This window comes from Pseudomonas sp. R4-84 (assembly GCF_054130985.1).
On sequence record NZ_CP096390.1, the window covers coordinates 3,987,061 to 4,043,147 of the forward strand.

Genomic DNA, 56,087 nt, shown 5'->3' on the forward strand with positions numbered 1-56,087 from the left:
GGCTTTGATCTCGATAGCCATTATCTGTGGTTCCTTAAATTCGGTTTCAGGTGCGCGAAGGCATTAAACGGTAAAGGCATCTTGCAGCAGTTTTTCCTGCTGCTCGGCGTGCATCGATGCATAACCACAAGCAGGTGCGGCAGACGCATCACGGCCGGCATATTCAAGGCCCAGGGCCTTGTTATGGTTGCCGATGCTGCGACGCAGGTGATGCTGGCTGCTGTACCACGCGCCTTGGTTCATCGGTTCTTCCTGACACCACACCACATGGGTGAGGTTGGTGTAAGGCGCGATGGCCTCCATCAGGTCCTCTTCCGGGAACGGGTAAAGCTGCTCGATACGCACGATGGCGATGTCTTCGCGGCCTTCGGCACGACGTTTTTCCAGCAGGTCGTAGTAGACCTTGCCGCTGCACAGGATCAGGCGGGTCACCTTCGCTGCGTCCAGGGTATCGATTTCCGAAATGACGGTCTGGAACGAGCCTTCGGCCAGGTCTTCGAGCGTGGAAATCGCCAGTTTGTGACGCAGCAACGACTTCGGTGTCAGCACGATCAGCGGCTTGCGCAGCGGACGGATGACCTGACGACGCAGCAGGTGGTAGATCTGCGCCGGGGTCGTTGGTACGCAAACCTGGACGTTGTGCTCGGCGCACAGTTGCAGGTAACGCTCCAGACGTGCCGAAGAGTGCTCCGGCCCCTGCCCTTCATAACCGTGTGGCAACAGCATGGTCAGGCCGCAGAGACGACCCCACTTGTGCTCGCCGCTGGTGATGAACTGGTCGACAACCACCTGGGCACCGTTGGCGAAGTCGCCGAACTGGGCTTCCCAGATCACCAGCGCATTCGGCTCGGTGGTGGAATAGCCATATTCGAACGCCAGGACGGCTTCTTCGGACAGCAGCGAATCGTACAGGTCGAAACGTGGCTGGCCCTTGTACAGGTGTTGCAGCGGGATGTAGGTGCTGGCGTCTTTCTGGTTGTGCAGCGCCGCGTGACGGTGCGAGAAAGTGCCGCGGCCTACGTCCTGGCCGGTGATGCGAATCGGGTGACCTTCGAACGCCAGGGTCGCGTACGCCATGGTTTCGGCGTAACCCCAGTTGATCGGCAGGCCGCCGGCTTGCATCTTTTGCCGGTCTTCGTAGATCTTCGCGACCTGACGCTGGACCACAAAGCCTTCCGGGATTTCCAGCAGCTTGGCGGACAGTTCCTGCAAGGTCTTGAGATCGAAGCGCGTGTCGTGACGAGCGGTCCAGGCGTGGCCCAGGTAAGGACGCCAGTCCACGAACAGTTCCTTGTTCGGTTCCTTGACCAGGCTCTTCACAACGTGCAGGCCGTTATCCAGGGCGTTGCGATATTCATCGACTTTTTCCTGGACGCGCTCGGCATCCAGCACACCGCTCTGGGTCAGGCGCTCGGCGTACAGCTCACGGGTGGTGCGCTGCTTGGCGATCTGCTGGTACATCAGCGGCTGGGTGCCGCTTGGCTCGTCGGCCTCGTTGTGGCCGCGACGACGGTAGCAGACCAGGTCGATCACCACGTCGCGCTTGTACTGCATGCGGTAGTCGATGGCCAGTTGGGTCACGAACAGCACGGCTTCCGGGTCATCGCCATTCACATGGAGAATCGGCGCCTGGATCATTTTCGCGACGTCGGTTGCGTACTCGGTGGAACGCGAGTCCAGCGGGTTGCTGATGGTGAAACCGACCTGATTGTTGATGACGATGTGAACCGTACCACCGGTCTTGAAACCGCGGGTCTGGGACATCTGGAAGGTTTCCATGACCACGCCTTGACCGGCGAATGCCGCGTCACCGTGGATGGAAATTGGCAATACCTTCTCACCGGTCGGATCGTTGCGACGATCCTGGCGCGCACGGACGGAACCCTCGACCACCGGGGAAACGATTTCCAGGTGGGACGGGTTGAACGCCATGGCCAGGTGGACTTCGCCACCTGTGGTCATCACGTTGGACGAGAAGCCCTGGTGATACTTCACGTCACCGGAACCCAGCTCGACCTTCTTCTTGCCTTCGAACTCGTCGAACAGCTCGCGTGGGTTCTTGCCGAAGGTGTTGACCAGTACGTTCAGGCGGCCACGGTGGGCCATGCCGATGACGACTTCCTTGGTGCCGTAGGAACCGGAGCGCTGGATCAGCTCGTCCAGCATCGGAATCAGGCTTTCGCCGCCTTCCAGGCCGAAACGCTTGGTGCCTGGGTATTTGGTGCCCAGGTATTTTTCCAAGCCTTCACCGGCGGTGACGCGCTCGAGCAAGTGGCTCTTGATGTCGGCGGAGTACGTCGGACGGCCACGAACGCTTTCCAGACGCTGCTGGAACCACTGGCGCTGCTCGGAATCGGTGATGTGCGTGAATTCAGCGCCGATGGTGCGGCAATATGTCTGCTGCAACGCTTCGTGAATTTCGCGTAGGCTCGCTTCCTCTTTGCCGATGAACAGGTCGCCGGCACGGAAGGTCGTATCAAGATCGGCATTGGTCAAGCCGTAATGAGTGATCGACAGGTCTGCAGGAGCAGGACGCTGCCACAGCCCCAGCGGGTCCAGCTGGGCTGCCTGGTGGCCACGCATCCGGTAGGCCTGGATCAGTCGCAGCACTTCAACTTGCTTCTTCTCATGCTCGGAGCTCACGCTGCCGGCGGAAACCGGTTGAGCGCGGCGCTGGTTCTTTGCCAGCAGCACGAAATGATCGCGAATCGTCGAGTGCGAAACATCGGTGGCAGAGTTACCGTCAGCCGGCAACTTCTGAAAGTAGGTGCGCCATTCTTCTGGCACAGCGTTAGGGTCGTGCAGGTAGAGCTCGTAGAGCTCTTCCACATAGGCAGCGTTACCACCGGAGAGGTGGGCACTGTTCCACATGCGCTGCATCACGCTTTCTTGCATGCTTGGTCACCCTCGATTAGGGGAACACCACCGGCGAAAACACCGAGCAAACTTGCAGAAGTCCGAGTGCAGCGACTAAAACAAGCCACTTAGGATCACGCTGATAGTCCGGGTACCAGCCCGGATGCCCCTGCTTGTCTCATTTCTTCAAAATAAGAACGACCGCTTTGTGAGCGGCTGTTCTGGTTATAGCCAGGACGTGGGTTGAAGCCCACGCCCTCGCCTCTACGGGTACAGCGGTTCTACGGGTACAGCAGCTGAATCACACGCCGTTTTGCAGCAGCATGTTACGTACGTGACCGATGGCCTTAGTCGGGTTCAGGCCTTTCGGGCAGACGTTGACGCAGTTCATGATCCCGCGGCAGCGGAATACGCTGAACGGGTCATCCAGTGCGGCCAGACGCTCGGACGTCTTGGTGTCACGGCTGTCTGCCAGGAAGCGGTACGCTTGCAGCAGGGCGGCCGGGCCCAGGAATTTGTCCGGGTTCCACCAGAAGGATGGGCACGAGGTCGAGCAGCAAGCGCACAGGATGCACTCGTACAGACCGTCGAGCTTTTCACGCTCTTCAGGGGACTGCAGACGCTCGATGGCCGGAGCCGGCGTGTCGTTCTGCAGGAATGGCTTCACCTTCTCGTATTGCTTGTAGAAGATGCTCATATCGACGACCAGGTCACGGATGACCGGCAAACCTGGCAGCGGACGAACGATCAGCTTGTTGCCCTTGACCACGGCCGACAGCGGCGTGATGCAGGCCAGGCCGTTCTTGCCGTTGATGTTCATGCCATCGGAGCCACAAACGCCCTCGCGGCACGAGCGACGATAGGAAAAACCTTCGTCCTGCTCTTTGATCAAGGCCAGCACGTCCAGCACCATCAGGTCTTTACCACCGGTATCGACCTGGAAGTCCTGCATGAACGGCGCGGCGTCCTGATCAGGGTTGTAGCGATAAACACTGACTTGCAACATAGCGGTCACCCTTAATAAGTCCGGACTTTTGGTTCGAAAGTCGGAACAGTCTTCGGCGAGAAGTTCACGGCACGCTTGGCGACGCGTTTTTCACCTGGGAAGTACAAGGTGTGGCACAGCCAGTTTTCGTCGTCACGGTCTTCGAAGTCTTCGCGGGCGTGGGCACCACGGGACTCTTTGCGCACTTCTGCGGCGATGGCGGTGGCTTCGGCCACTTCCAGCAGGTTCTGCAGCTCCAGCGCTTCGATACGCGCAGTGTTGAACGCCTGCGACTTATCGTTGATCTTCACGTTGGCGATTCGTTCACGCAATTGTGCGAGCTGGGCGATACCCTTCTGCATGTACTCGCCGGTACGGAACACACCGAAGTAGTTCTGCATGCAGCTTTGCAGCTCGCGGCGCAGGGTGGCGACGTCTTCGCCTTCGGTGCGCTCGTTGAGGCCAGCCAGACGCTTGAGGGCCACGTCGATGTCGGTGTCGCTGGCGTCGCGGTATTCGATACCGTCGGTCAGCGCTTTTTCCAGGTGCAGGCCGGCAGCGCGGCCGAACACCACCAGGTCGAGCAGCGAGTTGCCGCCCAGGCGGTTGGCACCGTGTACCGATACGCAAGCCACTTCACCCACGGCGAACAAGCCAGGGATGATTTCGTCCACGCCTTCGGCGTTCTGAGTGATTGCCTGGCCATGAATGTTGGTGGCAACGCCGCCCATCATATAGTGGCACGTTGGAACCACTGGAACCGGCGCAACGACTGGGTCGACGTGAGCGAAGGTCTTCGACAGCTCGCAGATACCCGGCAGGCGGCTGTGCAGCACTTCCTCGCCAAGGTGGTCGAGCTTGAGCATCACGTGGTCGCCATTCGGGCCACAGCCGTTGCCGGCGATGATCTCTTTAACCATCGAACGAGCCACGACGTCGCGACCGGCAAGGTCCTTGGCGTTCGGAGCATAACGCTCCATGAAACGCTCGCCGTGCTTGTTGATCAGGTAACCGCCTTCACCACGGCAGCCTTCGGTGACCAGTACACCAGCGCCGGCGATGCCGGTCGGGTGGAACTGCCACATTTCGATGTCTTGCACCGGCACGCCAGCACGCAGGGCCATGCCAACGCCGTCACCGGTGTTGATCAGGGCGTTGGTGGTGGAGGCGTAGATACGGCCTGCACCGCCGGTCGCCAATACGGTGGCTTTCGAGCGGATGTAGGTGGTTTCGCCGGTTTCGATGCAGATCGCGATCACACCGACGAACGCGCCGTCCTGGTTTTTCACCAGGTCAACGGCGTAGTACTCGTTCAGGAACGTGGTGCCGGCTTTCAGGTTGCCCTGATAAAGGGTGTGCAGCAGAGCGTGACCGGTACGGTCGGACGCCGCGCAAGTACGCGCAGCCTGGCCGCCCTTGCCGTAGTCCTTGGACTGGCCACCGAACGGACGCTGGTAGATGCGGCCGGTTTCGGTACGCGAGAACGGCAGGCCCATGTGGTCCAGCTCGAACACAGCGGCCGGGCCTTCTTGACACATATATTCGATAGCGTCCTGGTCACCGATGTAGTCGGAACCCTTGACGGTATCGTACATGTGCCAACGCCAGTCATCGTTCGGGTCGGCCGAAGCGATGGCGCAGGTGATGCCACCCTGGGCGGACACGGTATGCGAACGGGTCGGGAAAACCTTGGTGATCACGGCAGTCTTGTGACCGCCCTGTGCCAGTTGCAGCGCAGCGCGCATGCCGGCACCGCCACCACCAATGATGATGGCGTCGAAAGAAATCGTTGGAATGTTAGCCATGAATCAGATACCCCAGAGAATCTGCACACCCCAGACGAAGTAAGCGAACATCGCAACGCCGCATACTGCCTGGAAGAGGAAACGTACGGCAGTCGCCGACTTGCCGAACGCCATCTGCGTCAGGTAGTCGGTCGCGATGGTCCACATGCCGACCCAGGCGTGGGCGCCCAGTGCGACAAGTGCCAGCAGACTGAAGATACGCATCCAGTTGTTTGCAAACAGTTCATGCCATTGGGCGTAGCCCAGGCCGGGGTTGGCGACTACATATCCAATCAGAAAGATGAAATAAGCCGCGAGAACGACCGCAGACACACGCTGCGCCATCCAGTCATACAGGCCAGAACGCGAGAGGTTCGTGACGTTGGTTACCATATCCAGACTCCTGCCAGAACGATTACCACCACCGAAACGGCGATAACGATTTTCGAGCCCAGCTTGCCGCCTTCCAGCGTCTCACCGATGCCCATGTCCATGATCAAGTGGCGCACACCGGCGACCAAGTGATACAGCAAGGCGGACAGGATGCCCCAAATCACTAGCTTGGCTAGCGGACTGGTCAGACACGCTTTCACCTGACCGAAGCCTTCTTCCGAATCGAGCGACTTGTCCAATGCATAAAGCATGATGGCCAGGCTGACGAAGAGGATGACACCGGAAATACGGTGAAGAATGGACGTGTAAGCAGTGACTGGGAGTTTGATGGTCCTTAGGTCTAGGTTTACAGGTCGTTGGCTTTTCACGGCTTTTTTTTCACACTGAAGAGCCCCTAACAATCAGGGCAAAGTTGTTGGGGCGCGCACTGGTCAGGTACTCACCACCCAGGGAGTGACGACCCCCAAGAAAGCAGGCCCAAAAGCCCCTGGCGGTCGGTGGCCGAGTATAGACAGTTAGGCTACTAATGACAACGCGTTCACCTTCCCCTAATAGCGCATTGCACATATGAGGCAAAAGGCGTAAACGGCAGGCAATTTCGCGGAAAAAGTCCGGTTAAAGCCTTCTGGAGCAAGACTTTAGGCAAATTGACATTCGGATTTATCTCACTATAGTGGTGCGGGCCCTGCGTGGGGGGTCTGTCTGATGATTCCAAGCATTAATAGGAGGCCACATGGCTGACAAAAAAGCGCAGTTGATCATCGAGGGCGCAGCCCCCGTCGAGCTGCCCATTTTAACCGGCACCGTTGGTCCCGATGTAATCGACGTACGGGGCCTGACGGCCACGGGCCGTTTCACCTTTGACCCAGGTTTCATGTCGACCGCCTCGTGCGAATCGAAAATCACCTATATCGACGGCGACAACGGCATCCTGCTGCACCGCGGCTACCCGATCGAGCAACTGGCTGAAAAATCGGACTACCTGGAAACCTGCTACCTGCTGCTCAACGGCGAATTGCCGACCGCAGAGCAAAAGGCCCAGTTCGTCAGCACCGTGAAGAACCACACCATGGTTCATGAACAGTTGAAGACCTTCTTCAACGGCTTCCGTCGCGATGCCCACCCGATGGCCGTCATGTGCGGCGTTGTCGGTGCCCTCTCGGCCTTCTACCACGACTCCCTGGACATCAATAACCCCCAGCATCGCGAAATCTCCGCGATCCGCCTGGTGGCGAAGATGCCGACCCTGGCAGCCATGGTCTACAAGTACTCCATGGGCCAGCCCATGATGTACCCGCGCAACGACCTGACCTATGCAGAGAACTTCCTGCATATGATGTTCAACACCCCGTGCGAGATCAAACCGATCAGCCCGGTGCTCGCCAAGGCCATGGACCGGATCTTCATCCTCCACGCCGACCACGAGCAGAACGCCTCCACGTCCACCGTGCGCCTGGCCGGTTCGTCGGGTGCCAACCCGTTCGCCTGTATCGCCGCCGGTATCGCCGCGCTCTGGGGCCCTGCCCACGGCGGTGCGAACGAAGCGGTACTGACCATGCTCGATGAAATCGGCGATGTCTCCAACATCGACAAGTTCATCGCCAAGGCCAAGGACAAGAACGATCCGTTCAAGCTGATGGGCTTCGGTCACCGGGTCTACAAGAACCGCGACCCACGCGCCACCGTCATGAAGCAGACCTGCGACGAAGTGCTCAAGGAACTGGGGATCAAGAACGATCCGCAACTCGAACTGGCCATGCGCCTGGAAGAGATCGCCCTGACCGACCCGTACTTCATCGAGCGCTCGCTGTACCCGAACGTCGACTTCTACTCGGGGATCATCCTCAAGGCGATCGGCATTCCAACCAGCATGTTCACCGTGATCTTCGCCCTGGCGCGGACCGTCGGCTGGATCTCTCACTGGAAGGAAATGCTCTCCAGCCCGTACAAGATCGGCCGCCCACGCCAGCTGTACACCGGCTACGAGTCGCGTGACATCACCAAGCTGGAAGACCGCAAGTAAGACCTGCCTTGCGATAGGTCCCAAGCTGCACTGAAACAGCCCCCGCTTCTTATATAAGAGCGGGGGCTGTTTTGTTTATGCCTCTTTTAATCTGATCCGGTAACTGCATTGGCAGACCCGGCGCCATCGCGAGCAAGCTCGCTCCCGCAGGATGAACGTGCTCCAGTGTGGGAGCGAGCTTGCTCGCGATGGGGGCAGGCCTGCCTTCCATAAACCTTACACAAAAAAATACCCCAGCCTCTCGACCGGGGTATTTCTTCAAGCACTTACCTCTGCATCAGTGGTTCACCGCCCCACTCGCCCCCAGGCCAGTCTGCGAACGCACGAACTGCGGGAAGAACAGCGCCCGCTCGTTGACGCCTTCGGCCGACTTGTCGGTAACGGAGAAGAACCAGATGCCAACGAACGCGATGATCATCGAGAACAGCGCAGGGTATTCGTACGGGAAGATCGCCTTCTCGTGACCCATGATCTGTACCCAGATGGTCGGGCCGAGCACCATCAGGCCCACGGCACTGATCAGGCCCAGCCAGCCACCGACCATGGCGCCACGGGTGGTCAGCTTCTTCCAGTACATCGAAAGCAGCAGCACCGGGAAGTTGCAGCTTGCCGCGATGGAGAACGCCAGGCCCACCATGAACGCGATGTTCTGCTTCTCGAACAGGATGCCCAGGCCGATCGCCAGCACTGCCAGGGCAATGGTGGTGATCTTCGAGACGCGAATCTCGTCCTTCTCGTTGGCCTTGCCCTTCTTGATCACGCTGGCATACAGGTCATGGGACACCGCCGAAGCACCGGCCAGGGTCAGGCCCGCTACCACCGCCAGGATGGTCGCGAACGCCACCGCCGAAATGAAGCCCAGGAAGATGCTGCCGCCAACCGCGTTGGACAGGTGCACCGCCGCCATGTTGTTGCCGCCCAGCAAGGCACCTGCCGCGTCCTTGAAGGCCGGGTTGGTGCTGACCAGCAGGATCGCGCCGAAGCCGATGATGAAGGTCAGGATGTAGAAGTAGCCGATGAAGCCAGTGGCATACAGCACGCTCTTGCGAGCTTCCTTGGCGTCGCTCACGGTGAAGAAGCGCATCAGGATGTGCGGCAGGCCAGCGGTACCGAACATCAGCGCCAGGCCAAGGGAGAAGGCCGAGATCGGATCCTTCACCAAGCCGCCGGGGCTCATGATCGCCTCGCCTTTAGGGTGAACCTTGACTGCTTCGGCGAAGAGCATGTTGAAATCGAAGTTGACGTGCTTCATCACCATCAGGGCCATGAACGACGCACCCGACAGCAACAGCACCGCCTTGATGATCTGCACCCAGGTCGTCGCCAGCATGCCGCCGAACAGTACATAGAGGCACATCAGGATGCCGACCAGGATCACCGCAACGTGGTAGTCCAGGCCGAACAGCAGCTGGATCAGCTTGCCGGCACCGACCATTTGCGCGATCAGGTAGAACGCCACCACCACCAGCGAGCCGCTGGCGGACAAGGTGCGGATCTGGGTTTGCCCGAGGCGATAGGACGCCACGTCGGCAAAAGTGTATTTACCCAGGTTACGCAGGCGCTCTGCGATCAGGAACAGGATGATTGGCCAGCCCACCAGGAAGCCGATGGAGTAGATCAGGCCATCGTAGCCGGAGGTGAATACCAGTGCGGAAATCCCAAGGAAGGACGCCGCCGACATGTAGTCGCCCGCAATCGCCAGGCCGTTCTGAAAGCCGGTGATCTTGCCGCCGGCCGCATAGTAGTCGGCCGCCGAGTTGTTTTTCTTGGAAGCCCAGTAGGTGATGTACAGGGTCGCGCCCACGAAGGCCACGAACATCAAGATAGCCGGGACGTTGAGGGGTTGTCTCTGCACGGCGCCGGTCAGGGCGTCAGCCGCCCAGGCACCCGGTGCAAATGCTGCAATGCTCAAAAGAGCCAGTAGACGCCGGATCATTGCTGAGCCTCCTTGAGAATCGCATTGTTCAGGTCGTCGAATTCGCCGTTGGCGCGTCGCACGTAGATGCCGGTCAGGACGAAGGCCGACAGAATCAAGCCAACCCCGATAGGGATACCCCAGGTGATGGTCGACTCGGGCGACATCTTGGCCCCGAGAATATGCGGCCCATAGGCGATCAGAAGAATGAAGCCGGAATACAGCCCTAGCATGATCGCCGAGAGAATCCAGGCGAACTTCTCTCGCTTTTTCACCAGCTCCTTGAAGCGCGGGCTGTTTTGAATCGAGAGGTAAATGCTGTCGTTCATTGTTTTTATCCTCGCAGCACAGATTTATTTGGTACCGCTCTACTCTATGCGGCTGAAGGCCAGGTTCCAGACGACCTTAGTATTAGAACGACATGACGGTTGCGCCAGTTTTCCGCACATTTCCATACTCACCCTCCTGTGGGAGCGAGCTTGCTCGCGATAGCGGTGTGTCTGCTTGCATCTCTGTTGAATGTTGCGTCGTCATCGCGAGCAAGCTCGCTCCCACAGTGTTTTGAGGAGAATCCAGGAATCGCGGGCACAAAAAAGCCGCATGACACAACGTCATGCGGCTTTTGGAACAGTCAAACCAGGCCGATTACTTGCCGGTCCACTCCTTCACGCGGTCCGGGTGCTTGGCGACCCAATCCTTGGCGGCGGCGTCCGGCTTGGCGCCTTCCTGGATCGCCAGCATGACTTCGCCGATTTCGTCTTTCGAGGCCCACTGGAACTTCTTCAGGAATTCGGCCACTTCTGGCGCCTTGGTGCCCAATTCCTTGCTGCCGATGCTGTTCACGGTTTCAGCCGCGCCGTAGACGCCTTTCGGGTCGTCCAGGAAGCGCAGTTTCCACTTGGCGAACATCCAGTGCGGCACCCAACCGGTGACGGCGATGGACTCGTTCTTTTTCTCGGCACGGGTCAGCTCGGCGATCATGCCGGCGCCGGAACTGGCCTTGAGTTGATAGCCGGTCAGGTCGTAGTCCTTGATGGCCTGGTCGGTCTTGAGCATTACGCCTGAACCGGCGTCGATGCCAACGATGCGCTTCTTGAAGGAGTCATCGGTCTTCAGGTCTTCGAGCGACTTGGCCTTGACATACTCCGGTACGATCAGGCCGATCTTCGCGTCCTTGAAGTTGGGACCGTAGTCGACGACCTGGTCTTTGTTCTTCGTCCAGTAATCGCCGTGGGTCACCGGCAGCCAGGCCGACAGCATCGCATCGAGCTTGCCGGTGGCAACGCCCTGCCACATGATCCCGGTCGCGACAGCCTGCAACTTCACATCGTAGCCAAGTTTTTGCTTGATCACTTCGGCGGCCACGTGAGTGGTCGCAACGCTGTCGGACCAACCGTCAACGTAGCCAATGCTCAGGGTTTTGGTTTCGGCGCTGGCCAAGGTGGAGCTGATCGCCAGTACCAGTGCGGCACCTGCGCCCAAGAGTCGTCGCATCTTCATCGTTACTTCCCCGAAAGTGCTGCGCCCGGCGGATGCCGAGCGGCTTCAACGTATTGTTATGGTGCCCAGCGCCCCCATCACGCTCGCCTGCAAACCGCTCCGAACGCCAGTGGAGTACTGACCGACTGATCATCAACCTGCGCCGATCTGGAACCTGCTCTGTCTGCGACGCCGAAGCAGCGAGAAACGACATCAGAAAGCCAGCAACCCATCTAACCGGTTTAGCAGGGTCATTTTCGCCCAAACTTTGCATGCCAGTACCAGGAAGCTGGCGGCTCCACTAGCCGCCTCCACGCTCCAACGTGTATTGTCCCGCTACTGTCGCGCCTCGCACGCGCTTGTTTTGCAGCCGTCATGGCACTTGGCTTCACTTCGATGGTCATAGGCTGCGAACCTCATTCGGCACCTTCCTCTAAGGGATCCAGTCATGCTCCGTTCCTTGCGCTTCGCTGCCCTCCTCGGCGGCCTTATCCTGAGTGCGTCCGCGCTGGCGGTGGATGTCGACGCCGCCAGCTATGGCTACCCCCTGACCAACCCGTTCGAGGCGACGATCGCGACAACGCCGCCAGACCTTAGACCGGAACTGCCGCTGAACGAAGACATCGACCAGGCGGACTACAACGTCACCCTGCGCCCCGAACGGGAGTTCATCCTGCCGGACAATTTCTGGCCGGTGAAAAGCCTCACCTACCGCATGGCCACCCAGGACAAACCGGCGCCGCTGATCTTCCTGATCGCCGGCACCGGCGCGCGGTATGACAGCACGCTCAACGAATACCTCAAGCGCCTCTATTACAAGGCCGGTTACCACGTGGTGCAGCTGTCTTCGCCCACCAGCTTCGACTTCATGAGCGCCGCTTCGCGCTTCGCCACACCGGGCATCACCAAGGAAGATGCCGAAGACATGTATCGAGTGATGCAGGCCGTGCGCGCGCAAAATCCAAAAGTGCCCGTGACCGAGTACTACCTGACCGGCTACAGCCTCGGCGCACTGGACGCAGCGTTCGTCGCGCACCTGGACGAAACCCGACGCAGCTTCAACTTCAAGAAAGTGTTGCTGCTCAACCCACCGGTGAACCTCTATACCTCGATCACCAACCTGGACAAGCTGGTCCAGACCGAGGTCAAGGGCATCAACAGCACCACCACGTTCTATGAACTGGTCCTGAACAAGCTGACCCGCTACTTCCAGCAAAAAGGCTACATCGACCTCAACGATGCGCTGCTCTACGATTTTCAGCAGTCCAAGCAGCACTTGAGCAACGAGCAGATGGCGATGCTGATCGGCACGTCGTTCCGTTTCTCGGCGGCCGACATCGCCTTTACTTCGGATTTGATCAATCGTCGCGGCCTCATCACCCCGCCCAAGTTTCCGATCACCGAGAGCACCAGCCTGACGCCATTCCTCAAGCGCGCGCTGCAATGCGACTTCGATTGTTATCTCACCGAGCAGGTGATCCCGATGTGGCGAGCACGCACTGACGGCGGCAGCCTGCTGCAACTGGTTGACCAGGTCAGTCTCTATGCACTGAAGGATTACTTGCAGGCCAGCCCGAAGATCGCGGTCATGCACAACGCCGACGATGTGATCCTCGGCCCGGGTGACCTGGGCTTCCTGCGCAAGACCTTTGGTGATCGCCTGACGGTCTACCCGCTGGGCGGCCATTGCGGCAACCTTAACTATCGCGTCAACAGCGACGCCATGCTGGAGTTCTTCCGTGGCTAAATACCTCCTGCTGATCGCCGCGTTAATGAGCGCGGGCATGGTCCACGCCGATAACAGCAAGGCCGACGCGCCTGTGGTGGTGGACTCGGACGGCTTCAAGGAGCCGCTGACCAAACTCAAGTTCAACCCGGGCCTGGATCAACGGGAATTCGAACGCTCGACGCTCAACGCGCTGAACGTCTACGACCCATTGGAATCCTGGAACCGACGCGTCTACCACTTCAATTACCGCTTCGACCAGTGGGTGTTCCTGCCCGTGGTCGACGGCTATCGCTACATCACCCCAAGCTTTGTGCGCACCGGGGTCAGCAATTTCTTCAATAACCTGGGGGACGTGCCGAACCTGATGAACAGCCTGCTGCAATTCAAGGGCAAGCGTTCGATGGAAACCACGGCGCGGCTGCTACTCAACACCACCGTCGGCATCGCCGGCCTGTGGGACCCGGCCACCGCCATGGGCCTGCCGCGCCAGAGCGAAGACTTCGGCCAGACCCTTGGCTTCTACGGCGTACCGGGCGGTGCGTACTTCGTCCTGCCGATCTTCGGCCCTTCGAACCTGCGCGACACGTCGGGCTTGTTGGTGGACTACACGGCGGAATCGGCGATCAACTTCCTCAACGTGTCGGAGGTCAGCTCCAACCACCCGGAACTGTTGTTGCTGCGCGGCGTGGACAGGCGCTACCAGACGAGCTTCCGCTACGGCCAGCTGAATTCGCCGTTCGAGTATGAAAAGGTGCGGTACGTGTATACCGAGTCGCGGAAGTTGCAGATCGCCGAGTAACGTTCGGAGACCGCAAAACCACTGTGGGAGCGAGCTTGCTCGCGATAGCAGTCTGTCAGGCAACATTAATGTTGGATGTCAGACCGTCATCGCGAGCAAGCTCGCTCCCACAGTTGTAATGCGTTGGCAGACTCAGCCTTTCAGCGCTTTCCAGATTTTGCCCACGACGAGCACACCCGCCAACACCATCGCCCCCGCGACAATTCCCGCCACCGCATTGAGCAGCATTGGCACGATGAACCCGGCGCCACCGGCACTCGCGGCAACGCCTTCGATCCAGTGATGCACCGCCGGCACGCCATGGGTGAGGATCCCGCCGCCCACCAGGAACATCGCTGCCGTGCCGATCACCGACAGGCTTTTCATCATGTAAGGCGCTGCGCGCAGGATCGCCCCGCCAATGCTCTTGGCGGCCTGCCCTGGCTTCTGGGTCAGCCACAAGCCCAGGTCATCGAGCTTGACGATTCCCGCCACCAGGCCGTAGACGCCGACGGTCATGACAATGGCGATGCCCGACAGCACGATCACCTGCTGGGTCAACGGCGCATCGGCAACAGTGCCGAGAGTAATGGCGATGATCTCCGCCGAGAGGATGAAGTCGGTACGCACCGCGCCCTTGATCTTGTCCTTTTCGAAGGCGACCAGATCGACCGCTGGATCCGCCACCGCCTCGACCAGTTGCGCGTGTTCGGCCCGGTCCTCGGACTTGCTGTGAAGGAATTTGTGGGCGAGTTTTTCGAACCCTTCGAAACACAGGTAGGCGCCGCCGACCATCAACAGCGGCGTCACCAGCCAAGGGACGAAGGCACTGATGGCCAGCGCCGACGGCACCAGGATCAGCTTGTTGATAAAGGATCCCTTCGCCACCGCCCAGACCACTGGCAGCTCCCGCTCGGCACGCACGCCTGACACCTGCTGGGCATTGAGCGCCAGGTCATCGCCCAGCACGCCGGCGGTTTTCTTGGCGGCCATCTTGGTCATCAATGCCACATCGTCGAGCACGGTAGCGATGTCGTCGATCAAAACCAGCAAACTGCTTCCAGCCATGGGGGGCTCCTTGAACAAATAATGCTGCGAAGCATAGCGCGAGCCGCGCATCCTAGGGGCATTCTTGAGCGTCGCGCGAGGCCGGTGCTACCATGCGCAACCGCCAGAACCGGCAAGGAAACCCAGGGTTTATGAGCACTATCCGCGAGCGCAACAAAGAACTGATCCTGCGTGCCGCCAGCGAAGAATTTGCCGACAAGGGCTTCGCCGCGACCAAAACCAGCGACATCGCGGCCAAGGCGGGCCTGCCCAAACCCAACGTCTACTACTATTTCAAGTCCAAGGAAAACCTCTATCGTGAGGTCCTGGAAAGCATCATCGAACCCATCCTCCAAGCCTCGACACCGTTCAACGCCGATGGCGAGCCGGGCGAAGTGCTGAGCCACTACATCCGCTCCAAGATCCGTATCTCACGCGACCTGCCCTTCGCCTCGAAAGTCTTCGCCAGCGAAATCATGCACGGCGCCCCGCACCTGAGCACGGACCTGGTGGAACAGCTCAACGCCCAGGCCCGGCACAACATCGACTGCATCCAGACCTGGATCGACCGCGGCCAGATCGCCCCCCTCGACCCCAACCACCTGATGTTCAGCATCTGGGCCGCCACCCAGACCTACGCCGATTTCGACTGGCAGATCAGCGCCGTGACCGGCAAGGCCAAGCTGGATGAAGCGGATTACGAAGCGGCGGCGCAGACGATTATCCGGTTGGTTTTGAAGGGGTGTGAGCTGAACTGATAGACCGAGCTGCCCTCATCGCGAGCAAGCTCGCTCCCACACGGGATTTTCGGTATTCAGACTTTGTGTGACCAACATCAAGCCCTGTGGGAGCGAGCTCGCTCGCGATGAACGCAACTCGATTTCCAGTCAAAGCCAAATGGCATCCCAGAGCGGATAGTCACCAAGCCTTTTCACCAGCCCTGCCCGCAGCGGATTTGCGACCACATAACGCGCCATAATTATCAACTCTTCCTCCCGCCGCAGTGCCCGATCATGGTAGCCCGGCTGCCAAAGGCTGCCCCTGGACTCTGTGGCCCTGTTCACTGCCTGAGCACTCAAGGACTTGGTTTTTTGCATCAATTGCTGCAACGAGCTTTGCTGCAATTGAACCAGCCAATGGAAATGATCAGGCATGACGACCCAAGCCAATGTCTTCGCCCATTTTTTATCCTGAGCGCACCGAAACTGTTTAACGACCAGTCGGCCTAAGGCAACATTTTGGAAAACAGGCTTTCGTTCAGCGGTGTTAGTAGTCAGTAAATAGATTCGATTCAACTCACCGTAGCGACCGGTGCGCAAGCGATGTGAAGCAGGTAAACCAGGCATTCCTTGCCTCTCCAATGATCAAGTCACTAAAGGGTAGGCCAGCGTACGTTGAATGCCGGGCAAACTTTTAGCTGGATGTGTCTGCAGGATCGCCATCGCGAGCAAGCTCGCTCCCACAGGGGATTTGCAGGTTCATAAATAATGTGTCCAACATCAAACCCTGCTCGCGATGGCGCCAGTCCATTCACCCCATCATCAAGCAACCATCCCGGCATCCGCTTTCAACGCCGAAGCCTCCACCGCCTTCACCGCCACCTGCTCGTCCACATCCGAAACATCCCCGCTGATTCCCATCGCCCCCAGCACCTTCCCGGCCTGATCCCTGATCAACACCCCGCCCGGGGCCGGCACGATGTTGCTTTGGCCCAAGCCATTCAAAGCAGCAAAGAACGCTGGGCGTTGCTGGGCGTCCTGGGCGAGAAGCCGCGAGCCTTTGCCCAGGGCGATGGCCCCCCAGGCCTTGCCGATGGCGATCTGCGGGCGAAGCAGGCTGGCGCCGTCTTCGCGTTGCAAGGCAACCAGGTGCCCGCCGCTGTCCAGGACCGCGACGGTCAGGGGTGCGGCGCTTATTTCACGACCGATGGCAAGGGCTTGCCCAGCCAGGTCGAGGGCGATTTTCAAAGTCAGAGCGCTCATGGGTGCTGTCCTTCTTTTGTCATGGGAAAGCCTCGGCTTCACTTTGCAGCAAAACCGAACCTCACAAATAGAACACAACACGTTATGTTTTTGTATACAATAATTTCCGCAAACCAACCTTATTCAGCAAAGAGCCGCTATAAACCAGCTAGGCCGACGAATGAAACAGCTGCTTGAGGAAAGGGATTGACCTGCGCCATCCGCCGTGAATAAACTCTTCGCACAGCCACTTGTATACAATTACAAAACGTAAGAGGCACAAAATAATGAGCAAAATGAGAGCAATCGAAGCCGCCGTTCTGGTGATGCGCCGTGAAGGCGTGGACACCGCCTTCGGCATCCCGGGTGCTGCGATCAACCCGCTGTACTCCGCCCTGCAGAAGGTGGGTGGCATCGATCACGTCCTTGCTCGCCACGTTGAAGGTGCCTCGCACATGGCCGAGGGCTACACCCGGACTAAGGCCGGCAACATCGGCGTGTGCATCGGCACCTCGGGCCCGGCTGGTACGGACATGGTGACCGGCCTCTACAGCGCGTCGGCCGACTCGATTCCGATCCTGTGCATCACCGGACAAGCGCCCCGCGCCCGGATGCACAAGGAAGACTTCCAGGCTGTGGATATCACCAGCATCGTCAAGCCAGTGACCAAGTGGGCCACCACTGTTCTGGAACCCGGCCAGGTGCCGTATGCCTTCCAGAAGGCTTTTTATGAAATGCGCTCCGGCCGTCCCGGCCCGGTGCTGATCGACCTGCCGTTCGACGTACAGATGGCCGAGATCGAATTCGACATCGACGCCTACCAGCCGCTGCCCCTGGCCAAACCCGCGGCCAACCGCGTGCAGATCGAGAAAGCCCTGGCAATGCTCAATCAGGCCGAGCGCCCCTTGCTGGTGGCCGGTGGCGGCATCATCAACGCCGATGCCAGCGACCTCCTGGTGGAATTCGCCGAGCTGACCGGCATCCCGGTCATTCCTACGTTGATGGGCTGGGGCACCATCCCCGATGATCACCCGTTGATGGTCGGCATGGTCGGCCTGCAGACCTCGCATCGCTATGGCAACGCTACGTTGCTCAAGTCTGACGTCGTGCTGGGCGTCGGCAACCGCTGGGCCAACCGTCACACCGGTTCGGTGGATGTCTACACCGAAGGCCGCACGTTCATTCACGTCGACATCGAACCCACCCAGATCGGCCGTGTATTCACCCCCGACCTGGGCATCGTCTCCGACGCCGCTTCGGCCCTGACTGTGTTTATCGAGGTGGCCCGTGAATGGCAAGCGGCCGGCAAGCTGAAGAACCGCACCGCCTGGCTGCAGGACTGCCAGCAACGCAAGGCCAGCCTGCAACGCAAGACCCACTTCGACAACGTGCCGGTCAAGCCGCAGCGTGTCTACGAGGAAATGAACCAGGTGTTCGGCAAGGACACCTGCTACGTCAGCACCATCGGCCTGTCGCAGATCGCCGGGGCGCAGTTTCTTCACGTCTACAAGCCACGCCATTGGATCAACTGCGGCCAGGCCGGTCCCTTGGGCTGGACCATCCCAGCCGCCCTGGGAGTGGTCAAGGCCGATCCGAACCGCAAAGTCGTAGCGCTGTCGGGCGACTATGATTTCCAGTTCATGATCGAAGAATTGGCGGTGGGCGCGCAGTTCAAGCTGCCGTACATCCATGTCGTGGTGAACAATTCCTACCTGGGCTTGATCCGCCAGGCCCAGCGCGGTTTCGACATGGACTACTGCGTGCAGCTGTCGTTCGACAACCTCAATGCCCCGGAACTCAACGGCTATGGCGTTGACCACATCGCCGTCGCCGAAGGCCTGGGCTGCAAGGCTCTGCGAGTGTTCGAACCGTCTGGCATCCAGCCGGCACTGCGCAAGGCTCAGGAAATGATTGAGGAATTCAAGGTGCCGGTGATCGTCGAGATCATTCTGGAACGCGTGACCAACATTTCCATGGGCACCGAGATCAACGCCGTCAATGAATTTGAAGACCTGGCGCTGGTAGGCAACGATGCACCTACGGCCATCTCATTGCTCGACTGACCGAGTGGCCCCCTTGTGGGAGCGAGTAAGCTCGCTCCCACAAGGGGGCCTGCCAACTATCCACAGGAGACAACCATGCCGCGTTTCGCCGCCAACCTGTCCATGCTGTTCACCGAACAGGATTTTCTCGCCCGTTTCGAAGCGGCCGCCAAGGCCGGTTTCAGTGGAGTCGAATACCTGTTCCCCTACGATTACAGCTCTGCCGAACTCAAGGCCCTGCTCGACGCCAACGGCCTGACCCAGGTGCTGTTCAACCTGCCGGCCGGCAATTGGGCAGACGGTGAGCGCGGCATTGCTTGCCTGCCGGACCGAGTCGAAGAGTTCCGCGCCGGGGTCGACCTGGCGATCGCCTACGCAAAAGTGTTGGGCAATACCCAGGTCAATTGCCTGGCCGGGATTCGTCCACAGAAGTGCGACGAGGCACTGGCGGAAAAAACCTTCGTCGCCAACCTCAAATACGCCGCCGAAAAGCTGCAAGGCGAAGGCATCAAGTTGGTCATGGAAGCCATCAATACCCGCGACATCCCGGGCTTCTACCTGAACAACACGGCCCAGGCCCTGTCGATCCGCGAGCAGGTGGGCAGCGCCAATCTGTTCCTGCAGTACGACATCTACCACATGCAAATCATGGAAGGCGACCTGGCCAGGACGCTGTCGGCGCACCTGGGCGAGATCAACCATGTGCAATTGGCGGACAACCCGGGCCGCAACGAGCCGGGCACCGGCGAGATCAACTACCGCTTCCTGTTCGAACACCTGGATCGCATCGGCTACCAGGGTTGGATCGGCTGCGAATACAAGCCGCTGTCCACTACCGAAGCGGGACTGGGCTGGCTGAAAACCCATAACGCAATCTGACTGGCGAGAGCTCGTGTGGCGAGGGAGCTTGCTCCCGCTCGGCTGCGAAGCAGACGCATGTTTTTTCACCGATGGATTTCTGGGGCCGCTTCGCGGCCCAGCGGGAGCAAGCTCCCTCGCCACAGAGTCCGTGGGCACTTTAATAAGAGAGGATTTTTCTCATGGCTAAAATCGGATTCATCGGCACCGGCATCATGGGCCACCCAATGGCTCTCAACCTGCAAAAAGCCGGTCACAGCCTGTTCCTGACCCAACACCACGACGCCGCCCCGGCCGATCTCGTGGCCGGTGGCGCGGTGGCATTGGCCAATCCTCGGGAAGTCGCCCAGGAAGCCGAATTCATCATCGTCATGGTCCCGGACACGCCACAGGTCGAGGACGTGCTGTTTCGCGCCGATGGCGTCGCGGCCGGCGTGGGTGCGGGCAAGGTAGTGATCGACATGAGCTCGATCTCGCCGACCGCCACCAAGACCTTCGCGGCGAAAATCAATGAAAGGGGCGCGCAGTACCTTGACGCCCCGGTGTCTGGCGGCGAAGTCGGCGCCAAGGCCGCGACCCTCAGCATCATGGTCGGTGGCGACAACGCTGCCTTCGAACGAGCCCTGCCGCTGTTCCAGGCCATGGGCAAGAACATCACCCTGGTCGGTGGCAACGGCGACGGCCAGACCGCCAAAGTGGCGAATCAGATCATCGTTGCCCTGAACATCCAGGCCGTGGCCGAAGCCCTGTTGTTCGCCTCGAAAAACGGTGCCGACCCCGCCAAGGTCCGTGAAGCGCTGATGGGTGGTTTCGCTTCGTCGAAGATCCTCGAAGTCCATGGCGAGCGCATGATCAAGGGCACTTTCGACCCGGGCTTCCGCATCAGCCTGCACCAGAAGGACCTGAACCTGGCCCTGCAAGGCGCCAAGGAACTGAACATCAACCTGCCCAACACCGCCAACGCCCAGCAAGTGTTCAGCACCTGCGCGGCCATCGGCGGCAGCAACTGGGACCACTCGGCGTTGATCAAAGGGCTGGAGCATATGGCGAACTTCTCGATTCGCGACAACTGACACTCGAACAACCCTGTGGGAGCGAGCTTGCTCGCGATAGCGGTCGTTCAGTCAGCATCATTGTTGGTTCTGAAATAGCCATCGCGAGCAAGCTCGCTCCCACAGGAGTCTGCGTTGCCCTCAAATAACAAGAATCTCGGGAGCCCGCCATGTCGGTCGATCCGCAACAACTGCTGCGCGAGCTGTTTGCCACAGCCATCGACGCGGCTCATCCGCAGCAAGTCCTCGAACAATACCTGCCCAGCGACCGCAGCGGCCGAGTGATCGTCATCGGGGCCGGTAAGGCGGCGGCGGCCATGGCGCAAGTGGTCGAGCGTTGCTGGCAAGGCGAGGTCAGCGGCCTGGTGGTGACCCGCTACGGCCATGGCGCGCCCTGCCAGAAAATCGAAGTGGTCGAAGCCGCTCACCCGGTGCCGGACGCCGCGGGCCTGGAAGTGGCCGGACGGGTGCTCGAACTCGTCAGCAACCTCAATGAAGACGACCGGGTGATTTTCCTGCTGTCCGGCGGGGGCTCGGCGTTGCTGGCCTTGCCAGCGGCCGGCATCACCCTGGCCGACAAACAATCGATCAACAAAGCCTTGCTCAAATCCGGCGCCACCATTGGTGAGATGAATTGCGTGCGCAAACACCTCTCGGCCATCAAAGGCGGACGCCTGGGCAAGACCTGCTGGCCGGCGACGGTGTACACCTATGCGATTTCCGATGTGCCCGGCGATCTCGCCACGGTCATCGCGTCCGGCCCCACCGTGGCCGACCCCAGCACCTCGGCCGAGGCCCTGGCGATTCTCAAGCGCTACAACATTGAAGTGCCGGCCTCGGTACGCACCTGGCTGCAAAGCCCGGAATCGGAAACCGTCAAACCCGCAGACCCAAGCCTGGCCCGCAGTCATTTCCAACTGATCGCTCGCCCCCAGCAATCCTTGGAAGCCGCAGCCGTGAAGGCGCGCCAGGCTGGTTTCAGCCCATTGATCCTCGGTGACCTGGAAGGCGAATCCCGGGAGGTGGCAAAGGTCCATGCCGGCATCGCCCGGCAAATCGCCCTGCACGGCCAACCGTTGGCGGCGCCGTGCGTGATCCTTTCCGGCGGCGAAACCACCGTCACCGTGCGCGGCAACGGCCGTGGCGGGCGCAACGCCGAATTCCTGCTGAGCCTGACCGACAGCCTCAAGGGCCATCCCGGCATCTATGCGCTGGCCGGCGACACCGATGGCATCGACGGCTCCGAGGACAATGCCGGCGCCCTCATGACGCCTGACAGTTATCGCCGCGCCGCCGAGCTGGGCCTCAACGCCAGCGACGAGTTGGACAACAATAACGGCTACGGCTACTTCGCCGCGTTGGACGCGCTGATCGTCACCGAACCGACCCGCACCAACGTGAACGACTTTCGCGCCATCCTGATCCTCGAGACCCCAAAAAATGACGCCTGATAAAAAGGTCAAGATCCTCGCGACCCTCGGCCCTGCCACCCGTGGCATCGATGACATCCGCGAACTGGTGCAGGCCGGTGTGAACATCTTTCGCCTGAACTTCAGCCACGGTGATCACGCCGACCACGCCCAGCGCTATCAGTGGATTCGCGAAGTCGAGCAGCAGCTCAATTATCCGCTGGGCATCCTGATGGACTTGCAGGGCCCGAAACTGCGGGTCGGCAAATTCGCCGACGGCAAGGTGCTGCTGCAACGGGGCCAGGCCCTTCGACTGGACCTGGACCCGACGCCGGGCGATCAACGCCGGGTGAACCTGCCCCACCCAGAGATTATCGCGGCGTTGAAGCCTGGCATGGACTTGTTGCTGGACGACGGCAAGCTGCGCCTGCGGGTAACCACCCAGCATGCCGACGCCATCGACACCGAGGTGCTCAACGGCGGCGAACTCTCGGACCGCAAGGGCGTGAACGTGCCCCAGGCGGTGCTTGACCTGAGCCCGCTGACCGCCAAGGACCGCCGCGACTTGAGCTTCGGCCTGGAGCTGGGCATGGACTGGGTGGCGCTGTCGTTCGTGCAGCGCCCCGAGGACATCCGCGAAGCCCGCGCGCTGATCGGCGACAAGGCGTTCCTGATGGCCAAGATCGAGAAACCCTCGGCCGTCGCCCAGTTGCGCGAGATTGCCGAACTGAGCGACGCGATCATGGTGGCCCGTGGTGATCTCGGCGTCGAGGTGCCGGCCGAGAGCGTGCCGCAGATCCAGAAAAACATCATCGGCACCTGCCGTGCCCTGGGCAAACCGGTGGTGGTGGCGACACAGATGCTGGAGTCGATGCGGTTCTCCCCGGCGCCGACCCGCGCCGAAGTCACCGACGTCGCCAACGCCGTGGCCGAAGGTGCCGATGCGGTGATGCTGTCGGCGGAAACCGCCTCTGGCGATTACCCCCTCGAAGCCGTGCAGATGATGAGCAAGATCATCCGCCAGGTGGAAAACGGCCCCGACTACCAGGCGCAACTGGACGTCAGCCGGCCGAAAGCCGAGGCAACAGTGTCGGACGCCATCAGTTGCGCGATTCGCCGGGTCAGCAACGTCCTGCCGGTGGCGGTGCTGGTGAATTACAGCGAGTCGGGCAGCTCCAGCCTGCGGGCCGCACGGGAACGGCCGACAGTGCCGATCCTCAACCTCACGCCGAACCTGCAGGCCGCTCGCCGCCTGACCGTGGCCTGGGGCGTGCATTCGGTGGTCAACGATCGGCTGCGGCAGGTGGATGAAGTGTGTTCCACGGCGCTGGAAATCGCCCAGGCCCAAGGCATGGCCCAGCGTGGCGACACCTTGCTGATCACGGCGGGCGTGCCGTTCGGACAGCCGGGGTCCACCAACTCACTGCGCATTGAGACGCTGCTCTAGCGTCTGTACTGGCCCTATCGCGAGCAAGCTCGCTCCCACACTGGATTTGCGGCGATCACAAGCCCCCTGTGGGAGCGAGCTTGCTCGCGATGAAGGCGACTCGGTCCCTCTGACATCACCTATCATGCCCAACCCCCACTGCCCCGACTGGGCCACCGCCCTGCTTAACGGCTTCAGCCAGATTTTTCTCCAGCGCCATCCGCTGTGCGGCTTGCTGTGCCTGTTGGCCATCCTGCTCACCGCACCCACCTTGCTCGGCGGTGCGCTGCTGGGCGGCGTGGCTGGATTGCTGACGGCGCAACGACGCGGCTATACCAAGGAAGATCGACAAGCTGGCCTCTTCAGCTACAACGGCATCCTGCTGGGATTGCTGTTGAGCCTGGCCCTGCCGTGGTCGGTGTTGCTGCCACCGTTGATCATCGCCGGTGGCGGCCTCGGTGCGATGCTGACCCAACAATGGCTCAAGCGAACCACCGGCCCTCGCTGCTTGCCCGCCTACACCGCGCCCTTCGTGGGGATGGGCTGGTTGTTGCTGGGTTTCCCCCCGCCATCGCCCTCACCCGCGGCGCTGGACATGACGTTACCCGATCTGTTGACGGCCCCTTTGATCGGGCTGGGCCAGGTCATGTTTCTCGACCACCCTTTGGCCGGAGCGCTGATCGCGATCGGCCTGTTGATCGCCAATCGCCGCGCCGCTGGCTGGGCGCTGTTCGGCTCCGTCGTCGGCCTTGGGTTCGCCTGGCTACAACACGACAGTAGCCTCGCCCTGTCCGGATTGGGCGGCTATAACCCGGCGCTGGTGGCCGTGGCCCTGGGTCAACGGGCCCGTGGACCATGGAAGCCGCTGACGGGCATTTTACTGGCGGTCTTTCTCACGCCGGGCTTCGCCGCCCTGGGCCTGGCCCCACTGACAGCGCCATTCATCCTCGCCTGCTGGCTGGTTCACTCAACAGAGCGGCTCTGGCACCAGGCCATCCTTGATAACGAGCCTTGCGCTTTGCGGGGCAATCGCCCTAGGCTTCGCTGATCATCGATTCAGGCGAAGGTTATGGACAGCAGCAACAACTGGCGTGAACGCCTCTACGTGATCATTTTCCAGACCGACACCGTGGCCGGCCGGCGCTTCGACAGCACGCTGCTGCTGATCATCCTTGCCAGCCTGGTGATCGTGATGCTCGACAGCATCGACAGCGTGCACAAGAACTACGCGGCCCTGCTGGCCTACATCGAATGGGGCTTTACCTTCATCTTTCTCGTCGAGTACGTCCTGCGCCTGTACTGCTCGCCGAAACCGCTGCGCTATGCGTTCAGTTTCTATGGATTGGTGGACCTGCTGGCAATCGTGCCGGGCATCCTGGCGCTGTACTACAGCGATGCCCAATACCTGTTGATCGTGCGGATCATTCGCATGCTGCGGATCTTCCGGGTGCTCAAGCTCAGCCCGTACCTCAAGCAAGCCAACTACCTGATGGCGGCGCTACGGGGCAGCAAGCAGAAGATCATCGTGTTCCTCGTCAGCGTCTCGACCCTAGTGACCGTATTCGGCACGCTGATGTACGTCATCGAGGGCCCCGAGCACGGTTTCACCAGCATTCCCAAGGGCATCTATTGGGCTATCGTGACATTGACCACCGTAGGATTTGGCGACATCGTGCCCAAGACACCCCTGGGCCAAGTGGTGTCATCGCTGGTGATGATCACCGGTTACTCGATCATCGCCGTGCCCACGGGTATTTTTACGGCTGAACTCGCCACGGCCATGCGGGGCGACCAGCTCAAGCACGATTGCCCGGTGTGCAGCAAAAACAACCATGAACATGGCGCTGCTTTCTGCTCTCGTTGCGGTAATGCGCTTTTCAAGAAAACGGAATAAGCAAAGTACTTTTAAATTCTTGAAGGCCTATAGACTTGCCATTAGTGTGCTGGCTACTCGCCCGCCTCCCCCTATAAAAAGGAATTCGCAGTGAAGAACTTCTTTGGCGCCTCCCTTCTCGCCGCCGGCCTGACCTTCGGCAGCCTGGCCAACGCCGCCCCAACCCTGCTGAACGTTTCCTACGACGTGATGCGCGATTTCTACAAGGACTACAACGCTGCGTTCCAGAAGCACTGGCAAGCCGAGCACAAAGAGAACATCACCGTGCAGATGTCCTTCGGCGGCTCCAGCAAGCAGGCGCGTTCGGTGATCGATGGGCTGCCTGCGGATGTCATCACCATGAACATGGCCACCGACATCAATGCCTTGGCGGACAACGGCAAGCTGGTTCCGGAAAACTGGGTCACTCGTTTGCCGAACAACAGCGCGCCGTTCACCTCGGCCACGGTCTTCATCGTGCGCAAGGGCAACCCGAAAGCGCTCAAAGATTGGCCTGATCTGCTCAAGGACGGCGTGCAGGTGATCGTGCCCAACCCGAAAACCTCCGGCAATGGTCGGTACACCTACCTGTCGGCGTGGGGTTACGTGCTCAAGAACGGCGGCGACGAGAACAAGGCCAAGGATTTCGTCGGCAAGCTGTTCAAACAAGCCCCCGTGCTGGACACCGGCGGCCGCGCCGCGACGACGACCTTCATGACCAACCAGATTGGCGACGTGTTGGTGACCTTTGAAAACGAAGCGGAAATGATCGCCCGCGAGTTTGGCCGCGACCAGTTCGAAGTGGTCTACCCAAGCGTGTCCGCCGAAGCCGAGCCGCCAGTGAGCGTCGTGGATAAAGTGGTCGAGAAAAAAGGCTCCCGCGAAGCCGCCGAGGCGTACCTCAAATACCTGTGGTCACCCGAAGGCCAGGAAATTGCCGCCGCCAACTACCTGCGTCCGCGGGATCCGGCCGTGCTGGCCAAATACACCGACCGCTTCCCGAAAGTTGATTTCCTGTCGGTGGAGAAAACCTTCGGTGACTGGCGCACCGTGCAGAAGACTCACTTCAATGACGGTGGGGTTTTCGATCAGATCTATAGCGGACAGTAAGACTCGACTCACATAAACACCGCCTGTCAGCCAAGCCCCATCCTGTGGGAGCGAGCTTGCTCGCGATACGGTCTGTCTGCATCAACGATGCTGAATAAGCAGCCGCTATCGCGAGCAAGCTCGCTCCCACAGGAATTTGATGGCCATCATTAATCCCGGGCATGACTGATATCAGCCGCAAAGCCTGTTCCAGAGCCCTGCAACTCTTTAGCCTCACGCCATCCTTTCAATCGATCGACGAGATTGCCATGAGTGCTCATCCCTCCTCGCCCGGCGTCACCCTGACCCGCGGCATGGTCCTGCTGTTCGCCTTCTGCTGCGGCGCCATCGTCGCCAACATCTACTACGCCCAACCCATCATCGAACTGATCGCTCCCGACGTCGGCCTGTCCAGCACCATGGCCAGCCTGATCGTCTCGCTGACCCAGATCGGTTATGCCCTGGGCCTGTTTTTCCTGGTGCCATTGGGCGATCTGCTGGAAAACCGGCGCTTGATGATCCTCACCACCGTGGTCGCGATAGCCAGCCTACTGGGTGCGGCCTTCACCGATCAGCCGAATGTGTTCCTGCTGGTCTCGCTACTGGTTGGCTTCAGTTCTGTCTCGGTGCAAGTGCTGATTCCACTGGCAGCGCACCTGGCACCCGAGGAATCCCGGGGACGGGTTGTCGGTGGGATCATGGGCGGCCTGTTGCTTGGAATTCTGCTGGCGCGGCCGATCTCCAGCGTCGTCGCCGATCATTTCGGCTGGCGGGCGATGTTCATGATCGCCGCCGTGCTGATGGCGGCCATCAGCATCGTCCTGGCGCTGACCGTGCCCAAGCGCCAGCCCGATCACAGCGCTTCCTACGGCCAGCTGCTGGGATCGCTCGGCACCTTGTTGCGCCAACAACCGCAGTTGCGTCAACGGGCGTTCTACCAGGCTTGCATGTTCGCCACGTTCAGCCTGTTCTGGACCGCCGCGCCCTTGGAGCTGGCGCGCAACCATGGTCTCACCCAGACGGAGATCGCCTTGTTCGCCCTGGTCGGCGCCATCGGTGCCATAGCCGCACCCATAGCCGGGCGCCTGGCGGATGCCGGTCACACCCGCGTCGCTTCGCTGCTGGCGATGCTGTTCGCCAGCTTGAGTTTCCTGCCCGCCTTCATTCACCCGGCCTACAGCGTGATTGGCCTGGCGGTGACCGGCGTGGTCCTGGATTTCTGCGTACAGATGAACATGGTCCTGGGCCAACGCACCATCTACGCCCTCGACGCCAAAAGTCGCAGCCGACTGAACGCGCTGTACATGACCAGCATCTTCGTCGGCGGTGCGTTCGGTTCGTCCATCGCCAGTGCGGTATACGAACACGGCGGCTGGCTGTGGGTGGTGATCGTCGGCAGCGCCTTCCCGCTGCTGGCTTTGCTGCGTTTCTTGAGCGCTTCGCAGAAGGCCTCGTTGGCGACAGCCTGATAACGGCACGCAAATAAAAATGCCCGACAGGTCATGACCTGTCGGGCATTTTTTTATCGGGCGGTCAGACCCGCACGTTGCCACGCGGCCCGGCAATCGCCCAGATGATCAGGCCCAACACCGGCAGCAGCAGGATCAGCAGTACCCAAAGGACTTTCGCCCCGGTGCCCGCGCCACTCTTGAGTACGTTGATGATCGCCCAGATATCGAGCGCCAGGATAATCAGGCCAATCAGGCCGTTGAAAGTGGAACCCATGGTGTCGCTCCCGAATGGTGATATGCCCATTTAGGATAGCGGCCCCTGGGCAAGGGTTCCGTTTTATTGCTTCAGACGTGAACCGCGACCTTGAGCGCTTCCAAGGACGGTGCCGCGGCGATGCCCACCTCGGCGCACAACTCCAGCACGCGCGGCACGTCGTTGCCGTACACCAGCACCATCTGCAATTCATCGTCGAGCAACTGGCTGAAATTCATCAGCACGTAGCCACCGTTTTCCTTGTTCAGGCTGCTCATCTGGATCTGGATGCGGTTGAGTGCGGTCAGGGCTTCAGTCTTGGCCAGTTGCTTGGGCTTGAGGTTGAACGCGACGCCGGGGCCGAACGAGGCGACGATCTGCTCGAACAACTCGACGTAGGTATCCGCCTGGAACAACACGGTATCGGGCAAGCTGCCCACCACCACCCACTCGCCCAGCGCGATGGGGAAAGTGTCGTCGTAATTGATGTCCGGGTTGGCCGCCAGGAACGCCACCGGGTCGGCGTAGGCCTGGGCCGCCTCATCGGCAATCTTCTCGATGTCCGCCTCGCCCAGGCAGCCGGAGCTGATTTTGCTGATGAGTTCGATGAGTACGGCTTTCATGGGCGGATCCTGTGGCGATGTGTTTTTTTCGGGCGCGAAGGATAGCGCATCCCCCACTCCCTTTGGCGAGGTCAGCCCAACAACTTCTCCAATTGCGCCGTGGTGTCCACCGCGCCCATGGTCCTGGCCGCGTCCAGTGCCGAGACGCCGTTGGCATCCTTGGCCTTCGGGTCGGCGCCTTTGCCGATCAGGTAATCGACGATTTCGACTCGGTTGAACATCGCCGCCATCATCAATGCCGTGCGACCGTCGAACGAGGAGCCTTCCACTTGCGCGCCACCGTCCACCAGGGCTGAAACCACCGCAAGGTCACCCTTGAACGCTGCACCGGCAATGGGACTCTGACCGTTGTCGTTGCGGATTTCCGGATCGGCCTTGTGTTCCAGCAAGACTTTTACCGTCTCGACATGCCCATGGTACGCGGCCAGCATCAGCAAGGTATCGCCCTTGTGATTGCGCAAGTTCGGCGGCAAGCCCTTGCTCAGCAGCGCGGCCATCATCGCGGCGTCGCCCTGGCGGGCAACGTTGAAGACCTGCTCGGCAAATTCCGCTGCTTCTTCCGGGGTCATCTGGCGGCTTGTATCAGACATGGGAAAACTCCATCAGGCTCATCACAAAGCCGCTAGTTTCCCGAGGGACTCCGGGGCTGTCATCCCTTTTTTCTCTGCGATACTCATAGCCAGAATCAATAGCGGTACTGTCCCCCTTGGATGCGCATCGCCAATTGCCGGTCCACGGGCACATAGGTCGAGGTCTCGGGCAGCCAGGCGTAGATCGGCTCATCGCCTGTCTGGCACGGGTCGAAAGCCTCGGTCTTGAGACGGGTTTTGCGGTATTTGAAGGTGCCGGTGGTGTCCATCTTCACCTTGATGCGCAAGAACAGCGGTACCGCGTAGGCGGGCAGTTTGCACTGGAGAAACCGCAGCAGTTCATTGAAGTCCAGGGTCGCCAGGGATTCGGCCGGTGTGATCGCGGCCATGCCGGCGCGACCATTGGTGCCGTTGATCTCGACGCCATAGGCCACCGCCTCGGCAACCTGCGGATGCTGCAGCAACACGTTCTCGACTTCCGTGGTGGAGACGTTTTCGCCTTTCCAGCGGTAGGTGTCGCCGAGACGATCGACGAACTGCCCGTGGCCGAAACCGATGTTGCGCAGCAAATCACCGGTGTTGAAATAACGGTCGCCCGGGACGAAAACGTCCCGGTGGATGGTTTTCTCGGTCTTCGCCGGATCGGTATAGCCATCCAGCGGCGCCTTTTCGTCGATGCGCGCCAATAGCAGGCCCGGTTCGCCCTTGGGGACTTTTTGCATGCGGCCTTGCAGGTTGCGCAAGGGCGCGCCGCTGTCGTGATCGTATTGCACGAGCTCCCAGGCCATCAGTGAAAACCCGACCGTATTGTCGAAGTTCAGGATGTTGGTAAACCCGATGTTGCCGTCGCTGGCCGCGTAAAGCTCACAGATGTGGTCAACGCCGAAACGTGTCTTGAACGCCGCCCAGGCGCCAGGGCGCAGGCCATTGCCGATCATTTTCGTCACGCGGTGCTGCCGGTCCGTGATGCTGGCAGGCTGATCGACCAGGTAACGGCACAGCTCACCGACGTAACCCAGGGTCGTCGCTCGATACTTTCTCACGTCGCTCCAGAACTGGCTGGCGCTGAACTTGCGGCGGATCGCGAATCCCGAGGCACCGCAGATCGCCGCGCCCCAGCACACACATAACCCGGTGGCGTGATACAGCGGCAGCGTGCAATAGACGATGTCGTCGGGCTGCATGTCCAAGGCGATCAGGCCGAAACTGGTGGATGTGCGCATCCAGCGGCCGTGGCGGAACACCCCCGCCTTCGGTAGCCCCGTGGTGCCGGAGGTGTAGAGATAGAAACAGGGATCGTTGAAAAACACCTGCTGGCTGCTGGCCGGGTTGGCGCCGGGGTATTGCTGGCTTGTGCCCATCAGGTCGACAAATCCGGACGGCGCCGAGGAGGCATCCTGGTCCGCCACCCACCACGTTCGAGCATCCGGTAGCGCGGTTCGACCGCGCACATCGTTGAACACCGCGACCCGCTCATCCCCGACCACCACCGCAACAGGCGCGACCAATGCGAGGCTGTGGACCAGTGCATCCCCCGTTTGCGAGGTGTTGATCATCGCGCTGACCGCGCCGACTTTGGCCACTGCCAGCACCGTGATCAGCAATTGTGGACGGTTCTCGATGAAAATCGCTACGCAGTCGCCCTTCGCGACGCCTCGCGCCAACAAGCAATGGGCGATGCGATTGGCCTGCTCGTTGACCTGTGCATAACTCAGCACCGTATCGCCACACAGTAGCGCCGGGCCTTGGGGGTTGCGTAGCGTGGCTTGTTCGAAGCACCAACCCAGGCCGCAGGGCTGCGCGGGGTCCTGGACGTTGGCGAGTTTCATGCCTTTGACAATGCGGGGAACAGCTCTGGCGATGGCGGGCAACTTGCGCAACATCATGCCCCAGGTAATAGCGTCGCTGGGTGTACGACTCATGGGTGATCCTTCCCCGGCCGACCTTATGGGTCGCGGTTCTTGTGTGGGGTTATGCGAAATCTGGATCGAAAGTACGCCAGCGATTCCAAGGCTGTACACGCGGTTTTTGCAATGTTTTGTATCCGCTGCATGGAACAGGCGAAGCGTGAGCGCGGGGACACGGTTTGGTTCCAAAAATAATTGTCGGACCACGCAAAATGCAGGATGCACGATGGCCGTTCATGCAACTTGCACGAAAGCAAAAATATAGGTATTTATTAAGTTATTGTTTTAAAAGGATTTTTTAACAAATCAAATACTGGCACAGACACTGCAACTACCCCTCCACGGTTTGCCATACCATGGAGCAATGAACGATGAACATGATTCAAGAGAAGTTTGCATCGCTGTTTTCCAACTACGAAGTCACCACCCAGGCACGCCCGGATGGCGGGATCCTGCTGACCTTGCGCAACAGCGACGGCAAACTGTTCAAACGCACGATTTCCTATGCGCAATTGCACGCCGGGGACCAGTTGTCCTGGGCCATCAGTGCCATTCGCCGCGATTTGGCTGAACAAGCCAGCGAATTGCCGCCTGTGGCGATGCTGCAAAGCCAGCATCGTTTCGCGCTACCGACCTATCACAGCGCCTGACACGCTGTGCCGGGATCAGGCCTGGAGCTTATGGCTCCATGGCCTGATTTTTTTGTCCGCCGTTCAAGCGCCGAACCGGGACGGATCGATTCGAGCAAAACTTTCAACGGTTTCGTGCCCGGACAGGTCGCCCCCGTCACGCGCCAGGCCACACGTGGCCATCCCGGCGCCACGGGCCGCGTCCAGTTCCTGGACGATATCCGACAGAAACAGGATTTCCCCCGGCGCGACACCCACCGCCTCGCTGATCCGCTGGTAGGACTGCACGTCCCGCTTGGGCCCCGAGGTCGTGTCGAAATAACCGCTGAACAGCGACGACAAGTCACCGGCTTCGGAGCAACCGAAAATCAACTTTTGCGCCTGGATCGAGCCCGAGGAATACACAAACAACCGGTAGCCTTGCTGATGCCAATGTTTCAGCGCATCCACCGCATCCGGATAAACGTGACCTTTCAATTGCCCGGCCTCGTAGCCCTGCTCCCAGACCATGCCTTGCAACGCCTTGAGCGGCGTAGCCTTGCGGTCCTCGGCGATCCAGCCCAAGAGGATCGCGATAACCCGTTCGATATCAGCGTCCGGCTCGCCACTGTCCCGACGCACAGCGTCCAACTGTTGAGCAACGTCGGCGCGCCCGGCGTTGTGGCGGATAAAGTCCGGCAGGTGCTCGGCGGCATAGGGAAACAGCACGTCGAAGACAAAACTCACCGCGCTGGTGGTGCCCTCGATATCGGTGAGGATGGCTTTGATCGTCACGACGTCAGTCCTCCAGGCGCGGGAAGCGGCTGGCGATGTCATCGCCGGTGAATTTCGCGACCCAGCCTTCCGGGTTGTTGAACAGGCGAATGGCGACAAAATGCGGGTGCTCGCCCATGTCGAACCAGTGCGGGGTACCGGCGGGCACCGAGATCAGGTCGTTCTTCTCGCACAGGACCGCGTAGACGTAATCGTCGATGTGCAAGGTAAACAGGCCACGACCGGCGACGAAAAATCGCACCTCGTCCTCGCCATGCCGGTGTTCATCAAGAAACTTGGCCCTCAGTTCGGCTTTCTGCGGATGGTCGCTGTTGAGGCTGATGACGTCGACCGTGACGTAGCCGCGCTCGGTCATCAATTGGTCGATCTGGGACTTGTAGGCGGCGATCACTTCTTCCGGGCTGGCGCCGGGCTGGATTTTCGTCGCGGCTTCCCAACGGTCGAACCGCACGCCCTTTTCGGCCAGGGTCGAGGCGATGTCCTCGAAGTGGGTCAGTACCTTGTTCGGAATCTCTGGACTTGAGACGTGGTAGACGGACAGGCTGCTCATGGCAATGGCTCCAGCAATTATCGGTTCAGGAGTGCGCGGGTCTTGAGTTCGCACTCGAACAGGAATTCGAACGCTTCGATCTGGCGCAGCGCATCGTTCATGCCCGCCCCCCAGGTGTACAGGCCGTGGCCACGGATCAGGTAGCCGGCGCAATCGGGATGCGCGTCCAGCCAGGGTTGGACCTTGGCGGCCAGGCGCGCGATGTCCTGGTCGTTGTCGAAAATCGGCACGCGGACCCGGGACTCATGGGTCGTGACGCCGCTGAAGGCTTTTTGCAGTTCATAGTCTTCAAAGTCAATGAACGCTTCGCCGGTCAGGCGCGACAGCACCGTGGCGTTTACCGAGTGGGTATGCAGCACCGCGCCGATCTGTGGGCGCCAGCGATACAGCTGGGTGTGCAGCAAGGTTTCAGCCGACGGTTTCTTGCCCGGCTCCAGGCTGTTGCCATCCAGGTCGGTGGCGAGCACATCGTCGATGCCCAACTGCCCTTTGTGCTTGCCCGACACGGTGAGCAAGGCTTGGTCGGGCGCTAAACGGGTCGAATAATTGCTGCTGGTGGCCGGGGACCAACCGCGACCGTACAAAAAACGCCCGGCGTCGATGATCTGCTGAGCGAGCTGTTCACGGGTAAGGCTCATGGCCTGTCCTCTTGCATGCGTGTGGCAATGATAACGGCTGCAGCGAAGGCTGCGAGGCTGGCGATGTTGAATGTCCAACCGGCGCCCATGGCGTTCCAGCTATAGCCGGAGTACAACGCCCCCAGCGCTCCACCGGTGCCGGCCAGCGCGGCGTACAGCGCCTGGCCCTGACCTTGTTGGCGCGGGCCGAAACTACGTTGCACGAAATGGATGGCAGCGGCGTGAAAGCTGCCGAACGTCGCGGCGTGGAGCACCTGGGCAAACAACAACACCCAGAGGAATTCGGCCAGCGAGCCGAGCAGCAACCAGCGCAGCGCCGCCAACAGGAAACTGACCATCAGCACCCGACGCACGGAATACCGCGCCAGGATCCGGCTCATGAACAGGAACACCAACACTTCGGCCACGACGCCGACGGCCCAGAGCACGCCGATCAATCCACGGCTGTAGCCCAGGCGCTCCAGGTGCAGCGTCAGGAAGGTGTAATACGGCCCGTGGCTCATTTGCATCAGGCCGACGCAGGCATAAAACGCCAGCACCCCTGGGTTGCGCAACTGCCGCAGGAATCCGTCCCCGGCCACCCGCGGCCCCTGCACCGGCTGAGCGTTGGGCACCCAGAAGCTGCTCAGCACGATGCCACCCATGATCAAGGCCAGGGCCACCGGATAAATGTCCAGGCTCAGCCATTGGAACAGGCGGCCGAGCACAACGACCGTGATGATGAACCCGATGGAGCCCCACAGGCGGATCTGGCTGTAGCGCGAGGCTTGTCCGCTCAAGTGAGCCAGGGTGATGACTTCGAACTGCGGCAGCACCGCGTGCCAGAAGAATGCATGCAGCGCCATGACCATCGCCAGCCAGGCATAGCTTTTGTCGATGAAGATCAGGAAGAAGCTCAGCAGCGTGCAGATCGCGCCGAACCGCACGATCGCCAGGCGCCGGCCCGTGTAGTCCCCCAGCCAACCCCAGAGATTCGGCGCCACGCAGCGCATCAGCATGGGGATCGCCACCAGCTCGCCGATGCGTGCCGCGTTGAACCCCAGGTGATCGAAGTACAGCGCCAGGAACGGCGCGGTCGAACCGAGCAACGCGAAATAGAACAGGTAGAAACTGGAAAGCCGCCAGTACGGCAACGCCGCCATGGTCGTCAGGCCACGGCGGTCGGCAGGCCAGCCATCAAAGCTGACCCAGCACCGGGGTGCCGACGTGAACGTCGGCATTCTGGCCGCGATGGCGCAACAGATGATCCATCAGCACGATGGCCATCATCGCTTCGGCGATCGGCGTGGCGCGGATGCCCACGCACGGATCATGGCGGCCCTTGGTGATGACGTCCACCGGGTTGCCATGGATATCGATGGAGCGCCCCGGCGTGGTGATGCTGGACGTCGGCTTCAAGGCCAGGTGCGCGACGATCGGCTGGCCCGACGAGATGCCGCCGAGAATCCCACCGGCGTTATTGCTCAGGAAACCTTGTGGCGTCAGTTCGTCACGGTGTTCGGTGCCGCGCTGGGCGACGCAGGCGAAACCGGCGCCGATTTCCACGCCCTTCACCGCGTTGATGCTCATCAGCGCGTGGGCCAGCTCGGCGTCGAGACGGTCAAAGATCGGCTCGCCAAGGCCAGGCATCACGCCTTCGGCGACCACGGTGATCTTCGCGCCAACCGAATCCTGGTCCCGGCGCAGCTGGTCCATGTAGGCCTCCAGCTCCGGCACCTTGTCCGGGTCGGGGCTGAAGAAGGCATTCTGTTCGACCGAGTCCCAGGTCTTGAACGGAATTTCGATCGGGCCCAGTTGGCTCATGTAGCCGCGGATGACGATGCCCTGGCTGGCCAGGTATTTCTTGGCGATCGCCCCGGCCGCCACGCGCATCGCGGTTTCCCGGGCCGAGCTGCGCCCGCCGCCGCGGTAGTCGCGCTCGCCGTATTTGTGGTGGTAGGTGTAGTCGGCGTGAGCCGGGCGGAACAGGTCCTTGATGGCCGAGTAGTCCTTGGACTTCTGGTCGGTGTTACGGATCAGCAGGCCAATGGCACAGCCGGTGGTGCGCCCCTCGAAGACGCCGGAAAGGATTTCGACCTCATCGGCTTCCTGGCGCTGGGTGGTGTGGCGGCTGGTGCCGGGCTTGCGGCGGTCCAGGTCACGCTGAAGGTCGTCCAGGGAAATCTCCAGGCCCGGCGGGCAGCCGTCGACAATGGCGACCAACGCCGGGCCATGGCTTTCGCCCGCGGTGGTGACGGTGAACAGCTTGCCGTAGGTATTGCCGGACATGCAGGGTGCTCCGAGAAATCGCTGAGAAATCGAGATGGGCGCCAGTATACGCAGGCTCCCCGAGTAGTTCATCCTCGAACCTTATCAGTGCCCGCCAGTCCAACCGGCACCTTCGCAACTCATGGCGTCATGATGTTAAAACTGTTTGTGTTGAGCCTTACCCTCTTCACGGGCCTGGTCTGCGGCGTCGCCCAGGCCACCGTCCTGCAACGTCCCATCAGCCTCGACACCGGCAACGGTGAACTTTTCGGCTCCCTGCTGCTGCCAAAGTCCGACACGCCGGTGCCCGTCGTCCTGTTCATTTCTGGCTCAGGCCCTACGGATCGTGACGGAAACAACCCCGAAGGCGGGCGCAATGACAGCCTCAAGCGCCTGGCCTGGGTGTTGGCCCGGCAGAACATCGCCAGCGTGCGCTACGACAAGCGCGGGGTGGCCGCCAGCCTCGCCGCCACACCGGACGAACGCAACCTGAGCGTCGAAGCCTACGTAGCCGACGCCGTGGCCTGGAGCCACAAGCTGGCCGCCGATCCTCGCCTGGGCCCACTGATCCTGCTGGGCCACAGCGAAGGGGCGCTGATCGCAAGCCTCGCCGCGCCCCAGGCCAACGCGGCGGCGGTCATCTCGGTGGCCGGCAGCGCGCGCCCCATCGACGAGGTCTTGCGCCAGCAACTCAGCGCCCGCCTGCCACCGCCGCTGATGCTGCGCAGCAACGAGTTGCTCGACAGCCTCAAGGCCGGCCGTCCCGACCCGAATGTTCCTGCGCAACTGCAGGTCATCTTTCGCCCCAGCGTGCAGCCTTACTTGATCTCGCTGTTCCGCCAGGATCCGGCCCAGGCCTTCGCAGCCCTGAAAATGCCGGCGCTGATCATCCAGGGCAGCCACGATATCCAGGTCAGCGTCGACGATGCCCGGCAATTGAAAGTGGCCAAGCCCGACGCCGAACTGGCGCTGATCAAGGGCATGAACCATGTGATGCGCATCGTGCCCAACGACGTCAAGCGGCAACTGGCCTCCTACAAGGATCCGAACCTGCCCCTGGCGGCGGAGCTCAGTGCCCACATCCTGAGTTTTATTGGCACGTTGGCCGCCCGTTAAGCGCGTTTGGTGGCCTATAGCCCTCTAGTCTTGGCAAATCCGGCCGATAAACCGGTGTCGGACAGCGCAATGGCTGCCGACAAGCCGGCCTGGACAGGATTTTTGCCGTTATGACTGAGACTCAGACTTCTCCCGACATCGCCGCCGAAGCGGCCGCGCCAGCAGGCCCATCGGCGCCCGAGCTGCCTTGGACGGACGTTGAGGCCGAACATCACAAGATGCTTCGGCTGGCCCCGCTCAAGACCGATCGCGCCACCGGTGCGCGGCCGCTGCGGTTTGTCGAGTTCAGCTATGCCGAGCGCCATAGCAAGGAACGCAGCTTGCTGCGCATGAGCATTCAGTTGCCCGGCCAGCGAGTGCGCAAGGAACAGAATCACCTCGACGTGTGGGCCGACCACGTCGAGAAACGCCTGTTCTTCTCGCCCGACAGCTTGCAAGTCGAGCCCTTGAACCGGGGCATTGGCCGCTTCCTCGCCGCCCAGGGCATCACTTGGGCCAAGAAGCGTTGGTCGACCTATCGGGTTGACGGCACTGACCTGAACAATAAGGACGCGCTGAACGAAGACACCCGCTTGCGTCGTGATCACTTCCTCAAAGCCCACGGCTTCGAAGTGGTCTACGCCGATGCCCAACACCTCAAGGGCAGCGTCAAGCAAGTCCAGGTTGGCGAGCTGCTGGGCGACTGGAACACCGAGAAGCTGCAGTTCGTCGAGATTCTCGAAGCCGCGCAGATGCTGCAACAGGCCGAGCAGAATCTGGCGGAGCAGGAAGTCAAGCTGCAGAAGCAGGAAGAGAAGGTCAATAAGTTCAAGCGTGAAGACACGGGCCTGCGCTTCACCATCACCTGCCTGGTGGCGTTTGCGATGTTCCAGGCCGGATTGCTAATCTGGATTGCTACGCGGCATTGATGGCTGCTCAGAAGTGTCTGACGCAACTCCCGTGGCGAGGGGATTTATCCCCTCGCCACGAACGCGGTCGCCAACACAGCCAGCGTCAAACCCGCGAAGCGAACAACGCCTGGTGCTCACGGCACTGCTCGGCGCTGAGCATGAACACGCCGTGCCCACCGCGCTCGAACTCCAGCCAGGCGAAGTCGACTTCTGGATAAAGCGCCTCGACATGAACCTGGCTGTTGCCCACTTCGACGATCAACAATCCTTTGTCCGTCAGATGATCGGCCGCCTCGGCGAGCATCCGGCGTACCAGGTTCAAACCGTCGTCGCCACAGGCCAGGCCCAGCTCAGGCTCGTGCTGGTATTCCTGGGGCATGTCGGCGAAATCTTCCGCGTCGACGTAGGGCGGGTTCGACACGATCAGGTCGAAACGTTGCCCAGGAAGCCCATCGAAACCATCGCCCTGGACGGTAAACACCCGTTCGTCCACACCGTGGCGCTCGATGTTCTGGTTGGCGACTTCCAGCGCTTCGAACGACAGGTCGGCCAACACCACCTCGGCCTCGGGGAACTCGTAGGCGCAGGCAATCCCGATGCAACCGGAGCCGGTACACAAGTCGAGGATTCGCGCGGGCTCCTGGCCCAGCCAAGGCTCGAAGCGTTTTTCGATCAACTCGCCAATGGGCGAACGCGGAATCAGCACGCGTTCGTCGACGATGAACGACATGCCGCAGAACCAGGCCTCGCCCAACAGGTAAGCGGCCGGAATGCGCTCAGCGATACGTCGGCGCAGCAGACGCTGCACATGCACCAACTCCTCGTCTTCTAGACGGCAGTCCAGGTAGCTGTCAGCAATTTCCCAGGGCAGGTGCAACGCGCCCAGGACTAGCTGGCGCGCTTCGTCCCAGGCGTTGTCGGTGCCATGGCCAAAGAACAGATCCTCCCCATGGAAACGGCTGACGGCCCAACGGATATGGTCGCGCAGGGTACGAAGGCGGGAAGTGATCACGGCGGCAAACTCCAGGAAAATCGACGGGCGAGTCTACCAGCCAAACGCATGCCTACCCAAACGCGCTCCAAGGACGACAGTAAATATCGCTGCAATCGTAGGATCCTTCCGTTTTCCGTCAACCCTATTGAACAAGATGTCTATCTTGACAAGGCTGTAGGCCAGCAACGACGGTGCTTGTGATGGAAGCGATTCACAGAACCGCTCCGCCAGAGGACAATGTCGCAAAAGCCCCACTCGAAGGAGCCCCAGAATGTCCGTTCCAAAAACGATGTTTCAACTCAGCGGCCGCGGTTACGCAGCGGCCAACCTGAGTCAAGCGACCCTGATCATCATCGATGCCCAGAAAGAATACCTCGCCGGCCCCCTCGCCCTGAGCGGCATGGATGCGGCGGTCGCGAACATCAAGCAATTGCTCGGCGCTGCCCGCGCCGCCGGCCGGCCGATCGTACATGTGCGCCACCTGGGCACCCATGGCGGGCTGTTCGATCCACAGGGTGAGCGCGGCGAATTCATTCCGGGCCTTGAACCCCAGGGCGACGAAACCGTGATCGAAAAACTGCTGCCGAGCGCTTTCCACGGCACTGACCTGAAGAAGCGCCTGGAGGACCTCGGTCCCCTGGACCTGATCGTCTGTGGTTTCATGAGCCACTCCAGCGTCAGCACCACGGTGCGGGCAGCCAAGAACCTGGGCTTTCGTTGCACCCTGGTCGAGGACGCCTGCGCCACTCGTGATCTGCCGCACAAGGGCGGCGTACTCAGCGCCGATCACGTACACCAGACCGAAATGGCGATCATGGCAGACAACTTCGCCACGCTGGCCTTGACCCACGATTTCACCTGATAGCGCTCGATGAGCGGCCTGCTGCGCCGCTCATCCGCAAAAGCCTCTCATTTGCTTCAATTACTGGAGTATCAGGAACAACCCGAACATCTTCCGGTCGAAGGGCCGATACCCATTGAGGAAGGTCGGAATGAAGATATCCGATGGTTTTGACGCACGTCGCTTGCGGCCCAAGGGCCCGAGCAACTGGCGATTTCGTATCGGCGCGGGGATCGCGGCCCTGCTGGCGACGCTCGGCGTGCTACTGGCGATGGCTGGCGCCGCAAGCCTGCTTGGCCGCCCGCCCGCACTGGGCGAGCTGAACGCCACACCGCTGGGTTCGGCGGTCATCCTGGCAATCGGACTGCTGGTACTGCTGTTGGGCATCTGGCTCTGGCGGCGCTGCCGCCGTCGCGCCCGCCAATCCCTGGAGCTGGCCATGGCTCCGCATCTGATGAAAAAACACGACTGATCCGCCATCCGACGTTTTGTCGCGCCCTAATCCCCGGGAGTTGGGTAAACTGGCCGGCCTTCGCGGAGGCTGACATGCAAGACGACGACTTTTCCCTGTTCAAAAGTGCGATCCAGGGCGTAAAACCAATCAAACACGATCGCGCCGAAACGGGCAAACCCAAGGCCGATCGCGCACAAATCGCCAAGCTGCGCCAAGCCGCCACCGTGCGCACCGACGCGACGACCGTGGATGGCTTGTCCGATCAGTTCGTCATCGACGTCGGCCCCGAAGATGAATTGATGTGGGCGCGCGACGGCGTTCAGGAAAGCCAGATGCGCAAGCTGAAGGTAGGCCAGATCCCCTTCGAAGGCAGCCTCGACCTGCACGGCATGACCGTCGAAAAAGCCCGAGAGACCCTCTGGGCCTTCCTGGCCGAAGCCACCAGATTCGAAATCCGCTGCGTACGCGTCACCCACGGCAAAGCCGTGCGGCTGGACGGCAAGCGCCCCATGATCAAGAGCCACGTCAACACCTGGCTGCGCCAGCACCCGCAAGTGCTCGGCTTCACCTCCTGCCAGGCGAAGCACGGCGGCGCCGGTGCGGTCTACGTGATGCTCAAGCGCACCATGATGGAAGGCCGCGACGAGTAACCGCTCGATTGCCGAGCTTGCAGCGCCGTGCCCGCCACCGTACCCTTGCCCTTTGCGTAAAATCCCACAGGTAGTTTCATGTCTCTGGAACAGAATTACACCGCGATTCTCGGCCAATTGGGCGAGGACGTTTCCCGCGAGGGCCTGCTCGACACGCCCAAGCGCGCTGCCAAGGCCATGCAGTACCTTTGCCGCGGTTATGAACAGACCCTGGAAGAAGTCACCAACGGTGCCTTGTTCAGCTCCGACAACAGCGAGATGGTGCTGGTCAAGGACATCGAGTTGTACTCGCTGTGCGAACACCATTTGCTTCCGTTTATCGGCAAGGCCCATGTGGCCTACATCCCAAGCGGCAAGGTATTGGGCCTGTCGAAGGTCGCGCGCATCGTCGATATGTACGCCCGTCGCCTGCAGATCCAGGAAAACCTCAGTCGCCAGATCGCCGATGCGGTCCAGCAGGTGACCGGTGCCCTGGGCGTGGCGGTGGTGATCGAGGCCAAGCACATGTGCATGATGATGCGCGGTGTGGAAAAGCAGAACTCGTCGATGATCACTTCAGTGATGCTGGGCGAATTCCGCGAAAATGCGGCGACCCGCATGGAATTCCTAAGCCTGATCAAATAAAAAAGTCGTTCGAAGAAAACCGGCATTGATCGCCGGTTTTTTTTCGCCTGCGAAAAATCAGGTAAGCTGCGCGCCCTCTTCTTCCCTGCCGTGAGGCTATAACGTGATCGTCAAAGCGCTTCGAGTTGGCCTGGGCCAGCTCATCATCCTTATCGATTTCATCACCCGCCCCGGCAAGAAACAGCGCCCGGCCGACGCCCAGGCGCAAGTCGACCAGGCCGCTCGCAGCCTGACCCTGTATCAATTTCATGCCTGCCCCTTCTGCGTGAAGACTCGCCGGACCCTGCGTCGCCTGAACGTACCGGTGGCCTTGCGCGATGCCAAGAACAACGAGCAGGATCGCCAGACGCTGCTGGAACAGGGCGGCAGGATCAAGGTGCCGTGCCTGCGCATTGAAGAAAATGGCGAGACCACCTGGATGTATGAATCCAAGGTGATCATTGATTATCTGGATAAGCGGTTTTCGGCGGTCTGATTGTTTTGTGGTGAGCTTCAAGGCCTCATCGCGAGCAAGCTCGCTCTCACAGAAGGCTGGTGCTGATTACAAATCTGCAATCATGCACGGTCCCCTGTGGGAACGAGCTTGCTCGCGATGGGGTCGGCCCATCCACTGGATATTTCAAGCTGCCCTGGCCGCCAACGCCCCCCGTACCACCCCCGCCAACCGCTTCAACCCTTCATCCAGTCGCGCCGGATCGATGTGGCTGAAGTTCAAGCGCAAGTGGCCAGGATGCTTGTCAGGCTCAGGGAAAAACGGTTCCCCTGGCATGAACGCCACGTCAGCCGCCAGCGCTGCGGCGAGCAAGGTGCGGGTGTCCAGCGGTTGCTTGAGCGTCAGCCAGAAAAATAGCCCACCCTGGGGCGTGTTCCAATCGGCGATGTCGGCAAAGTGCCTTTGCAATGCAGCCTCGAAGCGGTCGCGCCGATCCCGATAGAAATCCCTCAACTCCTGCATATGGCGGCGATATTGCTCGGTGCCAATCCACTGCAGCGCCTGCCATTGGCCGATGCGATTGGTGTGCAGGTCCGCCGACTGCTTGAGCCGCAACAGGTGCGGGAACAGGTCTGGACTGGCGATCAGGTAACCCACGCGCAGCCCCGGCAGCAGGGTTTTCGACACGGTGCCGGTGTAGATCCAACTGGCCGTTTTCAAGCGACTGGCGATTGGCGTGGCGCTGCCACCGTCGAAGGTCAGTTCGCGATAGGGTTCGTCTTCGACCAGGGTCACGCCGAATTCATCCAGCAGCGCCGCCACGGCATCGCGCTTGGCCTCGCTGTAGCGTACCGCCGATGGATTCTGGAACGTCGGGATCAGGTAGATGAACGCCGGGCGATGCCGCTCCAGGCGCGCCCGCAGTTGCTCCAGGTCCGGGCCGTCCGCCTCAAGGGGGACGGTGATGCAGTCGGCGCCGAACAGTTGGAAGATCTGCAAGGCCGCCAGGTAGGTAGGTGCCTCGAGCATCACCTCGGTGCCGACGTCGATGTACAACTTCGCCGTCAGGTCGAGGGTTTGCTGGGAACCGCTGACCACCAAAACCTGGCTCGCCTCACAAGCCAGCCCTAACGACCGCGCCTGCGCCGCCAACGCTTCGCGCAGGGCCGGCTCACCTTCGCTCATGCCGTATTGCCCCATGGACAACGGCATCGCCGCCCACTCCACTTTTGGCAACATGGCTTCGGCCGGCAGGCCACCGGCGAACGACATCACTTTCGGGCGCTGCGCCGCGACGAGGATTTCGCGGATAAGAGAACTTTTGAGGCGCGAGACACGTTCGGAAAAAGCCATGGGGTCACCTGTAGCGAAGCATTGGAAATATAAGTCAAACTGCTTGACTGAAATTACCCCGCTCTTTCTGGAAACGTCAATATGCTTGACCTTAAAAACCCCACCTCCCAGCAAATGGCCATGGAAGCATTCTTCTTTGGTTACCAGGCTTTCACCGCCAAGGCCGATGAAATGCTCGAACGCCGGGGCTTGAGCCGAGTGCATCAACGCATCGTCTTTTTCATCGCCCGTTACCCATCCTTGAGCGTCAAGGAGTTGCTGGCGCTGTTGGGCGTGACCAAACAGGCGTTGAACATGCCATTGCGGCAATTGATGGAAATGCATCTGGTCAACAGCGTCGCGTCCGAGGCCGACAAGCGCAAACGATTGTTGGAGCTGACCGCCGAGGGCCAGCGATTCGAACAGGCGCTGCGCCGCGAACAAGTGAAATTGCTGGAGCGGGTGTTTGCCGAGGCCGGGGAAGCGGCGGTGGATGGCTGGCTGGCGGTGAACCTAGCCTTGGGTAAATCTGGCGAGTGAAAGCGTTTGATCCAACGCTATCGCGAGCAAACTCGCTCTCATAGCGTTCAGCGGTGACCACAAATCTCGCATTCATCACAGCCCACTGTGGGAGCGAGCTCGCTCGCGATAGCGTCCGCACAAGGGATATATCCCTATCGCTCGAAATTTCGTCAACAAAACAGAAAACATTATTTGCTTTATTTGTATACAAAAGCATAATTCGCTTCGTGCGAGTTCCTGACCAACAAGTCAACTACTACGCCAGCCTTACCTGCCTCAATGCCTCGCCGCCACCCTCAGGGGGCGTGCGGTGCCGGAAATAACAATAAAACTCTTGAGGAGTACTCGCTGTGGAAAGCCGCAAACCCGAAGCCCAGACCTTGGATCTTTCGCCGCCATCACGCAGTGGCTGGCTGGAGCGCATCTTCAAACTCAGCTTGCATGGCACCACGGTGAAGACCGAGTTGATTGCCGGTCTGACGACTTTCATCACCATGGCCTACATCATTTTCGTCAACCCCAACATCATGGCCGACGCGGGCATCGATCATGGCGCCGCGTTCGTCGCCACCTGCATTGCCGCCGCCCTGGGTTGCCTGCTGATGGGCCTCTACGCGAACTGGCCGGTGGGCCTCGCGCCGGGCATGGGATTAAACGCCTTTTTCACTTACACCGTGGTCGGCACCATGGGCTACAACTGGGAAACCGCCTTGGGCGCGGTGTTTATTTCCGGCGTGCTGTTCATGTTCCTGACCTTGTCACGAGTGCGTGAATGGCTGCTCAACAGTATCCCGGTGAGCCTGCGCTACGCGATGGGCGCGGGGGTCGGGCTGTTTCTCGGGCTGATCGGCCTGAAGACCGCCGGCATCATCGTCGACAGCCCCGCCACGCTGATCAAGCTGGGCTCGCTGCATGAACCGGGACCGCTGCTGGCTGCCGTATGCTTCCTGATGATTGCCGTGCTGAGCTACCACCGCGTGTTCGGCGCGATCCTCATCAGCATCATCGCCGTGACCCTGGCCGGTTGGGGCCTGGGGCTGGTGCAATACAACGGCGTGATGTCCACGCCGCCCAGCCTGGCACCGACCTGGATGGCCATGGACGTGGCCGGTGTATTCAACGTCAGCATGATCAGCGTGGTGCTGGCTTTCCTGTTCGTACATATGTTCGATACCGCCGGGACGCTGATGGGCGTGGCCCAGCGCGCCGGCCTAGTGAAACCGGATGGCAAGATCGAAAACCTGTCCAAGGCGTTGAAGGCGGACAGCGCCTCCAGCGTGTTCGGCGCCATGGTCGGCGTGCCGCCCGTGACCAGCTACGTGGAAAGCGCCGCCGGAGTCGCGGCCGGTGGCCGCACGGGGCTTACCGCAGTCACGGTCGGTGTGCTGTTCATCGCCGCCATGTTCTTCGCGCCGCTGGCCGGGATGATCCCTGCTTATGCGACAGCCGGCGCCCTGATCTATGTCGCCATGCTGATGATGGGTGGCATGGCCCATATCGAATGGGACGAAGCGACCGACAGCATTCCAGCGATCGTCACCGCCATCATGATGCCTCTGACGTTCTCGGTCGCCGATGGCATCGCGCTCGGCTTCATCACTTACGTCGTGCTCAAGGCTGGCACCGGTAAACACAAGGAAATATCCGTCAGTCTCTGGGTGCTTTGTGCGATCTTTATCGCCAAGTTCATCTTCTTGTAAGCGGCACGAGCCTTACCCGCCTCACCCTGTCGGGTGGGGCTTTTGTACGTCAGGAGCAAAGCAATGAATCTGGAAACCTGGTTGTTGTTCAGTGGTGCCGCGTTGGTGGTAATCCTTATCCCCGGCCCGTTATCGTTACTGATGATCAGCAACAGCCTGAACTACGGCTTGCGCCGATCCTACCCGGCTTTCCTTGGTGGAGTGGTGGCATCGATCTGCTTGTTGAGTGCGTCGGCGCTGGGGCTCGGTGCCCTGTTGCTGGCGTCGGAGCAGTTGTTCAGCGCCTTGAAAATCGTCGGCGCGCTGTACCTGTTCTACCTCGCCTGGCAGAGCTGGCAGCAATCGCGCCAGCCTTCCCAGGGTGCCGAGGTACCTCAAGCCGCCCCCATTCCGCGTTTCCGCGCGCTGTTCGGCCGTGCGTTCGTACTCGGCGCGAGCAACCCGAAGGACATCCTTTTCTTCGCGGCATTCCTGCCGCAATTCCTGAGTGCCGAGCAGCCGTTCTTGCCGCAACTGCTGGTGATGATCGCCACTTGGACCGTGCTCGACCTGCTCTGCAAGCTGGCGTATGGCCTCGGTGCCCATGGCGCTGCCCGCTATCTGCGCACGGGCAAGGGCCAGAGCTGGTTCAACCGGGTCAGCGCCGGGTTGTTCAGCGGGGCCGGGGCGGCTTCCTTGCTGAGCCGCTGAGAAAAAAATCTTCGCGAGCAGGCTCGCTCCCACAGTTGAAACGCATCCGATTGTGGAAGCGAGCTTGCTCGCGATAAGGCCCTCGCCTATTTGATAGGCGAAAAAAAGCCCGCAGTGTGAGCGGGCTAAAAACCAAAGAAGCTCTATGCGCAGTCGCTTCCAGGGCAAGGCAGCTGCTTGGGGGCTCAGCTGCCTCGATAGGTTGAATAGGCGTAGGGCGAAATCAGCAACGGCACATGGTAATGCTCCTGCTCTTGCGAAATGCCAAAGCGCAGCACCACCACATCCAGGAACGCCGGCTCGGACAGTTGCACGCCACGGGCGCGGTAGTAATCGCCGGCGTGGAATTGGATCTGGTAGACCCCGCTGCGGTAGTCGTCTCCTTGCAGCAGTGGTGCGTCACAACGGCCATCGCTGTTGGTCACTGCACTGGCAACCCGTTGCAGTTCGGAACCTTCGACGCGATACAGTTCGATCTTGATCGCGCTGCCTGGACAGCCGTGTGCGGCATCTAAAACGTGTGTAGTCAGACGTCCCATCGATTGTGCGTGCCCGGATGCGGAACAGCCAGGCACGGCGCCTCCTGAGTCAGTTGAAAGACAAGCCGCACCATTTCGAAGCACGAAAGATCACGGCAGTGAGCGAATTAAGACACTTTAAAGCTGAATTGTACACATTAAAAACAGATATCTGCTTCACTTCGCCAACCACGGCAATCGTCATTTGTTTTTACCCCAACCCCAGGCATATAAGGGCTTATGCAACATTAGCTGACTGGGTAGGCAAGTTTCTTGCAGCACCGATACGGCAACGTTGGCGGTAAAAAATGCAAAAAACAGGCTTACAAGTCGACGACAAAGTTGTATACAATCAGTCCATCGTCGTGACGCCAGCCCGATATCCATCGCCAGGGCGCCACCTACATGGTTCGAACAAGAAGGAAGACTGCAGTGAGCGCTGACTACCCACGCGACCTGATCGGTTACGGCAGTAACCCTCCCCATCCCCAATGGCCGGGCAATGCCCGCATCGCCCTCTCCTTCGTACTCAACTATGAGGAAGGTGGCGAGCGCAACGTGTTGCATGGCGACAAGGAGTCCGAAGCGTTCCTTTCGGAGATGGTCGCGGCGCAACCGCTGCAGGGCGAGCGCAACATGAGCATGGAGTCGCTGTACGAGTATGGCAGCCGCGCAGGGGTCTGGCGGATCCTCAAGCTTTTCAAGGAGTTCGATATACCACTGACCATCTTCGCCGTGGCCATGGCTGCCCAGCGCCATCCGGACGTGATTCGCGCGATGGTCGCCGCCGGCCACGAAATCTGCAGCCATGGCTATCGCTGGATTGATTACCAATATATGGACGAGGCCCAGGAACGCGAGCACATGCTCGAAGCGATCCGCATCCTCACCGAAATCACTGGCGAGCGTCCGCTGGGCTGGTACACCGGCCGCACCGGCCCGAACACCCGCCGGCTAGTGATGGAAGAAGGCGGCTTCCTCTACGACAGCGACACCTACGACGACGACCTGCCCTACTGGGAGCCAAACAACCCCACCGGCAAGGCGCACCTGGTCATCCCTTACACCCTGGACACCAATGACATGCGCTTCACCCAAGTGCAGGGTTTCAACAAGGGCGACGATTTCTTCCAGTACCTCAAGGACGCTTTCGACGTGTTGTATGCCGAAGGCGCCGAAGCGCCGAAGATGCTTTCCATCGGCCTGCATTGCCGCCTGATCGGCCGCCCCGCGCGCCTGGCCTCCCTCAAACGTTTCCTCGAATACGTCAAGGGTCATGAGCAGGTGTGGTTCAGTCGCCGCGTCGACATCGCTCGCCATTGGCAGCAGACCCATCCGTATCAGGGAGCGTCCAAATGACCGCTTTCCAAACCCTCAAGCCTTCCACCTTGAGCCGCGAAGCGTTCGTCAAAGCCTTCGCTGACATTTACGAACATTCGCCATGGGTGGCCGAAAAGGCTTTCGACCTGGGCCAGGACCCTTCGATCGACGAGATCGAGACCCTGCACCAGCGCATGAGCGACATCCTGTTGAGTGCCGATCACGCCAGCCAACTGGCCCTGATCAACGCTCACCCGGACCTGGCCGGCAAAGCCGCCGTCCAGGGACAACTGACCGAAGCCAGCACCAACGAACAGGCTGGCGCCGGTATCCACCAATGCACGGCCGAAGAGTTCCAGCGCTTCACCGAGCTGAACGAGGCCTATAAAGCCAAGTTCAAGTTTCCCTTCATCATGGCGGTAAAAGGCAGCAACCGGCACCAGATCCTCGCCGCGTTCGAGACGCGCATCCACCACTCGGCAGACGCCGAATTCAAATGCGCGCTGGCAGAGATCAACAAGATCGCGTTGTTCCGATTACTGACCCTTTAGCGAGCGGCTCCTGAAGACAGGTCCTGCAAGCATCCCCAGCCAACTTATCAAAGGCAGACAAGAAGAATGAAAGCTTACGCCGTACCGTTCGAAAAGTTCGTCAACCTGGCCGACGCCCGCCTGGGCACCAAGATCATCTCGGTCACCGACGACTGGTTCGCCGACGCCAACCGCCTGTTCCAGCCGACCCCGGCCGTGTGGAAGGAGGGCGTGTTCGATGACAACGGCAAGTGGATGGATGGCTGGGAGTCGCGCCGCAAGCGCTTCGAAGGCTACGACAGCGCGGTGATCCGCCTGGGCGTGCCGGGCTCGATCAAGGGCGTGGACATCGACACTTCATTCTTCACCGGCAACTACCCGCCATCGGCTTCCCTGGAAGCCTGCTTCCTGGCCGAAGGCGAGCCGGACGAAAACACCCAATGGACTGAAGTGCTGTCGGCCGTCGAGCTGCAAGGCAACAGTCACCACTACCACGAAATCAGCGACGAGCAAGCCTTCAGCCATCTGCGCTTCAACATTTATCCGGATGGCGGCGTGGCTCGCCTGCGGGTCTATGGTGTTCCGTATCGCGACTGGTCCGCCGTGGGCGACAACGAACAGATTGACCTGGCCGCCGCCCTCAATGGCGGGCGCGCCCTGGCCTGCTCCGACGAGCACTTCGGCCGCATGAGCAACATTCTCAACCCGGGCCGCGGCATCAACATGGGCGATGGCTGGGAAACCGCCCGTCGTCGCACGCCTGGCAATGACTGGGTAATCGTCGCCCTGGGCCATGCCGGTATCGTTGAACAAGTTGTCGTCGACACCCTGCACTTCAAGGGCAATTACCCGGACAGCTGCTCGATCCAGGGCGCGTTCGTCAAAGGTGGCACCGACAGCCAGATCGAAACCCAATCGCTGTTCTGGCGCGAGCTGCTGCCGAGCCAGAAGCTGGAAATGCACGCCGAACACACCTTCGCCGAACAGATCAAGGCGCTGGGGCCAATCACCCATATCCGCCTGAACGTGTTCCCGGATGGTGGCGTGAGTCGCCTGCGGGTGCTTGGCAAGGTCGCTAAATAGCGGTGAAGCCAATCGCGAGCAGGGCTCGCTCCCACAGGGTATGCGGTCAAATGTGGGAGCGAGCCTGCTCGCGATAGCAATAGAACAGACAACAATGAATTCAAGGTAAAGAAGACCAGCATGCGCACTCTCAAGATCGAACCGTTGACCAAAGAAGCCTTCGCCCCGTTCGGTGACGTGATCGAAACCGACGGCAGCGATCACTTCATGATCAACAACGGTTCGACCATGCGCTTTCATCGCCTGGCGACGGTGGAAACCGCCACGCCGGACGACAAGGCGATCATCAGCATCTTCCGCGCCGACGCGCTGGAGATGCCACTGACCGTGCGCATGCTGGAGCGCCATCCGCTGGGCAGCCAGGCCTTCATTCCGCTGCTCGGCAACCCCTTTCTGATCGTGGTCGCGCCACTTGGCGATGCACCTGTATCAGGCTTGGTCCGCGCCTTCGTCACCAACGGCAGGCAGGGCATCAATTACCATCGCGGCGTCTGGCACCACCCGGTGCTGACGATCGAAAAGCGGGATGACTTCCTGGTGGTTGATCGCAGTGGCACAGGCAATAACTGCGATGAGCATTTTTTCAAAGAGGATGAGTTTTTGATCCTCGCCCCCCACCAATAAGAGAAGGTCCGATCACGCGAAAACAAGCGTGACGGGCGAGAGGTAAAGACTGTGGAAGCACATATGCTGGAATGGCTGAACCTGAGCATTCGCTGGGTTCATATGATCACTGGCGTAGCCTGGATCGGCGCGTCGTTCTACTTCGTCTGGCTGGAAAACAACCTCAATCGCGTCAACCCCAAGAGCGGCCTGGCCGGCGACTTGTGGGCCATCCACGGTGGCGGTATCTATCACCTGGAAAAATACAAACTCGCACCACCGGCCATGCCGGACAACCTGCACTGGTTCAAGTGGGAAGCCTACTTCACCTGGATGTCGGGCATCGCGCTGTTGTGCGTGGTGTTCTATTGGAACCCGACCGTCTACCTGCTGGCCCCCGGCAGCAGCCTGAGCGGCCCTGAAGGCGTCGCCCTGGGCCTCGGCTCGTTGTTGGTCGGCTGGTTCATCTATTCCTTTCTCTGCGATTCGGCCCTGGGCAAGCGCCCCGCCCTGCTCGGCCTGATTCTGTTCGTGCTGTTGATCGCCGCGGCCTATGGCTTCAGCAAGGTGTTCAGCGGTCGCGGCGCCTACCTGCATGTCGGTGCCGTCATCGGTACGATCATGGTCGGCAACGTGTTCCGCATCATCATGCCGGCCCAGCGTGCGCTGGTGGCGGCTATCGCCGAGAACCGCACCCCCGACCCGGCGCTGCCGGCCAAAGGCCTGTTGCGTTCGCGCCACAACAACTACTTCACCCTGCCGGTGCTGTTCATCATGATCAGCAACCACTTCCCAAGCACCTACGGCAGCCAATACAACTGGCTGATCCTGGCGGGTATCGCAGTGGCGGCGGTGTTGGTGCGGCATTACTTCAACACGCGTCATGACAGCAATCGGTTTGCCTGGACGTTGCCGGTGGGCGCCTTGGCGATGATCTGCCTGGCTTATGTCACCGGTCCCAAGCCGATGCCTGGCGCGCCGGAAGTCGCGAAGGTGCCCGGCGTGATCGAGTATCAGCCACTGCCGGAGACGGCGGTGGGCGGCGGCGCCAAACCCGCAGTACCAGCGCAGGCGCCCGCGCCTGCCCAGGCTTCCAATGCCCAGGGCCCGTCATTCGATAAAGTCCACAGCGTGATCCAGGAACGCTGCTCGGTCTGCCATTCGGCCAAGCCCACCAGCCCGCTGTTCAGCGCGGCGCCGGGCGGGGTGATGTTCGATACGCCACAGCAGATCCAGCAAGAAGCCGCGCGCATCCAGGCCCAGGCCGTGACCACCCAGATCATGCCACTGGGCAATATCACCCAGATGACCCAGCAGGAGCGCGATCTGATTGGCGCCTGGATCACCCAAGGTGCACGGACCAACTAGTCCACCCGAGCAAGCCTCGATCCACAGCAATACCGCTGACGGGCAGGCCGGCACACGCCGGTCGCCCGTCAGCGGCCGCCTGCGCCTCAACAATAACAACAAGAGGAAAGCACCCCATGCACACGTTCCACACTCACGCCCCGCATCCGTTGCCCATGCGCTGTCGCTACGCACTTGAGCCCCTCCATGCAAGCCCGTATCCTGCGCGGCCGTTCGAATCCGGACGTCTCCAAATAACAATCGGATCCTGACCGACGCCGCTGTTTTCAGCTCTTGTCACAAACAAAAAGCTGACCGAACGGATGTTTATCCGTAGAAAAAGCGCCACACCAGAGCGCTGGCGACAAGAAACGCGATACCACTTACCTTTGGGAGCAAACCGAATGAAACGCACGTGCACCAACCTGATCGTTGCGGGATCTTTGTTGGCAGGGGGACAGGCCGTGGCAGGCGACCTGCTCCAATGGCAGAGCAACAGCCTGAGCTACCTGTATGGCAAGGATTTCCAGATCAACCCACGCATCCAGCAGACCGTGACGTTCGAGCACGCCGATGCGTGGAAATACGGCGACAACTTTTTCTTCCTCGACCGGATCTTCTACAACGGCCAGGACGACAGCCAGTCTGGCCCGAATACCTATTACGGCGAGTTCAGCCCACGCTTGTCGTTCGGCAAGATTTTTGACCAGAAGCTCGAACTGGGTCCGATCAAGGACGTGCTGCTGGCGATGACCTATGAGTTTGGCGAAGGCGACAACGAGTCTTACCTGATCGGCCCGGGTTTCGACCTGGCCATTCCCGGTTTCGATTATTTCCAGCTGAATTTCTACAACCGCCAGACCGAAGGCTCGCGTGCCGGCGACAACGTCTGGCAGATCACACCGGCCTGGGCCTACACCGTGCCCGTGGGGTCGTCCGATATCCTGATCGATGGTTTCATCGACTGGGTCGTGGACAACGACACCAACTCAAAGGGCACCTACCACGCCAACCTGCACATCGTCCCGCAGATCAAATATGACTTGGGCAAGGCCTTGAAACTGGGCGCCAAGCAACTGTATGTCGGTGTGGAATACGACTACTGGAAAAACAAATACGCGATCGAAGACAGCGGTAGTTTCAAGACCAACCAGAGCAATACCAGTTTCTTGCTGAAGTACCATTTCTGATCGACCAAGGCTCGCTGCCACAGTGATTCCCGGAGCGGACACCCGCTCAGCATCCACAGGGAATTCCTTGTGGGAGCGAGCCTGCTCGCGATGGCGTCAGACCCGCTACCCCTGAGCCAAGCCCAGGAACCGGCTCAACGCCTCACGCTGCGCCAACGCATCCTGGCGCCCCAGCTCGATCAACTCGCCGCAGTACCCCGCCTCGAACAGCAGATAGCTCAACACCCCAGCCCCGCTGGTCTTGGTCGCGCCCGGCCCGCGCAGGAACACCCGCAACGCACGGGGCAGTTCCTGGCGATGACGGGCGGCGATCTCGTCGATCGGTTGGCTTGGCGAAATCACCAACACCTCCACCGGTGCCGCACCGAGGGTATGGGCAGGCACGCCCTCGGGCAGGAGGTGACTGAACTGGTTGAGGCGCCCAAGCAACTCGATGTCGCTTTCCAGGCTGTCGATGAACGTGCTGTTGAGCATGTGTCCGCCGATCTGCGCCAGGGTGGGTTGCTGGCCGGTGTAGCTGCGCTCCTGGGGCGTTTGCCCACCCGCGCCGCGGGGGTTGCCACTGACGCCGATGACCAACACACGATTGGCCCCCAGGTGCAGGGCTGGACTGATCGGCGCCGATTGGCGCACCGCGCCGTCGCCGAAGTACTGGGGGCCGATCTTGACCGGTGCGAACAGCAAGGGGATCGCGGAACTGGCCAGCAGATGCTCCACCGACAACTGCGTCGGGACACCGATGCGCCGGTGCCGCAACCAGGCATCTATAGTGCCGCGACCTTGATAGAACGTCACCGCCTGTCCGGACTCGTAGCCGAACGCGGTCACCGCCACCGCTCGCAGCTGGTGCTCGGCGATCGCCTGCTCGATACCCGACGCATGGAATTGTGCCCGGAGCAATTCGCGCAACGGTGAACTGTCGACCAGCGCCACCGGCAACTTGGCCCCCAGGCCCAACAGGCTGTGCGTGATGAAACGCGTCGCCTGGACGAGCACGCCACGCCAATCGCTGCGCATCACCTGGTGGCTGCGCACCGCTTGCCAGAACGCCGTCAGCCGCTCGATGGCGCTTTTGAAATCCATCGCACCGCTTGCCAGGCTGACCGCGTTGATCGCGCCAGCCGACGTGCCGACGATCACCGGGAACGGGTTGTCTGCGCCGTCTGGCAATAACTCGGCGATGGCCGCCAATACGCCCACCTGATATGCCGCTCGAGCCCCGCCGCCGGAAAGAATCAAACCTGTTACCGGTTCAGCTGGGGTCATCGCGTTGCTCCGTGCTCAGTCAATTAGGCTACATTTCAACCGCGTTTTTCGTACAACTTCGGCTCACCCGGCGGACGGGTCTTGAAGCGCCGATGGGCCCAGAGATATTGCCCGGGGCATTGGCTGACCGATTTTTCTACCCACTGGTTGATGCGAGTGCAATCGGCTTCCTCGGTCTCCCCCGGAAAATCCTCCAGCGGCGCCTGGATCACCAGACGATAGCCGCTGCCATCAGCCAGACGCTCCTGGACGAACGGCACGACCAGTGCCTTGCCCAAGCGCGCAAATTTGCTGGTGGCGGTGACCGTCGCCGCCTGGATGCCGAACAATGGCACGAATACACTTTGCTTGGCGCCGTAGTCCTGGTCCGGTGCATACCATATCGCCCGGCCCGCGCGCAGCAACTTGAGCATGCCGCGCACATCATCGCGTTCCACCGCGAGGGAATCGAGGTTGTGCCGTTCGCGACCGCGGCGCTGGATATAGTCGAACAACGGGTTCTTGTGCTCGCGGTACATGCCATCGATGGTGTGCTGTTGGCCCAACAACGCCGCGCCGATTTCCAGCGTGGTGAAATGCAGCGCCATCAGGATCACACCCCGGCCCTCGCGCTGGGCCTGCTTGAGATGCTCCAACCCTTCGACATGGGCCAGCTTCGCCAGGCGCGAACGCGACCACCACCAGCTCATGGCCATTTCGAAGAACGCGATGCCGGTGGAGGCGAAGTTTTCCTTGAGCAAGCGCTTGCGCTCAGCGGCGGACTTCTCGGGAAAACACAGTTCCAGGTTGCGACTGGCGATGCGCCGCCGGTCGCCGGCCACCCGGTACATCAGCGCGCCCAGCGCCCGGCCGATCCGCAGCAGCAACGGATACGGCAACTGAACGATCAGCCACAACAGCCCCAGGCCGCACCACAGCAGCCAGAAACGCGGATGAAAAAATGCAGCTCGAAGACGCGGGCGATCCATTACAGCTTCCACAAAGACTTGGGCCGCGCATTCTACATTGTTCGACCCGGGTTGCGGCTGACGGGCGATCTCGTTATAAGTCTCGGCACTTTTAGTGACAAGTCGTTGTACGCCGACCATGAGCCAAACCGAACCGCTAGACCAAGATCCCGTGTTCCAGCTGAAGGGCAGCATGCTCGCCATTACGGTGCTGGAACTGGCCCGTAACGACCTGGAAGGTCTTGACCGGCAGTTGGCGGCGAAAGTCGCCCAGGCCCCGAATTTTTTCAGCAATGCCCCCCTGGTACTGGCACTGGACAAGCTGCCTGCCGGCGAAGGTTCAGTGGACTTGCCTGGCCTGATGCGCGTCTGCCGCCAACACGGCCTGCGCACGCTGGCGATCCGCGCCAGCCGCATCGAAGACATCGCCGCCGCCATCGCCATTGACATCCCGGTGCTACCGCCTTCCGGTGCTCGTGAGCGGGTGCTGGAACTGAGCCCGGCCGAACCGAAGAAACCCGAGAAACCAGCAGAGCCCACCGTCAAGCCAACCCGTGTGATCACCACGCCGGTACGCGGCGGACAGCAGATTTATGCCCAGGGTGGCGATCTGGTCGTCGTGTCCTCGGTCAGTCCGGGCGCGGAACTTCTGGCCGATGGCAACATCCATGTATAC

General features: G+C 60.6%; 57 protein-coding genes (2 of these 57 only partly in view). 31 read left to right on the forward strand and 26 right to left on the reverse strand.

Features of this window, described 5'->3' with window-relative positions:
- From odhB to sdhC, 6 genes are all read right to left on the reverse strand, one after another.
- A protein-coding gene (odhB, locus tag M1D68_RS18155) for a 2-oxoglutarate dehydrogenase complex dihydrolipoyllysine-residue succinyltransferase (protein WP_420766933.1) crosses the window boundary here: on the reverse strand, nucleotides 1-21 show its start. Its footprint begins 1,203 nt before the window's first position; the window shows 21 of its 1,224 coding nt (coding positions 1-21); its start codon is at nucleotides 19-21; its stop codon lies off the left edge, out of view.
- Between the two features lie 42 nt (nucleotides 22-63).
- Complete coding sequence (locus tag M1D68_RS18160; RefSeq protein ID WP_420766934.1) at nucleotides 64-2,895, reverse strand: 2-oxoglutarate dehydrogenase E1 component; 2,832 nt, start codon at nucleotides 2,893-2,895, stop codon at nucleotides 64-66.
- A 262-nt stretch (nucleotides 2,896-3,157) separates the two neighbouring features.
- Nucleotides 3,158-3,862: a succinate dehydrogenase iron-sulfur subunit gene (locus tag M1D68_RS18165; protein ID WP_039594133.1), complete on the reverse strand. Its 705-nt coding sequence runs from the start codon at nucleotides 3,860-3,862 to the stop codon at nucleotides 3,158-3,160.
- Between the two features lie 11 nt (nucleotides 3,863-3,873).
- Nucleotides 3,874-5,646, reverse strand: coding sequence for a succinate dehydrogenase flavoprotein subunit (sdhA, locus tag M1D68_RS18170; RefSeq protein ID WP_039594132.1), 1,773 nt, complete (start codon nucleotides 5,644-5,646; stop codon nucleotides 3,874-3,876).
- 3 nt (nucleotides 5,647-5,649) lie between these two features.
- Complete coding sequence (gene sdhD / locus M1D68_RS18175; protein WP_003179222.1) at nucleotides 5,650-6,018, reverse strand: succinate dehydrogenase, hydrophobic membrane anchor protein; 369 nt, start codon at nucleotides 6,016-6,018, stop codon at nucleotides 5,650-5,652.
- Complete coding sequence (gene sdhC, locus M1D68_RS18180) at nucleotides 6,012-6,386, reverse strand: succinate dehydrogenase, cytochrome b556 subunit (protein ID WP_024780620.1); 375 nt, start codon at nucleotides 6,384-6,386, stop codon at nucleotides 6,012-6,014. Before sdhC ends, sdhD begins: the two co-directional genes overlap by 7 nt.
- Before the next feature lie 365 nt (nucleotides 6,387-6,751).
- Here sdhC and gltA point away from each other — a divergent pair, with 365 nt between their 5' ends.
- Entirely contained in the window at nucleotides 6,752-8,041 is a 1,290-nt protein-coding gene (gltA, locus tag M1D68_RS18185) for a citrate synthase (protein WP_003172803.1), read from the forward strand.
- A 277-nt stretch (nucleotides 8,042-8,318) separates the two neighbouring features.
- Here gltA and M1D68_RS18190 read toward each other — a convergent pair whose 3' ends face one another.
- From M1D68_RS18190 to M1D68_RS18200, 3 genes are all read right to left on the reverse strand, one after another.
- Nucleotides 8,319-9,977, reverse strand: coding sequence for a cation acetate symporter (locus M1D68_RS18190; RefSeq protein ID WP_434607175.1), 1,659 nt, complete (start codon nucleotides 9,975-9,977; stop codon nucleotides 8,319-8,321).
- Nucleotides 9,974-10,285, reverse strand: coding sequence for a DUF485 domain-containing protein (locus M1D68_RS18195; protein WP_457967992.1), 312 nt, complete (start codon nucleotides 10,283-10,285; stop codon nucleotides 9,974-9,976). The genes M1D68_RS18190 and M1D68_RS18195 overlap by 4 nt, the downstream gene beginning before the upstream one ends.
- Nucleotides 10,286-10,601: 316 nt before the next feature.
- Entirely contained in the window at nucleotides 10,602-11,456 is an 855-nt protein-coding gene (locus tag M1D68_RS18200; protein ID WP_420766939.1) for a glycine betaine ABC transporter substrate-binding protein, read from the reverse strand.
- 427 nt (nucleotides 11,457-11,883) lie between these two features.
- Between M1D68_RS18200 and M1D68_RS18205 the strand changes: the two genes are divergently transcribed.
- Both M1D68_RS18205 and M1D68_RS18210 read left to right on the forward strand, forming a co-directional pair.
- Entirely contained in the window at nucleotides 11,884-13,182 is a 1,299-nt protein-coding gene (locus M1D68_RS18205) for a serine/threonine protein kinase (protein ID WP_420766940.1), read from the forward strand.
- Nucleotides 13,175-13,963, forward strand: coding sequence for an MlaA family lipoprotein (locus M1D68_RS18210; protein ID WP_420766941.1), 789 nt, complete (start codon nucleotides 13,175-13,177; stop codon nucleotides 13,961-13,963). Before M1D68_RS18205 ends, M1D68_RS18210 begins: the two co-directional genes overlap by 8 nt.
- A gap of 132 nt (nucleotides 13,964-14,095) precedes the next feature.
- On the opposite strand, the gene M1D68_RS18215 is transcribed toward M1D68_RS18210, so the two are convergent.
- Nucleotides 14,096-15,010 carry a DUF808 domain-containing protein gene (locus tag M1D68_RS18215; RefSeq protein WP_457967993.1) on the reverse strand — a complete coding sequence of 305 codons (915 nt, stop codon included), beginning with the start codon at nucleotides 15,008-15,010 and terminating at the stop codon, nucleotides 14,096-14,098.
- A 131-nt stretch (nucleotides 15,011-15,141) separates the two neighbouring features.
- Between M1D68_RS18215 and M1D68_RS18220 the strand changes: the two genes are divergently transcribed.
- On the forward strand, nucleotides 15,142-15,747 hold the full coding sequence (locus M1D68_RS18220) for a TetR/AcrR family transcriptional regulator (RefSeq protein ID WP_457967994.1): 606 nt from the start codon (nucleotides 15,142-15,144) through the stop codon (nucleotides 15,745-15,747).
- A gap of 129 nt (nucleotides 15,748-15,876) precedes the next feature.
- On the opposite strand, the gene M1D68_RS18225 is transcribed toward M1D68_RS18220, so the two are convergent.
- Both M1D68_RS18225 and M1D68_RS18230 read right to left on the reverse strand, forming a co-directional pair.
- Nucleotides 15,877-16,335: an REP-associated tyrosine transposase gene (locus M1D68_RS18225; RefSeq protein WP_457967995.1), complete on the reverse strand. Its 459-nt coding sequence runs from the start codon at nucleotides 16,333-16,335 to the stop codon at nucleotides 15,877-15,879.
- A 195-nt stretch (nucleotides 16,336-16,530) separates the two neighbouring features.
- Nucleotides 16,531-16,971, reverse strand: coding sequence for a GlcG/HbpS family heme-binding protein (locus tag M1D68_RS18230; RefSeq protein ID WP_420766945.1), 441 nt, complete (start codon nucleotides 16,969-16,971; stop codon nucleotides 16,531-16,533).
- Between the two features lie 266 nt (nucleotides 16,972-17,237).
- Here M1D68_RS18230 and gcl point away from each other — a divergent pair, with 266 nt between their 5' ends.
- From gcl to M1D68_RS18275, 9 genes are all read left to right on the forward strand, one after another.
- Nucleotides 17,238-19,013 (forward strand): glyoxylate carboligase, encoded by a 1,776-nt coding sequence (gene gcl, locus M1D68_RS18235; RefSeq protein ID WP_434560083.1) that lies wholly within the window; start codon nucleotides 17,238-17,240, stop codon nucleotides 19,011-19,013.
- Between the two features lie 75 nt (nucleotides 19,014-19,088).
- On the forward strand, nucleotides 19,089-19,871 hold the full coding sequence (gene hyi, locus M1D68_RS18240; protein ID WP_420766947.1) for a hydroxypyruvate isomerase: 783 nt from the start codon (nucleotides 19,089-19,091) through the stop codon (nucleotides 19,869-19,871).
- A 161-nt stretch (nucleotides 19,872-20,032) separates the two neighbouring features.
- On the forward strand, nucleotides 20,033-20,923 hold the full coding sequence (locus M1D68_RS18245) for a 2-hydroxy-3-oxopropionate reductase (RefSeq protein ID WP_420766948.1): 891 nt from the start codon (nucleotides 20,033-20,035) through the stop codon (nucleotides 20,921-20,923).
- Nucleotides 20,924-21,072: 149 nt separating this feature from the next.
- Nucleotides 21,073-22,353: a glycerate kinase type-2 family protein gene (locus tag M1D68_RS18250; protein ID WP_457967996.1), complete on the forward strand. Its 1,281-nt coding sequence runs from the start codon at nucleotides 21,073-21,075 to the stop codon at nucleotides 22,351-22,353.
- Nucleotides 22,343-23,758: a pyruvate kinase gene (pyk, locus tag M1D68_RS18255; protein WP_457967997.1), complete on the forward strand. Its 1,416-nt coding sequence runs from the start codon at nucleotides 22,343-22,345 to the stop codon at nucleotides 23,756-23,758. Before M1D68_RS18250 ends, pyk begins: the two co-directional genes overlap by 11 nt.
- Nucleotides 23,759-23,882: 124 nt before the next feature.
- On the forward strand, nucleotides 23,883-24,785 hold the full coding sequence (locus tag M1D68_RS18260) for an urea transporter (RefSeq protein WP_434701697.1): 903 nt from the start codon (nucleotides 23,883-23,885) through the stop codon (nucleotides 24,783-24,785).
- A 21-nt stretch (nucleotides 24,786-24,806) separates the two neighbouring features.
- Nucleotides 24,807-25,631, forward strand: a complete 825-nt coding sequence (locus M1D68_RS18265) for an ion transporter (RefSeq protein WP_420766952.1) — start codon at nucleotides 24,807-24,809, stop codon at nucleotides 25,629-25,631.
- 90 nt (nucleotides 25,632-25,721) lie between these two features.
- Nucleotides 25,722-26,720, forward strand: a complete 999-nt coding sequence (locus tag M1D68_RS18270) for a sulfate ABC transporter substrate-binding protein (protein ID WP_420766953.1) — start codon at nucleotides 25,722-25,724, stop codon at nucleotides 26,718-26,720.
- 248 nt (nucleotides 26,721-26,968) lie between these two features.
- Nucleotides 26,969-28,168, forward strand: coding sequence for an MFS transporter (locus tag M1D68_RS18275; RefSeq protein WP_420766954.1), 1,200 nt, complete (start codon nucleotides 26,969-26,971; stop codon nucleotides 28,166-28,168).
- Between the two features lie 64 nt (nucleotides 28,169-28,232).
- Here the strand turns inward: M1D68_RS18275 and M1D68_RS18280 are convergent, their stop codons facing one another.
- From M1D68_RS18280 to M1D68_RS18295, 4 genes are all read right to left on the reverse strand, one after another.
- Nucleotides 28,233-28,424: a PLDc N-terminal domain-containing protein gene (locus M1D68_RS18280; protein ID WP_053149901.1), complete on the reverse strand. Its 192-nt coding sequence runs from the start codon at nucleotides 28,422-28,424 to the stop codon at nucleotides 28,233-28,235.
- Nucleotides 28,425-28,495: 71 nt separating this feature from the next.
- Nucleotides 28,496-29,026, reverse strand: a complete 531-nt coding sequence (locus M1D68_RS18285; protein ID WP_420766955.1) for a hypothetical protein — start codon at nucleotides 29,024-29,026, stop codon at nucleotides 28,496-28,498.
- A gap of 71 nt (nucleotides 29,027-29,097) precedes the next feature.
- A complete protein-coding gene (locus tag M1D68_RS18290) occupies nucleotides 29,098-29,616 on the reverse strand; it encodes an ankyrin repeat domain-containing protein (protein ID WP_420766956.1) in 519 nt (172 codons plus the stop codon).
- 95 nt (nucleotides 29,617-29,711) lie between these two features.
- Nucleotides 29,712-31,538: a long-chain-acyl-CoA synthetase gene (locus M1D68_RS18295; RefSeq protein ID WP_457967998.1), complete on the reverse strand. Its 1,827-nt coding sequence runs from the start codon at nucleotides 31,536-31,538 to the stop codon at nucleotides 29,712-29,714.
- Nucleotides 31,539-31,894: 356 nt separating this feature from the next.
- On the opposite strand from M1D68_RS18295, the gene M1D68_RS18300 reads away from it, so the two are divergent.
- Entirely contained in the window at nucleotides 31,895-32,173 is a 279-nt protein-coding gene (locus M1D68_RS18300) for a DUF3509 domain-containing protein (RefSeq protein ID WP_030142324.1), read from the forward strand.
- A gap of 63 nt (nucleotides 32,174-32,236) precedes the next feature.
- Here M1D68_RS18300 and mtnC read toward each other — a convergent pair whose 3' ends face one another.
- The 5 genes from mtnC to aroC are packed head-to-tail and all read right to left on the reverse strand — an operon-like array spanning nucleotide 32,237 to nucleotide 36,382.
- Nucleotides 32,237-32,926, reverse strand: coding sequence for an acireductone synthase (mtnC, locus tag M1D68_RS18305; protein WP_445570755.1), 690 nt, complete (start codon nucleotides 32,924-32,926; stop codon nucleotides 32,237-32,239).
- 4 nt (nucleotides 32,927-32,930) lie between these two features.
- Nucleotides 32,931-33,476 carry a 1,2-dihydroxy-3-keto-5-methylthiopentene dioxygenase gene (locus M1D68_RS18310; protein WP_434648617.1) on the reverse strand — a complete coding sequence of 182 codons (546 nt, stop codon included), beginning with the start codon at nucleotides 33,474-33,476 and terminating at the stop codon, nucleotides 32,931-32,933.
- 17 nt (nucleotides 33,477-33,493) lie between these two features.
- Nucleotides 33,494-34,114, reverse strand: coding sequence for a methylthioribulose 1-phosphate dehydratase (locus M1D68_RS18315; RefSeq protein WP_434648619.1), 621 nt, complete (start codon nucleotides 34,112-34,114; stop codon nucleotides 33,494-33,496).
- Nucleotides 34,111-35,256 carry an MFS transporter gene (locus tag M1D68_RS18320; RefSeq protein ID WP_457970760.1) on the reverse strand — a complete coding sequence of 382 codons (1,146 nt, stop codon included), beginning with the start codon at nucleotides 35,254-35,256 and terminating at the stop codon, nucleotides 34,111-34,113. Before M1D68_RS18320 ends, M1D68_RS18315 begins: the two co-directional genes overlap by 4 nt.
- A gap of 34 nt (nucleotides 35,257-35,290) precedes the next feature.
- A complete protein-coding gene (aroC, locus tag M1D68_RS18325) occupies nucleotides 35,291-36,382 on the reverse strand; it encodes a chorismate synthase (protein ID WP_434560105.1) in 1,092 nt (363 codons plus the stop codon).
- A gap of 129 nt (nucleotides 36,383-36,511) precedes the next feature.
- Between aroC and M1D68_RS18330 the strand changes: the two genes are divergently transcribed.
- Nucleotides 36,512-37,477 carry an alpha/beta hydrolase gene (locus M1D68_RS18330; protein ID WP_457967999.1) on the forward strand — a complete coding sequence of 322 codons (966 nt, stop codon included), beginning with the start codon at nucleotides 36,512-36,514 and terminating at the stop codon, nucleotides 37,475-37,477.
- Between the two features lie 110 nt (nucleotides 37,478-37,587).
- Nucleotides 37,588-38,385: a hypothetical protein gene (locus M1D68_RS18335; protein WP_457968000.1), complete on the forward strand. Its 798-nt coding sequence runs from the start codon at nucleotides 37,588-37,590 to the stop codon at nucleotides 38,383-38,385.
- An 85-nt stretch (nucleotides 38,386-38,470) separates the two neighbouring features.
- On the opposite strand, the gene prmB is transcribed toward M1D68_RS18335, so the two are convergent.
- Nucleotides 38,471-39,379: a 50S ribosomal protein L3 N(5)-glutamine methyltransferase gene (gene prmB, locus M1D68_RS18340; RefSeq protein WP_420766964.1), complete on the reverse strand. Its 909-nt coding sequence runs from the start codon at nucleotides 39,377-39,379 to the stop codon at nucleotides 38,471-38,473.
- A gap of 253 nt (nucleotides 39,380-39,632) precedes the next feature.
- Between prmB and M1D68_RS18345 the strand changes: the two genes are divergently transcribed.
- The 5 genes from M1D68_RS18345 to M1D68_RS18365 all read left to right on the forward strand — a co-directional run bounded on the left by M1D68_RS18345 (nucleotide 39,633) and on the right by M1D68_RS18365 (nucleotide 42,405).
- The gene (locus M1D68_RS18345) at nucleotides 39,633-40,223 is read left to right on the forward strand and encodes a cysteine hydrolase family protein (protein ID WP_420766965.1); all 591 of its coding nucleotides are present in this window, start codon (nucleotides 39,633-39,635) and stop codon (nucleotides 40,221-40,223) included.
- 130 nt (nucleotides 40,224-40,353) lie between these two features.
- Nucleotides 40,354-40,674 carry a hypothetical protein gene (locus tag M1D68_RS18350; protein ID WP_420766966.1) on the forward strand — a complete coding sequence of 107 codons (321 nt, stop codon included), beginning with the start codon at nucleotides 40,354-40,356 and terminating at the stop codon, nucleotides 40,672-40,674.
- A gap of 74 nt (nucleotides 40,675-40,748) precedes the next feature.
- Nucleotides 40,749-41,306, forward strand: a complete 558-nt coding sequence (locus tag M1D68_RS18355; protein ID WP_045156639.1) for a Smr/MutS family protein — start codon at nucleotides 40,749-40,751, stop codon at nucleotides 41,304-41,306.
- A gap of 78 nt (nucleotides 41,307-41,384) precedes the next feature.
- Complete coding sequence (folE, locus tag M1D68_RS18360) at nucleotides 41,385-41,930, forward strand: GTP cyclohydrolase I FolE (RefSeq protein WP_030142335.1); 546 nt, start codon at nucleotides 41,385-41,387, stop codon at nucleotides 41,928-41,930.
- A gap of 103 nt (nucleotides 41,931-42,033) precedes the next feature.
- On the forward strand, nucleotides 42,034-42,405 hold the full coding sequence (locus tag M1D68_RS18365; protein ID WP_434560111.1) for a glutathione S-transferase N-terminal domain-containing protein: 372 nt from the start codon (nucleotides 42,034-42,036) through the stop codon (nucleotides 42,403-42,405).
- A gap of 144 nt (nucleotides 42,406-42,549) precedes the next feature.
- On the opposite strand, the gene M1D68_RS18370 is transcribed toward M1D68_RS18365, so the two are convergent.
- On the reverse strand, nucleotides 42,550-43,716 hold the full coding sequence (locus tag M1D68_RS18370) for an aminotransferase-like domain-containing protein (protein WP_457968001.1): 1,167 nt from the start codon (nucleotides 43,714-43,716) through the stop codon (nucleotides 42,550-42,552).
- 81 nt (nucleotides 43,717-43,797) lie between these two features.
- Between M1D68_RS18370 and M1D68_RS18375 the strand changes: the two genes are divergently transcribed.
- The 3 genes from M1D68_RS18375 to M1D68_RS18385 all read left to right on the forward strand — a co-directional run bounded on the left by M1D68_RS18375 (nucleotide 43,798) and on the right by M1D68_RS18385 (nucleotide 46,607).
- Nucleotides 43,798-44,235 carry a MarR family winged helix-turn-helix transcriptional regulator gene (locus tag M1D68_RS18375; RefSeq protein ID WP_420766969.1) on the forward strand — a complete coding sequence of 146 codons (438 nt, stop codon included), beginning with the start codon at nucleotides 43,798-43,800 and terminating at the stop codon, nucleotides 44,233-44,235.
- A gap of 332 nt (nucleotides 44,236-44,567) precedes the next feature.
- A complete protein-coding gene (locus tag M1D68_RS18380) occupies nucleotides 44,568-45,917 on the forward strand; it encodes an NCS2 family permease (protein ID WP_420766970.1) in 1,350 nt (449 codons plus the stop codon).
- A gap of 63 nt (nucleotides 45,918-45,980) precedes the next feature.
- Entirely contained in the window at nucleotides 45,981-46,607 is a 627-nt protein-coding gene (locus tag M1D68_RS18385) for a LysE family translocator (RefSeq protein WP_420766971.1), read from the forward strand.
- Nucleotides 46,608-46,792: 185 nt separating this feature from the next.
- Here M1D68_RS18385 and uraH read toward each other — a convergent pair whose 3' ends face one another.
- Nucleotides 46,793-47,146: a hydroxyisourate hydrolase gene (gene uraH, locus M1D68_RS18390; RefSeq protein WP_420766972.1), complete on the reverse strand. Its 354-nt coding sequence runs from the start codon at nucleotides 47,144-47,146 to the stop codon at nucleotides 46,793-46,795.
- A 411-nt stretch (nucleotides 47,147-47,557) separates the two neighbouring features.
- On the opposite strand from uraH, the gene puuE reads away from it, so the two are divergent.
- The 6 genes from puuE to M1D68_RS18420 all read left to right on the forward strand — a co-directional run bounded on the left by puuE (nucleotide 47,558) and on the right by M1D68_RS18420 (nucleotide 53,198).
- Nucleotides 47,558-48,484, forward strand: a complete 927-nt coding sequence (puuE, locus tag M1D68_RS18395) for an allantoinase PuuE (protein ID WP_420766973.1) — start codon at nucleotides 47,558-47,560, stop codon at nucleotides 48,482-48,484.
- On the forward strand, nucleotides 48,481-48,996 hold the full coding sequence (gene uraD, locus M1D68_RS18400; protein WP_420766974.1) for a 2-oxo-4-hydroxy-4-carboxy-5-ureidoimidazoline decarboxylase: 516 nt from the start codon (nucleotides 48,481-48,483) through the stop codon (nucleotides 48,994-48,996). The genes puuE and uraD overlap by 4 nt, the downstream gene beginning before the upstream one ends.
- A 66-nt stretch (nucleotides 48,997-49,062) precedes the next feature.
- Nucleotides 49,063-50,058: an allantoicase gene (gene alc, locus M1D68_RS18405; protein ID WP_420766975.1), complete on the forward strand. Its 996-nt coding sequence runs from the start codon at nucleotides 49,063-49,065 to the stop codon at nucleotides 50,056-50,058.
- 120 nt (nucleotides 50,059-50,178) lie between these two features.
- Nucleotides 50,179-50,682 (forward strand): ureidoglycolate lyase, encoded by a 504-nt coding sequence (locus M1D68_RS18410; RefSeq protein ID WP_025214983.1) that lies wholly within the window; start codon nucleotides 50,179-50,181, stop codon nucleotides 50,680-50,682.
- 51 nt (nucleotides 50,683-50,733) lie between these two features.
- Nucleotides 50,734-52,029 (forward strand): urate hydroxylase PuuD, encoded by a 1,296-nt coding sequence (locus M1D68_RS18415; RefSeq protein WP_434560119.1) that lies wholly within the window; start codon nucleotides 50,734-50,736, stop codon nucleotides 52,027-52,029.
- A gap of 383 nt (nucleotides 52,030-52,412) precedes the next feature.
- Entirely contained in the window at nucleotides 52,413-53,198 is a 786-nt protein-coding gene (locus tag M1D68_RS18420; protein WP_434560121.1) for an outer membrane protein OmpK, read from the forward strand.
- Between the two features lie 105 nt (nucleotides 53,199-53,303).
- On the opposite strand, the gene M1D68_RS18425 is transcribed toward M1D68_RS18420, so the two are convergent.
- Together M1D68_RS18425 and M1D68_RS18430 are read right to left on the reverse strand one after the other, a co-directional pair.
- Nucleotides 53,304-54,464, reverse strand: coding sequence for a patatin-like phospholipase family protein (locus M1D68_RS18425; RefSeq protein ID WP_434560123.1), 1,161 nt, complete (start codon nucleotides 54,462-54,464; stop codon nucleotides 53,304-53,306).
- Between the two features lie 35 nt (nucleotides 54,465-54,499).
- Nucleotides 54,500-55,432 carry a lipid A biosynthesis lauroyl acyltransferase gene (locus tag M1D68_RS18430; RefSeq protein WP_434560125.1) on the reverse strand — a complete coding sequence of 311 codons (933 nt, stop codon included), beginning with the start codon at nucleotides 55,430-55,432 and terminating at the stop codon, nucleotides 54,500-54,502.
- Between the two features lie 118 nt (nucleotides 55,433-55,550).
- Here M1D68_RS18430 and minC point away from each other — a divergent pair, with 118 nt between their 5' ends.
- On the forward strand, nucleotides 55,551-56,087 hold the 5' portion of the coding sequence (minC, locus tag M1D68_RS18435; RefSeq protein ID WP_420766980.1) for a septum site-determining protein MinC. Its footprint extends 198 nt past the window's final position; only the first 537 of its 735 coding nucleotides appear in the window; the start codon lies at nucleotides 55,551-55,553; its stop codon lies off the right edge, out of view.

Coding starts and splice junctions, on each gene's coding strand:
- M1D68_RS18160 (WP_420766934.1), bottom strand. CDS start 2,895: ATGCAAGAAAGCGTGATGCAGCGCATGTGGAACAGTGCCCACCTCTCC.
- M1D68_RS18165 (WP_039594133.1), bottom strand. CDS start 3,862: ATGTTGCAAGTCAGTGTTTATCGCTACAACCCTGATCAGGACGCCGCG.
- sdhA (WP_039594132.1), bottom strand. CDS start 5,646: ATGGCTAACATTCCAACGATTTCTTTCGACGCCATCATCATTGGTGGT.
- sdhD (WP_003179222.1), bottom strand. CDS start 6,018: ATGGTAACCAACGTCACGAACCTCTCGCGTTCTGGCCTGTATGACTGG.
- gltA (WP_003172803.1), top strand. CDS start 6,752: ATGGCTGACAAAAAAGCGCAGTTGATCATCGAGGGCGCAGCCCCCGTC.
- M1D68_RS18190 (WP_434607175.1), bottom strand. CDS start 9,977: ATGATCCGGCGTCTACTGGCTCTTTTGAGCATTGCAGCATTTGCACCG.
- M1D68_RS18195 (WP_457967992.1), bottom strand. CDS start 10,285: ATGAACGACAGCATTTACCTCTCGATTCAAAACAGCCCGCGCTTCAAG.
- M1D68_RS18200 (WP_420766939.1), bottom strand. CDS start 11,456: ATGAAGATGCGACGACTCTTGGGCGCAGGTGCCGCACTGGTACTGGCG.
- M1D68_RS18205 (WP_420766940.1), top strand. CDS start 11,884: ATGCTCCGTTCCTTGCGCTTCGCTGCCCTCCTCGGCGGCCTTATCCTG.
- M1D68_RS18215 (WP_457967993.1), bottom strand. CDS start 15,010: ATGGCTGGAAGCAGTTTGCTGGTTTTGATCGACGACATCGCTACCGTG.
- M1D68_RS18220 (WP_457967994.1), top strand. CDS start 15,142: ATGAGCACTATCCGCGAGCGCAACAAAGAACTGATCCTGCGTGCCGCC.
- M1D68_RS18225 (WP_457967995.1), bottom strand. CDS start 16,335: ATGCCTGGTTTACCTGCTTCACATCGCTTGCGCACCGGTCGCTACGGT.
- M1D68_RS18230 (WP_420766945.1), bottom strand. CDS start 16,971: ATGAGCGCTCTGACTTTGAAAATCGCCCTCGACCTGGCTGGGCAAGCC.
- gcl (WP_434560083.1), top strand. CDS start 17,238: ATGAGCAAAATGAGAGCAATCGAAGCCGCCGTTCTGGTGATGCGCCGT.
- hyi (WP_420766947.1), top strand. CDS start 19,089: ATGCCGCGTTTCGCCGCCAACCTGTCCATGCTGTTCACCGAACAGGAT.
- M1D68_RS18245 (WP_420766948.1), top strand. CDS start 20,033: ATGGCTAAAATCGGATTCATCGGCACCGGCATCATGGGCCACCCAATG.
- M1D68_RS18250 (WP_457967996.1), top strand. CDS start 21,073: ATGTCGGTCGATCCGCAACAACTGCTGCGCGAGCTGTTTGCCACAGCC.
- pyk (WP_457967997.1), top strand. CDS start 22,343: ATGACGCCTGATAAAAAGGTCAAGATCCTCGCGACCCTCGGCCCTGCC.
- M1D68_RS18260 (WP_434701697.1), top strand. CDS start 23,883: ATGCCCAACCCCCACTGCCCCGACTGGGCCACCGCCCTGCTTAACGGC.
- M1D68_RS18265 (WP_420766952.1), top strand. CDS start 24,807: ATGGACAGCAGCAACAACTGGCGTGAACGCCTCTACGTGATCATTTTC.
- M1D68_RS18275 (WP_420766954.1), top strand. CDS start 26,969: ATGAGTGCTCATCCCTCCTCGCCCGGCGTCACCCTGACCCGCGGCATG.
- M1D68_RS18280 (WP_053149901.1), bottom strand. CDS start 28,424: ATGGGTTCCACTTTCAACGGCCTGATTGGCCTGATTATCCTGGCGCTC.
- M1D68_RS18285 (WP_420766955.1), bottom strand. CDS start 29,026: ATGAAAGCCGTACTCATCGAACTCATCAGCAAAATCAGCTCCGGCTGC.
- M1D68_RS18290 (WP_420766956.1), bottom strand. CDS start 29,616: ATGTCTGATACAAGCCGCCAGATGACCCCGGAAGAAGCAGCGGAATTT.
- M1D68_RS18295 (WP_457967998.1), bottom strand. CDS start 31,538: ATGAGTCGTACACCCAGCGACGCTATTACCTGGGGCATGATGTTGCGC.
- M1D68_RS18300 (WP_030142324.1), top strand. CDS start 31,895: ATGAACATGATTCAAGAGAAGTTTGCATCGCTGTTTTCCAACTACGAA.
- M1D68_RS18310 (WP_434648617.1), bottom strand. CDS start 33,476: ATGAGCAGCCTGTCCGTCTACCACGTCTCAAGTCCAGAGATTCCGAAC.
- M1D68_RS18315 (WP_434648619.1), bottom strand. CDS start 34,114: ATGAGCCTTACCCGTGAACAGCTCGCTCAGCAGATCATCGACGCCGGG.
- M1D68_RS18320 (WP_457970760.1), bottom strand. CDS start 35,256: ATGGCGGCGTTGCCGTACTGGCGGCTTTCCAGTTTCTACCTGTTCTAT.
- aroC (WP_434560105.1), bottom strand. CDS start 36,382: ATGTCCGGCAATACCTACGGCAAGCTGTTCACCGTCACCACCGCGGGC.
- M1D68_RS18330 (WP_457967999.1), top strand. CDS start 36,512: ATGATGTTAAAACTGTTTGTGTTGAGCCTTACCCTCTTCACGGGCCTG.
- M1D68_RS18335 (WP_457968000.1), top strand. CDS start 37,588: ATGACTGAGACTCAGACTTCTCCCGACATCGCCGCCGAAGCGGCCGCG.
- M1D68_RS18345 (WP_420766965.1), top strand. CDS start 39,633: ATGTCCGTTCCAAAAACGATGTTTCAACTCAGCGGCCGCGGTTACGCA.
- M1D68_RS18350 (WP_420766966.1), top strand. CDS start 40,354: ATGAAGATATCCGATGGTTTTGACGCACGTCGCTTGCGGCCCAAGGGC.
- M1D68_RS18355 (WP_045156639.1), top strand. CDS start 40,749: ATGCAAGACGACGACTTTTCCCTGTTCAAAAGTGCGATCCAGGGCGTA.
- folE (WP_030142335.1), top strand. CDS start 41,385: ATGTCTCTGGAACAGAATTACACCGCGATTCTCGGCCAATTGGGCGAG.
- M1D68_RS18370 (WP_457968001.1), bottom strand. CDS start 43,716: ATGGCTTTTTCCGAACGTGTCTCGCGCCTCAAAAGTTCTCTTATCCGC.
- M1D68_RS18375 (WP_420766969.1), top strand. CDS start 43,798: ATGCTTGACCTTAAAAACCCCACCTCCCAGCAAATGGCCATGGAAGCA.
- M1D68_RS18385 (WP_420766971.1), top strand. CDS start 45,981: ATGAATCTGGAAACCTGGTTGTTGTTCAGTGGTGCCGCGTTGGTGGTA.
- uraH (WP_420766972.1), bottom strand. CDS start 47,146: ATGGGACGTCTGACTACACACGTTTTAGATGCCGCACACGGCTGTCCA.
- uraD (WP_420766974.1), top strand. CDS start 48,481: ATGACCGCTTTCCAAACCCTCAAGCCTTCCACCTTGAGCCGCGAAGCG.
- alc (WP_420766975.1), top strand. CDS start 49,063: ATGAAAGCTTACGCCGTACCGTTCGAAAAGTTCGTCAACCTGGCCGAC.
- M1D68_RS18410 (WP_025214983.1), top strand. CDS start 50,179: ATGCGCACTCTCAAGATCGAACCGTTGACCAAAGAAGCCTTCGCCCCG.
- M1D68_RS18420 (WP_434560121.1), top strand. CDS start 52,413: ATGAAACGCACGTGCACCAACCTGATCGTTGCGGGATCTTTGTTGGCA.
- M1D68_RS18425 (WP_434560123.1), bottom strand. CDS start 54,464: ATGACCCCAGCTGAACCGGTAACAGGTTTGATTCTTTCCGGCGGCGGG.
- M1D68_RS18430 (WP_434560125.1), bottom strand. CDS start 55,432: ATGGATCGCCCGCGTCTTCGAGCTGCATTTTTTCATCCGCGTTTCTGG.